Below are 57671 nucleotides of genomic sequence, written 5' to 3'. Positions count from 1 at the left end.
GACCATTTTTTTGACAAAGAAAACGAATTCACAGCGCTGCCGGCTGGCCGAACTGCGGCCGAGAGTGCGAGAGTCGAACAAACCCGCGCTCATACCTTCTTGGAGGATGCCATCGCAGATGACTTTGAGCACCTCTTCCACAATGTAAAAAGCCATCTTAACGCCTCAAACGCGAGGGCGTGATGCGACGGGCTGGTCTTGACCAGCCCATAGCTTCAATTCACCCAAGTCTTATCTCATACACGTTGCTCAGAATTGCAGCTTGCAAATGATTGGGGACCAAGCTCGTAAAACCGGTGCGCGTTTTCGACAGTTTCCGGAAAACGAATGTTTCTGCCGGTGAAGTCTTGAAGGACGATGTACGCAGTATCACTATTAGACTAACTTTGCACGATTTGCCCATAAGTTTGCGTGCCACAGAGAACCCATCGAACAAACCAGCTCCTATGGCTTATCTGCAATTCTCAAATGCAACTTATTCCCAATCGCCAGCAGACGAGCGCCACGTCTTAGCGTCCGCATCCCAAACACTGGCGGTGACGCAAGACGTTGGGTTTATTCCGTCGCAATTGGATCCATGAATATCCGCAACAACAACGCGTTGACGCCCAAAATCAACAACCGTCCAGCCCTGGTTGAGCAAGGATTGAACCTCCTCTTCAATCAAGAAGTGCGACATGCATCCGCCAGTTCCGCAATAAAGAGATGCGGCGCTTGAACACGCGAATCCAGACTCATTCAGAACCCAGTCGTGTTGAAGATCTCCGTCGAGATCGACCCTTTCAACCGCACCCCAGGCTATGTCAAACTGACCGTCGTTGAACTCCCCGCAGGCCTGTTCCGCCAGATCAACCTTTGCCCGCAAACCGGGCGGAAGTTGCGATACATCAGCCGCGACAGCTGGTGAGGTCCAAACAAGGCCCGAAGCGAGCACAATCCCGGCGACCAAACATTTCATCTGACGCGCTATTTGGAACGCTGGTAGGCAGGAGGTATCAATTGCACTGATCATACCTGTAGTCCCCATATTCCAGCCAGTTTTCCGAGCCGTCGCTAAAAATCAGAAACTCGGACCTGTCTTCCCCAAGCAGTGCGACGAAAAATCCGGTCGGCGGCTCAGAGTTTCCGAAGTAGCTGTAGGCGGTCATGGCTCTGATCGGCTCGCCGTTGACTGTTACTCGCGCGTCCCACTCCCCCTCTGGATTGTCAAGAATTACATATTCGATTTGGCGTTTTATCGCTCCGCCACCACAATAGACAATGCCTTCGGGTGCTTCGTAGGAGGCCCCTTGGCTAGCACCTGAATCGCAGGCGGAACGAAGGGACCGAATTGCCGCGCTGGAACCCTTCAAGTCAAAGATTCCGTAGCTGACATCTTGATCAATCATCGACAGATTAACCGATGCATTGGCCGCAAGCTGGTCTAGTACAAAACCATAGTCCTGCTGGCTATTGAAACTAACCTCTACAGGATAATTATCGACGATCTGCACGGCAGCGTTTTCTGCGCCAACCTGAAATGCCCCAACTTCGGTGGTGCCGTTCTTCAAAAAACGAATGGAAAGCCCTTGCTTCTCCACAATGTCCTGGCTGTCCTCGTATCCAGCCGGTGCAAAGCGGATACGGTCACACTGAAGTTCCAGCGTCATGTTTCCTGTCTGAATAAATGCATTGGGATTAGGCCCGGAGTTGAACGACCACTCCGCTGATGCTGTGGTCGCTCCTGCCATCAGTAGCATTCCAATGGAAATGGTTTTTAAGCTCATTTTTTCTCTCCATTGAGTTACGGTTCGCACTGTCATTCGGCAGAGATTCCAGCCAATTGCCCGGACAGCCAGGTCAGTAAACAGGTTCGCCGTATTCGTTTGCGCCTTCTTGAGAAGGTCGTGTCAGCCACCAGATCATCAGGACGGACAGAACCAATTGAAGAATTGAGACAACAACAATACCGGTCACGCCCAGGACTGCCGCGGGTCCTCGTAATGCGTCAGGGTTCTCGGTCCCTTGCTCCAAAACCGAGAAGAACGCCACCCCACCCAGCATAACAAAGAGCGTTGTAATGCTGAGCGCCATCGGCAGCAGCAAATACCAGCCAGGTCGTCCTGTATCATGCAGCCTCCGCCAACCGGCGGCCAGCATGGGTATGAGAACAGCCAGTTGGAAAACAGAGGACAGAACCCGAGATCCCTGCCCTGTTTCGGGGTCCGTCCCGAATATGATCGTATCCAGCACAGCTAAAGCAGCACTCATGAGAACCACAAACAAGAAGAACCACCAGTATTCTGAGCGTATGGCCCGACCGGAGAACTGGAAGTATTTCGAGAAACACGTTTTAACTGCTTCCACAAACCCCATTTTCAACCCTTTCTAAGTTTCTGTGCGGCCTCAGAACGCCTCGCTAGCTAATAGAACAGACTTGCCCTTCTGGGTTTTCCCACCTTCCTTTTGTGTTTGAACGCCAAAAAACTATTCTATGAAAAGGTAGCGAAGTTTGCGCGCGGAAAAAATGTTGATTAATTAAAAATTAGATTCAAACATGCGAATTCGACGCAACTTTCATTTTACCTCCGTTGTTGTCGTTGCTGCTCGCTTCGCCGAGCCCTTCCGGCCGCTGGAGTGAGTGCTGGCAGTCGGAAGGCACTTTACACGGATCAGTCGTTGGGAGGGTGCGATGCTTAGATTTAACGTATTCGCCCTCTTTCCAGAGTTTGTTCTAGCCTTTGCCAGTGACTTCATTCGGAAATCTCACGTTGTTGGAGGTCTTAGCAGTAAACGTAAAATCGCTCTGCACGCCAAGCCCCCCGCGACAAGTTGTTGGAAAGGGAAATCACAGGGTCGAAGTATGTTCCATAGCCTGCTCTGACGCGAGAAACTCAAACAAGCCCATCCAATTTCACTAATTTCAAGGAAACCAGAGGGAGAAGAAAATGTCTAACAAGATGGTGATGATTGCAGGCACGACATGTTTCGCACTGCTTGCGGCCTGCGACGATACGAGTACATCAAGCGCGTCCGCCGAGCTCACGCCGGCTCAGCAGGCGTGTTTGCGAGATGTAGCCAATACGACAAACAATTCGCAAGTCGTGGTGCTCTCATCCGCGTTTAGCGAGGCGGGAACACAGGTCACTGTAGGCGTTGGCGAGGATCGTGCTCCTTGGAATTGCATTGCTTACAGTGATGGCGCGACAGCTGGTATCGAGTTTCTCGGGGACGAAGGCGCATTGTGAGCAGTCTGCTGCGTAGCCGATAACGGCTGCGCAGCACTGGCTTGATCTGCTGAGGCTCTACTTGGTTTGTAGAATAACCACCATCGTATTCGCGGTCCTGTACCTGTTGGCGTTGGTTGCGTTTTTGACGGGTACATTTGGCTGGTTTGGACAGGAACGAGACCCTTTGTCCGGAGTGTTCCTACTGCCGTTGGGACTACCTTGGATATTTGTTGCGGACTTAGTTTCGGAGCCCGCCAAGCCGTGGTTCGCGGCGATTGCACCGGCGCTCAACCTGTTAGCGCTGGTTCTGATTTGCAGATGGGCACGCAGATTGCGCCAGTAGTGGTGGCTGAACTCTTTCTCACCGAATGGGAGGAAAACATGGGAAAAGTAATCTTGGGAATTGTGATCGGGCTCGTCCTCGGCGTGGTTGGGGCGATGACCTTGGGTGGCGGGGCCGCGGTGGGTGTCGGCGTTGCGACAGGCTTGTCCGCCGGTGTCTGCACCACATTGAAAGGAGCACAAGCTGAGAACCTTATCACCGCCGAGCAAGCGGATCAGATCCTCAACCGCGTAAATTCCGAAATGGCGTCACTGCAAGGAATTGAAACGACGGGCGAGATCGTCGGCAGCGCACAGGCATGCGATGAATTTCTGTCAAAGTTACGAGAAGCGAAGTGAGGTTCCGCTTTGTAAGGAACAAATCTCTAAGGACAAGCCAACAGGGAACCATCTGATGAAACTCGTTTTATTCAAACTCCTCACACCCATGTTCGCAATCGCGGGCGCAGCTGCCTTTGCAATGTCAGAAGCCGACGACGCGTGTATCGACCATTTGCGGCAGGTTGGTGGACCAGACGGTCAGTCCGGTACGATTGAAAGCTCAGAGTTCTCAGAAGCGGGCACGCTCGTCATGCTGCGAGATGCAGGTGGAACACTTTGGCGCTGCATCGCGTACAAGGATGGAAGCATCGGCGAGATGTCGGTTGTCGAAGCGATGGATGATGGCGGTGGAGCCATGGCAGGCGCCGCCGGGTCTACTGGTAGCCAACGTGTCAAATTTGATTCTGGTTCCACTGGCGCAGAACTTGTTGGTGAACTCGCGCCCGGAGCGTCGCAGCAATACGTTCTGGGTGCCAAAAACGAACAGTTCCTCTACGTTCGCGTTGCTCCGCGAAATGGCTCCTTGGACTACGTTATTCGCAACCCCGATGGTTCTGAACTGTTGGGATTGATGTCGACGGACAAGGAGTATCGAGGACAGCTTTGGCAATCTGGTGATCATGTTGTGGAGGTCATCAATCGCAGCAACTCTTCCGTCGGCTACAACGTAATTTTCGGAATTGAATAGGTGATCAATCAGAGACCCTGGAACGCAAGTCCAAAAAGCGAAGGAAAAACAGATGAAACCCAAGGTCCTATTGGTGATCGGCACAGCGTGTATTACTGCGCTTGCAGCATGCGACGACAGTGGTGGATCAGTGGATGCAAGTGCACCAACTGTGGGCAGCTCTAGCGATCTTTCGTCATTTGAAGGGGCAAAAGCGGGCCAAGCTGAAATGGGCATCCAGAGTCTCGGATTTGAACTCGTCCGCAGCGAAGGGCTGACCTCGTACTGGTTTAACAAGGATACTGTTGCTTGTGCTCGGATCACGACGTCTGAGGGAAGGTACTCAGATGTAACTATGCTGCCATCAGGTGACTGCTGACACATTTTTCATCAATCAAATATCTGCAATAGGGAGCTTTAGTTTGCATTTCGACTTGGCACATGCGGCGGTTACCATCGTCGCTCTAATTGTAACAAACCTGGCATTGAAATCGGCCGGCGTGATAAACGAAGAAAACAAACACCAATTGAACTGGAAAGTTTTTCTGGCCTACTTCGTGGTCGTCTTTATCATCAATCTGGTGTGGCCGATTTAAAGCTTCACATCGGAAAGTCTATCGCGCACTTGATAAGGCTGCTGAGATTGAGCCGCTCCAATAGATTTCCAAGTGGGAAGAGTGTGAGCATAACAGGCTGAAAAATAGAAAGGAGCTGGCATGCGGTTTTTGACGTCCCTCATATTCATTGGTGTTCTCGCAACCGCTGCGAATTCTGACGTAACCAGTCGAAATGGCGGTCCAAGCAACAGTCAAATGCTCTCAAAAGGTAGCGACGGAGGCGTTGACGGCGTTGCTTTCTTTCGCCCAGTCTTAAGCGGAGTATTGTATCGCTCTGGTTTCAAAGGTGGCGATAAGGATCGAACGGGCCTGAGTGAAGGTCAACGCGAAACTCTGTGCGGTGAAGGGTTTTCAACCGGGTTTTATGCCGACTTTGGCAAAAACACTGAATACGGTCGCACCAGTTGTGGAAACGGATCCTTTGACTATCAGAGCGCCAGATCCTCCCGTCCCAGTGCCGTCATGGCGTCCATACATGAGGTGATTGAAAACCCTGGAAAGGGTCCTGTTCTGGTGCACTGCATGTGGGGCGTTCATTCCTCGGGAGCATTGTCGGCAATGGCGCTCGTTCAGTTTTGCGGTTGGACGGAAGAAAGGGCCAAGGATTATTGGAATGAGGCCCGTAACGGTGCCCCATGTTCAGGCGGGTGTGACCAGTGGATTGACTCAAAGTTCTCCAAATTCAGTGTCGACCCCAATTTGACGATCTCTACCGAACAACAGGCAGCGATTTGCCCCAAATGATATCGGGAGGAGTATCCAAATGAGGTTCAATCTTCTGGGGTCACTGGCTTTCATTGCACCCACTGCCTTGTGGGCGAGCGACGATGTCCTCGGTGAAGCCACGACATTTGAGAGTCCCAACGGCGTTACGGAACGCTGCATTCGGATCGAAAAAGTTCCAACGGGCGCGTATCAAAAAAGCGATCTTGAGGAAGAGACAGCCTATTGCGAGATCGATTTCTATGCCTCCGAAATTGCTATTTGCCCGAAAACCTGGAGCACCAGCCCAGGAATGGCCGTCTACGATATTTCGGAAGGACCCTACACGGGGAACCGTTCTGAGTTCGAGAGAAACGCTTGCAAAGAGGGGAAGGCGGCGAAAGATCTGGCCAAGGACAGGGTGGCCAAATTCAAATCCACCATGAACCAAAAGGGCACCAGTGGAACCTTTTCCACCTCGTCGCTGCTTTACTATCATTTCTCCAGATATTTCGACACGACTGTAAAAATTCCAGTCGCCGTTTGGCGTAGCATGGACACCCAGGCGCATTTTTCCGAGGTCGCCGAGCCTGGCCTTGCGATTTCTGGTGGCTCTCATGGCGGACGCATGAACCATGAAGGCTGGCGGGTCTTCGCAGCTGCGGATGCTGACCCAGCCTCATACCAGCCAACCGACGATTTATTCACTTCGGATCGAACGCAAATATACGGTGTACTGCTCGATAGTCCTGGGCATAGATACGGCTCGGAAATCAACGGCACACGCAAATCTGGATGGGGGAAAGGTCAGAACCGCGATTTTCAGGAAACCCCCGCTTTCTTAGCTTTGCGTTCTTCGAAACCCATGCCAGAGGCCATTGCAGAGGGCGTTAAAGAAGGCCGTAAAGACCGGATGATCAACAAGGATCTCGGTCCCGATGTCAGTGACCAACAGATGACCTTTTGGATGCAAGAGCTTACCGAGATTGTTCTCCTTGATTTTATCTTTAGCCAGCAGGACCGCGTGGGAAACATAGACTTCACACCCTATTGGTATTGGGTCGAAGACGGAAAACTGAAGCATAAGAAAGCCAAGCACCATGAACCAAACGATGGAGACGTTCCCGCCGACGCGTTATTGATCCGTCGCAGCAATCTAAACGACAACGATGCTGGTGGGCGTGTCGAGTATGCCAACTTCGCGAAATCTACTCAAATGCTGGAGAAAATTCGCCACTTCTCTCCAAGCACATATCGACGCCTGGTTGCATTGAATAGTGACCTTCAAACCCAAGGCCCGATCCATGACTGGCTATCGCAAAGCTTTGGTTTGTCAGACAGTCAGATTGCACAAGTTGTCAAAAATACTGCGCTGGCAACGTCCATCCTCCAGAGCAATTGTTCAAATGGCGATTTGATGTTCGACTTGGATCCTGTCGCATTCTTTTTGAGAAACGACACCGAGGTAGGGGCCTTGGACTGTAATGACCCGTAGGTGTTCTGCTCTTATTGCGGTGTTCATTTGGACCGCTCTGCTCGCCTGCAAAGCGGCGGCATTGGATGTTATCGTCATATCGGATCTGAACGGAAGCTATGGTTCGGTAAGATACGATGCCCGCGTCGACAAAGCGATTAAGCGGATAGTCGAGATTGATCCAGATCTGGTTATTTCGACCGGAGATATGGTTGCGGGACAGCGCATTCCCAACTTGTCCGACAAACAGGTCAGGGATATGTGGAAGGCGTTTCACGAGGCCGTATCAGATCCTTTAGAGGCTGCCGGCATTCCATTTGCGGTCACGCCAGGAAACCATGATGCCTCTGCGTACCGTGGGTTCGAGCGTGAAAGAAAAATATACGCAGAGGAATGGATACCACGAAAACCAGACGTCGATTTTCTGGTTTCGGATGACTACCCGTTCTTCTACGCTTTTGAGATGCAGGGCGTAACGTTTGCGTCTTTGGACGCTACGACCTTGGGACCTCTATCCGGCGACCAGCAGGACAGACTTGAGGAACTGGGGGCAAATGGAGACCCGATTGTCACTTTCAGTCACCTCCCACTCTGGCCCTTCGCGATTCAGCGCGAACGCGAAATCATCGGTGACCCAACACTTGAAAAAATCTACCTGGAAAGCGGTGTCGTACTGCATTTGTCAGGGCACCATCATGCCTTCTATCCAGGTTGGAAAGACGGCGTGGCTTACGTCTCTCAAGCTTGTTTGGGAGGTGGCCCGCGACGGCTTATCGGCTCAAAAGCCAGATCACCTCACAGCTTCACTCATGTTACGTTCCAGCCAAACGGAGAATTTGGGATAGCAGTATATCGTGGACCCGATTTCGAAAGGTCGGTAAACTTCAAGTCGCTACCGAAAGAGATCAGATCCCCGAATGCGGTATTAAAGCGCTTAGACCTTGTGAAATGATTAGAGGTTGAGTTTCAGCTCAACTTTTTCAGGGACCAGATCGTTTACCATCTCTTCGATCCGGGCTTCTGAAAGTCCGCCCGAGGTAATGAAAAGTAAAGAAACGCGAGATTTGCCAGGAACGTGGTGTCTTCTGACCAGCTTCCAGCCAGCGTCTGCAGCCATAGCTTCAATGTCTCCGCTGACTTTCAATGAATGCTCTTCGTCTGAAGCCTTGAGCGAAATCTCCACGCCCTTGTTTCGTCCACCGAGCCAAATGAAACACCAACATACAACCGCCACCAGTGTGGCCATTAAGGGCAAGCCCAGCCCTACCGCGAGCCCAAGCACGGTGACTATGATCATTTCCACCGTGTCGACCGGGTCATCCATATTTGATCGGAACCTCAACAGGGCTCCTATTCCAAAGATCACAAACCCGATCATTGATCCGTGCTGTACGACCAAAAACCCAACCGCCATGCCAACAAGCGCGTATAGGAAGAACAGTCGCGGCATGACGATATCGCTGACACTTCTGCGGGCTCTCCGCCTCACAGGGTGATAAACGATCAGTCCAGTCAATATGACTGTTACGATGACGTCGAGAGTAAAGAAATACAGTTCCTGTTTGCCCCGAAACTGTATCCAACGTCGTTCGATAAGTATTTCCGACTCCGAAGTACCGGCCAACAAGGTCGCGGGGTCGACTTGTGACACCGCAGCGCCTGGCAACAGCACCATCAATAGCACGGCCATAAGTGGGAACGTCTTGTTCAACTTAACTTCCTTCCTGCTTACTCTAGCAGATTACGTTCCGCCAAAGACAATTCTTGTCCAATTCAATCGCAACAGTCGGGATCAGGTAAAGAGATTACAATGCACTCTTCGGACATCGCATCCAGACTGTGATACGAACGCTGATACGGAGATGTGGTCCAAGCGCGAGAAGATCCAATGACAGAATACAAGCCACTTCGGTCGAAACTTGGGTTTTCACGGTGCTTCCCCAAGCTTGGAACACTAGCTTCTTTTGCAAGCGCGACTGTTTCATTTCTGGCATGGATCGAGCTCGCCCACGCCGAGAGTCCCGGTTTGATTCTCATCGACTCCTTCAAGGTGGCGGATAAATCGGAAGGCTTCTCGGAGCCTTCCGGATTGTCTCTGTCCAACGCGGAAGGCTTCTTATGGTCAGTAAGCGACTCTGAACCTAAACTGCACCTACTTGGAATCGACGGAGCATTAGGAAACTCATTCAAGCTGCCTTCATTGGCGGGATCAGATCTGGAGGGCGTCGCATCACGAAAAGATGGGTCTGTTTTAGTACTTCAGGAAACTGATCGATCAATTCTAGTCGTTCACCCGACTGACCCCATTCAACTAACTACAATCCCTCTCACATCTCTTAAAGGTTACTCGGCCGCCGCTGCATTACTCGTCGGCAACCCTTTGAACAAGGGACCTGAGGGCATCGCCGTCGACCCGGAATCCGGGCGGGTCTTCGTTGGGATTGAGGGACAACCAAGGTTGTTAATGGTGTTATCGCCAGAGCTAGACGAAATTATTGAGATCATTCCTTTAGCCCGCGATGCAGGTTTTATCTCCGAGCGTGTAGATGATGATGAACTGGATTTGAGCGGCCTAGCATGGTCCCCGTCCTCACGTTCTCTTTGGATTGTGAGTGACAAAGGCCGTCAAATCTTCGTCTACGATCCAGAGTCCAAGTCCATAAAGTCTATCAGTTTGACGTTCACAGAAGATGGCAAACAAAAGGAAGTTAAACATCCCGAAGGGATCGCTCTCGATGAGACCAGAGGGCTTCTCTATATCCTGACAGACGACGCCAAGAAATCGCGGCTTTATGTTTTTAATATCCCCAAATTTTGATCGCTAGAGAATGACGCTCACATTGCCACGATAGCTTCCGCAAGTTGTTGCAGCTAACTTACCACTCCTCTTCGTTGCTCCACCCTAATCAGAACCGAACACTTAAGTTTGCACCGAGGCCATGCTCTTGGCCGTTGGAACGAACTGAGTAACCATACCCTGCCGTTAGTCTTGCCAGATCAGAAATCTGATAGCCCAGTCCAAGCCCAAGAACGAAACCATTGGCGCCTCGGTTTTGTCCGACTTGCGTGAATGTCCCAAATATCGGGCTCGTGACAGTGATTTCGTGTTCACTGTCCTTGTTGGCAAAAAAATCATACTCGTAACGAGCAAAGGCGATTGGGGTTAGCACACCATTCTCTGTCAAGAAATCCCGCTGGTAGTCAATTCCAATAGAAGCGACCAGCGATTCTGCGTTCGCTTTTTCAATCGAGTAATTGAAATCACCACCGCCAGTCTCTGTGCCTGAACCTTGTTGGATACGCCCGTAGTTCAATCCGAAAACCGTAGAAACCCTTGCACCGCTCTCCAGGTTAAACAACTTCCGTGCCTGGATACCGGCGTGGATTCCCTCTTGGTCCAAATCCGATTTAGCCTCGCCCCCCGTAAAGCCATCAACAGAAGGGTTGTTCCGCTTGGCATCAGTTTCACCGAACATGTAACCGATCAGTCCGGAGAACTCCCAAGTTCCTGTTGTTGTACGCCCATACACGCCCACATGATAGCTGTCGGTCGAAAAGTCCTGATCGACTTGATCGTGTTCATCCATGGAGGATGTCCCAAAACCTGCGTATACGCCGACCACACCTCTATCGGTGCTTGCGACATCCGCTCCGACCAAAATCGTGCCAAGCGAATAGTCGAATGTCCCAAGGCCATTGCTTCCATCAACGTCCCCGCTCACATAGGCCGTGTCGATCCACCAGCGCCGATCAGAGCAGTCAATTGCGCCACTCGGGCTCTGGGCCGAGTCGATTTCGCCTTCTGCAACGGGTTGATCCGCATTGCTGAAGCCAACCGCTTGATACTTGCGGCAGTCAGCATGGCTCAGCACAGTGTTGGTTATCAGGTCAAGTTGCTCAAGCCCAACGGTCAAATTGGAGGAATAGGGTTCTGCGTGCACACGATTAAACCCAGCCAAACCTGAATTGGTAAGCGTGTTAACGGTGTTACCCAAGGTCGAGCCATTGGTCAGATTAGTTCCAGGTGACGTGTTTGTGGTGTTAGCCACCGCACCAGCAAGGTTGCTTGCATTGGGAGATCCAACAACTGATGGGTGTTGTGGTAAACTCGAGACGGGGAGGGTCGAAAACGCTATGTCGATTCTACCGTCCGCGGTTGGCGTGTTTGAGATACTCAGACTGGATAGGGCGGGCAGAGATCCTCCGGCAACAAGAGTTGGGGAGTTTCCATCGAAACGCGAGGCTTGAAAAACCGTGTAGTCGTTGCCAGCAGCATAGTCCTGCGCAGTCAGGCCGGGACGAGCGGCTTCGACTTGTATAGTGGCGCGGTTAATCCCTGTAACGGGCCCGCTGGATGACACCAAATCGGCTTTCTGACCGGCCGTCGGATCGACTTCACTTAAGATCCTTGACCCAGTTTCAAATGCAATACCGCCACTATTGTTAAGCGTACCAATTGAAAAGCCCGGCGAAAGCACCCCTCCGTTCTTAACTGTGAAGTTGAATGCGTTCACGGTTCCCGTTCCGGCCAGCGTGCCAAAATTCTCAAAGTTTACGGTGTTCAAATTGCTTGCTGCATCGAGCCGAACGGTCGTGCCCGCCGCTATCGCCATGTCACTGGTTGAAGAAATCGAACTATTCGTCAGTGTGAAATCAGAAGCCTCGGCAACCCGGGTTTGGATATAGTACGCCCCGAAAACCACTTCGGTAGCCCCCATAACGGTAAGGTTGTCGTAGGTTAACGGTCGGTCTGACTGGAAGTAAACTTCAGTGGGGTCGATATTCGCGCCGTTGAACGGAACGAACGTCATTGATCTGCCGGAACCAATCGAAGTTCCAATGAGGTTCACTCTGAGCTTCCCGTTGATGTTTGTTGCCAACGCTTCCCGGGATACAAAGTCTCCGCTGCCTGCGGCGACATCAACATTCAGAAGAGTTAAAACTGAAGCATTGCTTGGAACGGTATTTTGGCCCGGAACATACAACTCAATTTCACCTGAGGACGTGATAGAGGAGTTACCAATTGTAAGTCCTGTTATGGGTCCGTTTGGGATCGGGAGACACGTGCGTTCCGTCGTTGAAATTGTTTGATTAACGCGAGTGCTTTCAGATCCGGATGAATATTCTATCCGAGGAGAGCCCAATTCTACGCAGGCCTGTGAGCTTTGGGCTTGTACTTTGGTTGGCGACATCAAATAAGCCAAAATTACGAATGCGATATTCGCCAGAGTGATGAGCTGAGCAATTCGACTTAGTGGGAACGGCCTATTGTTTGTCACCAACTTTCTCCTCTCGCAGTACAAGCGAAGCTACCTTAACTTAGGACTTGAAAAACAAAGTTTATCTTTTTGGATTTTTTGTTGTGGCATATGAGCAAACTCACAACACGGGAAGGTCTGCCCAATGCAGACCTGCTCGTGCAATTACTGCGAGGCAAGACAAGCCGGGTTTTGCATTCCGACCATACGCACCTTTGCGTAGAAGCCGTCGCAAAAGGTCAAGCCTTGAAACGATTTTCCCGAGCTTGACGGGCGCTGAACAGCGCCATTGAGTATAGGCATGGATCATTGGATTTCGGAGTCGATAGCTAAGATCAATGCAGATGCTCACCGCTCCGCCGATACGCACCTTTTCAAGCTAGTAGGCCAAAACTTCTGGACTGAGATTGATCTTATCGAGGGCGCGTCCCTTATTCAGAAACTCGACGAAACCAATTTGAATTTTGAGTTTCAGAGTTTGCCAATTTTCGACAAGATCTGAAAGCTGGTTGATTGAAACCAAGAGAATGAAACAATAAACTGAGCAATGACACGGAGTACGAAGATACTGTTGGCGCTCACCGTATTGACGGTCGGGTTATGCATGTTCCTAGCGGGACGTGCGGTCGAACGTTACCAATATGAGGAGGCCTGCCTAGACTTGGGCGGAGGTCGCCATCCTGGAGATTACCCGATTTGCGTTTTGGAACAGCGTTCTAACTGACGGACGCGTCTCAGTCACGCGGTGATTGGAACAACGAAACTACGAGCACAACGACGCCAATTGCTACGAGAATGAAAGTCAGCGGCAAAAAGAAGCTTTCTTGCAGAACGCCGTTTGGGTCGACACCGCCATAAAACAGGTGCTCTGAAAGCCCACTTAGTGCTGCAAGGAAAAGGATGACGATACCAAAAAGGCGAAGTTTGGTCATGTCAGGTCTCCAAGGGAATGGGCCAATAGTTAGCATCGTTTTTCATACCTGTGAATTGAGGAGCCTAGTTCTTCAATACCTTGATTGCATCGCAATCCAGCCGTAGGCGCGTATAATGCGAATATGACAAGAGATATTGAAGCTAACGCTAAGACAATCGCTGATGCCCTGACCTCTGCCCAGCAGATACCTAAACTGTCTTCAGAGGCAGGACAGCTATCGCTGGATGACGCATATTCGATTGCTAGTCGTGTCCGCGAGATTTTGGGCAAAAAGAGAGTCGGCCGAAAAGTCGGCTTCACGAACCGCACGATTTGGCCTGTTTACGGTGTGGATCAACCCATTTGGGGAGAGGTCCACGCAGATGGGCTGTTTTCGACTGATCAGCCGGTAAACTTGGCAAGTTATTCAGAACCGAGAATCGAACCAGAAATCGTACTAGGCCTTGGCTATGCCCCGACGGCTGAAATGAACAATGAGCAGTTGGCAGGTTGCGTGGATTGGGTTGCCCCGGGATTTGAAATTGTTCAATCGATTTATCCCAACTGGAAATTCTCGGTCGAAGACTCAATCGCAGCACAAGGACTGCACGGCTGCCTTGTTATTGGCGACAAAATCGCGGCGACGCATGATGTTTTGATCGGCTTGGCCGAAGTGCCACTAGCATTGTTCAAGGGCACCGAGGCTATCGAGTCCGGCAAGGGTGAAAACGCGCTTGGAGGCCCAATTGAAGTCCTGGCTCATCTTGTGTCTCTGCTCTCCGCAGCCGACCAGCTTCAAGGAGGCGAGCTGGTTACAACCGGTACTTTGACAGACGCATGGCCAGTGTCTCCGGGTGAAGAATGGTCAGCTGCTTTTGGTGGCGTGATGGAAACCGAGCTATCAGTACGATTTACATGAGGCTTTGGTAGAGTGGTGACGCCGACTGCACCAAAAAAGTTACTCTCAATAGCTGACCATGATGGTCTTCCACTGGTTTCATCAATTCTGGGAAGCAAATTACACGATGCTATCCAAATCTGATTACATGTTGTTTCTCAGGCACCCCGCCTGGCTATGGATCAAGAAACACGCCAGGCATCTGTTGCCGCCGATTGACCCTTCATTGCAAGCGCGTTTTAACGAGGGGCACGCGTTTGAGCCCTACGCGGAGGCGCTATTTGGTGATCTCGTTCGCCTCGATTTTTCAGATTTTGCAGAATACCAGACACTGCCCGCACGCACGTTAGAAGCTTGGAGGAACGGTGCAGACGCCGTGGCGCAGGGACGCTATGAAGATGGAACCATAACTTGCATCTCCGACATCGTGAGCCGCAGCGGCGATGGGTACGTTCTGACAGAGATCAAGAGCGGGACTTCTGCAAAGCCCGAACACACTTTTGATCTCGCTTTCCAGCGTGTCGTGCTTGAGGCAGCCGGGTTCCCCATTGCGCGATGCGAAGTCGCACATGTGAACCGTGATTACGTCAGAAACGGCGAAATCAATCCGCAAGAGCTTGTCAGCATCACTGACATCACGGATGCGGTGACTGAGCAGCTCGAAAAAACACGCACGCGTATCGATCAGGCATTGAGCGTCGTTGCCAGCGGCACGATGCCTGATCCTTCCCCCGAACGTGCGCGCCTTAAATCCTATGGTGAATGGCTGGAGATCCGCGAAAAACTTGATCCACCTCTCGCGCAGGACAGTATCCACCGCCTTCCGTTCATGAATGCGGAAAAAGCCTCGGAACTCATCGCAAATGGGATCACAAAGATTGACGAGATCAGCAATCCATCTGTGTTGGGCAAGTCGACGCAGCGCTACTTGAGAGCAGTGGCGAACGGTGAACGCACAATCGATCATCAGGAGTTAAGCAGGTTTCTGAGCGAGATTGTCTATCCGGTTCACTATTTTGACTACGAGACATCTCAGAGTTTGCTGCCACCCTGGGACGGAACGCGTCCCTATCAGCAAGTGGCTTTCCAGTATTCCTTGCATATACAGCATGAGCCTGGCGGAGAAATTGAGCACAGGGAGTATCTCCACCGAGACGCCAGTAACCCAGTGCCAGCCTTGCTGAAAAGGCTTCGTGAGGACATGGGTGACGTTGGCTCCGTTGTGGTTTGGTATGCGCCGTTCGAGAAATCGCGCAATACGGAAATGGCGGAAACCTATCCAGAGCACGCTGGGTTTCTGGAAGACTTAAATGCCCGCGTAGTTGATCTGATGAAGCCGTTTGCGGATGAAGTGATCAACGATCCCGCGTTCAAGGGAAGCGCCTCCATCAAGGCCGTTCTTCCAGCGCTTTTGCCAGAACTTTCATACGATGATCTGGACATTAGAGAGGGGGCGAGCGCGTCTCGCCTTTGGAAGGACGTAACACTGACCGAACCGGATGATTCAGCGCGCGAGAAGGTCTATTCTGATCTTGTGGCGTATTGCACGCGCGACACCTGGGCGATGGTCGCAATTCATCGGGAATTGCTGGCGATGTGAGGTGTGCCACGAACCTCAAAACAACTGGCGGTGCTGCTCCCCCACGAGACTAGGCGATTTGCCGGAGTTACGGCGCCCCCAAGACTTAATCTTGCCAATCCAGCCGATACAAAACGTGGTGACCGCGTAGACCTTTCAGGAGTCTGGGTTCTATTTCAGAAAAAGAGAAATCGGTTCGTCCTCCGTTTGGGCGCGCGAAAACACCCGCGAGGAAGTCCACGGAGCAATCAAGCGTAAAGAGGCCTACGCTACGACCGGGCCGCGAATGCGAGTCCGGGTCTTTGGCGGCTGGGATTTTGATGCCGATGATCTGTACGCCTCGGATTTTGTTTCCAACGGGTATAAGAACGGTGTGCCGATGGGCGGAGACCTTAGGAACGCGCCTAATGGGGTTTCTCCCAGCTTCCTGATCCGGGCGCTGCGCGACCCAGATGGCGCGAACCTCGACCGAGTCCAAATTATCAAAGGCTGGATCGACGAGAGTGGCGAAACCCATGAGCGGATCTTCGACGTGGCAGTCTCCGATGGCCGAGAGATTGGAGAGGATGGCCGCGCACGCGAACCAGTAGGCTCGACGGTAGACATTGAAAGCGCGACATACAGCAACTCAATCGGTTCCGTGGAGCTCGCCGGTTATTGGCAAGACCCAGATTTTGACCCGAACAACAACGCTTTTTACTATGTGAGAGTGATCGAAATTCCAAAGCCGCGATGGACGACCATAGACGCAGCTTTCTACGATATACCGCTGCCCGAGGCGGTTCCCGCAGAAGTACAAGACCGTGCTTACACATCGCCGATTTGGTTCAGCGCCGAATAGTAAAACTAGTATTGCGACAAAGCTGGTCTTGATCAATTTCGATTCCCACGGAACACGTTGGCAACCAGCTCCAATGGCTCGAAAGTCTCGAAAGCGTGAGGACGCCTTCTGGCTCAGTTGCAGGACAAATCAAATACCCGTTCCGGTGCCACCGTGTCTTCTCGCTGGTAACGCCGGCAGTGGCCACACGCTGTACTTTGCAAAGTCTGCTTTCTGCGCATCGCTGACCTTTGAATTCGAAGAAGCATTTTGAACTTTGTGTTCACGATTTCAGCTAAAGGAATGTTCACGAATGTCCGATTTTCGGACTTACGGGTGGTTGGCTGCCGAGAGCGCAAACGCTGGATAGTGGCGACTTATGTTAAATCCCAATCAGTCTCTGGATCAGGGGCAAAATCCGCAATTCTTATACCTGAGATTAATTTCGACCTGCAATGATGGCCCGGTATTCTACAAGAGGATTTGACATGAAAAAACTTGCAACCATCGACCTGCCCAGGACAAGCGGCAACGCGTTAGAAGTGCTGGCACGCTGCCAGACCGCAGCCCAAAAAGCCGGAGCAGAGCAAGCCAGAATTCAGGCCTTTCTGGAGGACGCCGTGCAGGGAGACTATGAGCACTTGTTGCGTGTGGTGAAAACCCACTTCGAGATCTCTAGCGCCCGGACTTGATTAGTTAGGGCCTGGTATGCCGCCAGGCCCCTAACTCAAAATACTCTCAGTCACCGGTAAGGTTACCTGGCAGGCTGATAGCTCATGTTGTGTTTGAGAACCTGGTCATCGCCCACGTAAAACCGGTGCGAATTTCCGACAGTTTCAGGAAAACGAATGTTTCTTCCGGTGATGTCTTGAAGGACGGTGCCCGCAGTATCACTATTAGACTAAGCGTCCTAAAACCAAGTCTTGCTCATTGTTTTCACTCCCTGATTGGCTGCGTTCCAAGCCAAAGCAGCTCAACGAAGCAAATCAAAAGCCCGCAAGCGAGCTTGATGCCGAACCGGTTGCGAAGGTCGGCACCAATATCGACCGGCCGGTCATTAATCTTTATCGACCCCATATCACCTCTGGCGATTGCCTGATTGTCACCGGGTATCAGGACTTCTTGTCTTCGCTGTCGATTTTGATGAAGGAATTGCCAGAACTGAGGGATCCCGAAAACGACAGCGATATCCGGATCCGGATATCGTTCGGGATCGACACAGCGAATACCAAAAGGCTGACCAACCCCAAACCAGTCACCGAAGAAATGAAGCTCTACTGGCTGGAGCGTTCCGGGCTTCAGGTGGAAGAGGATCATGATCTTCTCGCGGTGCTGGCAAAGCATGCCATTCAATCCAGGAAAATAGATTTGCGTGTTTTCGATCCGGAGCTAGCAAAACAAAAGTTGGGGATATCTGGGGATCGGCGGCTACACTCAAAAATCGTCTGCTCACCAAAAGGTGCCGTCGCCGGGTCCGCAAACTTTTCCTATTCGGGGCTCTACAGAAATATTGAGTACGCCGATGACCTGGATGCGGGCACTCATGAGCTTCAGGTCGAACGGACAGAAGCCGCTGAGCAGGCCTGGGACGTATCTGTCGATTGGAATGCCGAGGCGCTGGAAATTCTCGAAAAGCTTATCAAACCGGTAACCGCTGAAGACGCGATGGCGCGAACGATTTCTGAACAAAAGGGGTTCGAACCCTGGCTCACAGGCGGTCGAAAAGAGATCACGAGCCATACGTTGTTTGGGTATCAACAGGAGCTGACTTATGAGGCGTGTTCCATCGTCTATGACCATGGGATCGCCTTCGTAGAAGCGCCAACCGGTTCGGGAAAGACAGAGATCGGCTGTCACCTGGCTGAAGCATTGTCAGAAACATTCTCAGAAGTCGTGCCCCGCTCCCCGGTCCATGGCGTTGCGCGAAAAAATGCAGCTGTAATTGCCCCGCCCAAAGTTATTCCCAGTTGGCGCAAGTACTCGACGAACTCGCTCCAACCTGTCGCAAATAGCAAACTTGCCAAACAACACCTCCGCGGCGCTGGCGATGAAGAAAAATCTGGGCTCAGGCTCGATCAGTTTGGCATTCTGATAATCGATGAAAGCCACACAGTTACTCCGGGCTTTGAACAAGCATCTCAAATGGCCTCAGCCATCGAACTTGCCCCGCCAAGCTGGAATGTCTGTCTGTCGGCAACGCTGCTCGGGAACCGGGATGTCGACTGGTTGACCCATATGCAGGAGAAGCGGGCGTCCATTTTCATGACCCCAACCTTCATTCAAGCCATGGGTGAGTTGTTCGAGCGCGAAACCCACGTTCACAAGGATATCTTCAACCAGGATGCACAACTGGCCGTTTTGTCAGAACCTGACACGACGCTTACGCGAGAGGCTCGCACCGAACTCGCTCAACTTGTTTCGCCGTTTTTGACACGCAGACAAAGGCGATGCATTGGCGAGGACGAAGATCCGACCAAGCACAGTTACCCAAGACTAGAAAACCACGGGCGCCCGAAGAAACTTAAGGTGACAAAGCCTCAGCAAACGCGCCTGGACGAGATTGTGGCTCTCTGCAAAGAACTTGCGCCTGGCGGTAGGGTGACCGCAGTCGAGAAAAGCCGCTTCGGACACGTCAGCACGCAACAAAGCACCCAGGACCAACTCTACATCCGCAACCTTTTGAACATTCTGCGCGTGAGCGCCGCCCAGGCCCATTGGGAGATGTCTCATGGAGCTATTGGCAAATCGCTTCGCGACTTCGAGCGTGGCGGAAAATCGAAGAAAAAGGTGCCCCACCGCGACCAGTCCGACATGTTCGAAGCATTGGGAATAGAAGCGCCTGAACCCACAAAGAAATGCGACGCGCTAAACCAAAAACTGGGTCTCAGTGTTCTCAAGGAGCTTGATGAGAAGCGGTATGAGGCATGCCTGAGAATACAAAATGAAAAAGACAGAGTCGTCTTTCTCGCAGAACGGACGGACACACTAGAGATTTTTGCAGAAGCACTGTCGCGCAAAGGCCACCACACCAACTATGTCGTGGGAAACCAAACCAAGGGTGAAGATCGCGCCGTGAAGGCAATCTTTGGAGATGGCCCAGACAGTTTCAAGCGTATCAAACAGGGCAAGTTCGTGGAGTCTTACTTCCGACCTGGAGGAAAGAACGAACCGAAAGGATCTGCCTCGGTTTTTCTGACTTACAAGATGGCTGAAGGTATCAACCTTCAGTCGTCAGACACGCTGGTGTTGCTTGGTCTGACCTCGAACCTGAAAGAGCTCATCCAAGGTCTGGGTAGGATCGACAGGATCGATAGTGAGTTCGGGGTCGTCAATTATCACCTTATTGATGTGCCAGTAGGTCAGTTTGCATCTGACGAAAAAATCGCCCAGCGCATAGAGAACTATAGAACTTTGGCTGGGGAAGAGCTGATCGACGCCGTCTTAGAAGAAAGCACCGAAGACGCAGAACTGATCCTCGATAGTGTTGTTGAATATCTGCGATCCCCACGGCGGCTTCGCGACAATAACTTTCACGACGTGCTGGAACGCACCAAGCAAACAATCCCCGAAGACCGCTACAAACTCATCGACAAGGCCAAGATCAAGGGCACCTGGGGCGCCGAGTTGGCGCTCTTATCCGCTCGTGAGAAGTTCACCGCTCTGCACCTCAAGGGGCTAAACAAGAGCAACAGTTTCTTCCCACCTCGCCTGCTGCTTCTCAAGGATTCTGGGTCAGGCCTGATATTGGAACGCGACCAGCTGGCCTGCGTCCAATCTCTGGAGACCGCGTACGAACGGACCAGAAGCCTGGGCATGGAACACGCCCACATGTCACTGGAAGATCTCTCCGAAGCGCTAGAGACGATTTCAGAGCAGATTGGCAAGCTGACCGAGTGGGACTTACGCCCCGCTCGCGTTGAGAGCCTCATGAAAGCTTGCGCCGAGTTCATGGGACGCAAAGGTGGTGTCGAACTCAGTGATCAAGAACTGTTTGGCCATATGTCACTGCCTGCCGTGGAAATGGTGTGCGAGGCGTGGAGCCGTGAGCTTGATCCCTTCTGGGAAAAAGCGAAACACGAAGTGCGTGACAGCTTCGCCTATGAGGGTCTTCCCAAGGGGTACATCGCGCTTCAGGTTATCCTGGAAAAGCTCGAAAGCGATCATCAGGCGTCCGCAGAGGTCCATGAGAAGATGGTCCGGGTCATCGAAGAAGCTGAGCAGGTTTCGCGCGACCACGAACCCGCAATTGGACAGCGTATTTCAGTGGTGTTCTTTTCGGATGGTGCAGGCGAGCATTAGATGGCTTCATAACCTGCCCCCAAAACCGCAGCTCGACTGGCAAACTATGCAGCTCGACTGGCAAACTATGCTGCGTTGCTGCGCTCCCAAAAGGGGATTTTCGAAGTTGGCCGCAGCATCACCAGGCTTGCCAACCGCTGCGCATTCAAAAAATGTGTGCTATCTGCCATTCAGCTAGTATCGCGAGTGTTCTCGCATAGATTGAAGGCCGCTTAGACTTCTTGTTCTCGGGAGTTGCGCAGTTTCATTCTGGAAGCCGCATTGCTGCGGTTACAAACTCTCTCAGCGCCCCCAGAGAAGGTGTGAATCGTCGCTTACTTCGCGCTCCCATTCAGGCAAATCGCGAAAAGCGGTATCAACTCGAATAGCGTCCTCGCGGCCGCGTACTTCGGCGCCGAGAATAAACCGAGCCGGTATATGGTCTGAGACCTGGACTTCGGCCTGCGGATCGAGTGGAACATTAGCAGGAATCGCTTGACTACCGACAATTGTGATACCAGCACGGTTGCGGCGAAACATTGCTTCAAACGCTTCAGCGGATTCATAGAAATGGTCGTAAGGCAATATTTCACGCCGGGAGGCATTGGTATGCAAGAAGCGGCATCGGCATTCCCAAAGAATCTCAGGCGAGAGATGGAGGATTACCCAGCGCCGGTTTGGAAAGTCTACGATTTTACGATTCAGCATTTCGCAATTGACGTTAGTGATCGTCGTGCAAATGGTATCAGTCCGGTTGTCAATACGAAAACAATCTGTGGTTACAACTTCAAGGCCACGCCGTCGGCACTCTTGAACGGATAGCAAACCATGCTGGACGATTGACGGGATGTTTTCAATTGCTGTGAAGTGCAGAACTCGGCGAACACCGTGTGCCTCGGCTACTTCTTTTATGCGAACCTGTCTTTTAGTTTCCTTCATGATAACTAGCACTGAGAACGGAAATCCGGTTCACCTTACCTCTTCATTGCCATGCAAAATCTGGATCATTCTTTCCTTTAGGCTAACGGCGCCAGAGGTCGAGCACCAATCTTTCCAGCTGATATGAGCTACCCCAGTGCCTTGCATTTTTACCGAATAAAGAGGCAAAACAGCTTCCTTTGAATTCATGACTGCATCATAGAACGAGAAATCTCGATTCCACCGGATTGCAACAAAGTAGTCTGCTTTTTCGATATTGCTCGGCCGCAACGAAACTCTCGGAAAAGGGCCGTCAGTTCCGAGAATACGGGACTTCACTTCTACTCGACCAAATGCCGGCGCATGAATGTCAGAGCCACGCCGGTTCCCGCCCTCGACAACACCTTCCAACGCCGCAGCTACAAGTATTTCTCCAAGAAGGTCATGTGAAATCTTGTCGTATCTACGGATACACTTTGCAGTGCGCAAAATTTTTGCCATTTCTCGGGCATCTTCGGAGGCGTAATCATTCTTACTCAATAGTCGGATCCGGATGATCGGGACGCAGTTAGATCAGGAGGTTATCAAGTTTCTATCTGGCTCAATGGCCGCCGCAAGTCGAAAGTGATAGGTGACGTATCTTTTTATGTAGCCGTTGTTCACTTCCATCCGACCGGGCGCGCCTTGTAGGGCTGAAAGTCTGCTTCGCGGGATGCTGCATGCACCTTTCGGTAGCGCCATTTGTCCGGACTCTGCCCTTTCACAATTCAAGGTGGCGTACGGCCATTGCTGCCCTTGGCTGCCAAAACTGTTCGTGGCGCCATGCCGCGCCAAAGCGGACATGGTTAAGGTGAAAGGCTATACGAAAGCCGAGACCGCCGAAACGGGATCAGTATTGCAGTCACGGGAGTTCAAAGAATGTCCAATCGATTGAAGCGGATAACGCCTTCGAGTCGTCGGATAACTGATGGCCAGCTTGCCCATTGCAGATGGGGTACGAGCCGTGCTGTTCCAGAAAATCTGTCAGAAAGAAGCTTTCAAGATCATAGACATTATCATTACCGTAAGTCTTTAGCACGTCAGCGGAGTAATAGGTGAATTTGGCTTTGTAGTTCTTGGCGTAGTTGCTGATTCCGAGATTTCCAGATTGCCCTGTAAGGTGTCCTCTCAGCCTCATTGACAGGCTGTTCTGCTTTGACTCACTCATTCCGATATAGATTAGCCTAGACGCCTGAAACGGATAAGGAATTTCCATATCCAATAGATAGATGAAATAGAGGCCCGCAACGCCGCGAACAAACTTGATCTCTTGCTCGCGCAGATTGTAGGTTTTGGTAAAAAGAATTCGCATCGGGGCATACTAGTAGGGATAAGCATCTGTGACCAATGAAAAAATCAAGACGGCTACCGAAGTTGTCACCGGGTTCATCGACGAGCAAGCGAAGGACGAAAACCTTGATCCTGATACTGTAAAATCGGTCGGCGCACTGCGTGATGAAGGCAAGCTGACCAAGGTCAATCTGCTTCGGCAGCTCGAAGTTCTGCGCAAGGCAGCGATCAATACTCAGGCAGATGAAGGCGGTGCAGATGACTAAGCTGCGCTCCCTCAAAGCCACCGGTTTTCGTGGCGCCCGGTTTGAGTTGCCGCTGGAATTCACCAAGAAACATCGAAGCCTTGCGATCTATGGAAAAAACGCCGCTGGCAAAAGCACGATCACCGACGCGCTGGAATGGTTCATCCGTGACCGGATCGAGCATCTGTGGAAGGAAGATTGCAAGTTAGACGCGCTACGCCATGTCAAATGCGAAGACGATGACGCGAGTGTTGTCGAAGTCGTCTTTGACGGCGCGGATCAAAACGGCTCCAAAAGCCTGTCGGCGGCCCTGAAGACAAGCACCGCCTATGGCGATCCCGATGTCGCGACTCTCTTGGAAGACCTCAAAGGTGACCGGATCATCTTGCGGCATGCCGATATCGTCGGTTTTCTGGACGAAACCAAGGGACGAAAGCGCGAAGCGATAGCGCGTATTATCGGTTTTGACGAGATCATTCAGTTTCGGTCAGTCATCCAGCAGTCGCGCAACGCCCTGCAAAAAGACGGTTCCTACACTGGTGCGAAGCAGCAGTCGGAAAATCTGCAATCCGCGATGATTGAGTCTGTTGGCCAAGTTGTGCCTGATCGTGCTGCCTTTTTTGAAATCGCAAAAGGCCTTGTAGATCCGTTTGATATTTCCACGGAGATCGTCGACAAGACGAGCTACAAAACGGCTGTCGATGAACTTCGCGGCCTGGGAAACAACGCCGAAAAGATCAAGGCAGCGCAACGTCTGAAACTTCTGGAGCAGCTTTGCAATGACCTTCAAACCGATCTCGAACAAGTAACCGATAAGCTGAAGGTTTTTTCAGAAGACTACAATGCACTGGCAAACGAACGCGAGAACGTCAACAAACTGCGCCTGAGCGAGTTCCTAGTCAAAGGCAAAACGGTCATCGATGACGAGGCATTCACCAAGGATGAATGCCCCTTCTGCCTGAGCGATTACAAGCTCGAGGACCTTCAAGTCGAAGTTGCGCAGCGGATCACAGCACTCGGCGAGCTTCAAGATAAGCTTGATGAATGCGATGAGTGGAAGGACGATCTTCTGTCGGCCATCACTGATGCCGGAACTAAGGCCAATACGGTAGTTTCAGACTACAGTGATCTGGCAGAATTCGAGGCGTTGGTGAATAGGGCCAAGACGACTTATCAGTCACTTCGCGACGGTTATAAAACAGTCAAGGCGGCCTTTGAAACCCTGACGGTGTTTGAGCCGCCCGAAGGTTTTGTAGACGCAATCGCCGACCTGAGTGATAAGTGTGAAGCGTCAGCCACGGTGGCACAAGAAGCCGCCAAAAAGCTCGAACTGACCGAAATCGAGAAACGGATCGCCGAAGTGCTGACGACTTTGCAAACGGTTGGAAGCCAGGTCAAATCCTACGAAACCTGCCAACGCACTATCGCCGTGTTTGAAGCGCAAATCCTGACGCTGTCGACCATTTTCGATGAGTTCGTGAAGGTGCAAAACGAAGCGCTTCAAACCGTTCTCGATATAATCAGCGCCGATGTCGGCAAGTTTTACCAGAAGCTGCACCCAAAAGAGAGCGTTGATAACGTCCATCTTTCCATGGTCGGCGAAGAAGGCGTTGAGTTTGAATATTCTTTTCATGGCCAAGCAACGCAGCCGCCGCGCAAGTATCTGAGCGAAAGCCACCTCAATAGTTTGGGCGTCGTGCTCTTTCTTGCGAATGCACGGATATTCAACAAGCAAGCTCGTTTTCTCGTGCTGGATGATATCGTCACGAGCTTTGACATCAATCACAGAAGAAGGCTACTGCGGCTGCTAAAAGAAGAGTTTGCGGACTGGCAGATTCTTATCCTGACGCACGAAAATGTCTGGTTCGATCTCATCAAGCGCGAAATGGCTCCGTCAGGCTGGCTTTTCCATGAGGTTAGCGCCGACAATGAAAACGGCATACTTCTGGAGAAAAGCCCTGCGACGTTGCGGGCGTTGATCGATCAGAAAAAGGGTAAGGAAGACGTTACCAACGATTTGCGCAAGCTCCTCGAAGCAATCTTGAAGGATGTTTGTTATGCTCTGGAAGTTAAAGTTGCCTTCCGGTTCAATGAAGTTAATGAGAAACGCATGCCGGAAGAACTGCTATCGCAGCTTCGCTCGACGCTCAAAGAGAAGTCGCCCGACCTCGCAAAAGATGCGGTTTTCGCTGAGCTCGCCGGCTCAACTCTCATCGCAAATCTCGATTCTCATGATAACCCAGAAAATATCGTGGGCGGCGACATCGATGTTCTGCTCGAAGACATCGACAAACTTGTGAATTTGTTTGTCTGCCAAGGCTGCAATCACATAGCTAGGGCCTCAGCTCCAGTGGCGGGGGTTTGGGTCAAAACAGAATTTTGGGCGATCCTACAAAAACCCTAAAAATCCAAATTCTCAACGCTCAGCGCATTCTGCTGGATGAATTCGCGGCGCGGTTCTACAACGTCGCCCATCAGCTTGGTGAAGAGGTCGTCAGCCTCGACCATGTCGTCCACGCGCACCTGCAGCAGAGTACGCGCATCCGGGTCCAGTGTCGTTTCCCAAAGCTGGTCCGGGTTCATCTCACCCAGTCCTTTGTAACGTTGCAGCGATAGACCTTTTTCACCCTCTTCCAGAATGGCGCGCAGCAGATCCAGCGGTCCATGAATCATCTGGCTGCGGTCGCGACGGATCAGGGTGGCAGGAGTGTTGTATACTTCTTGCAGGCTTTGGGTGAAGCTGCCAGTCTTGCGCGCCTCGCCCGAGCGCAGCATGGGGCCGTCCAGCGTGCGAACCTCTTCAACGCCCCGCAGGATGCGGGCCAGACGGATACCGTGATCCTGTGTGATCCGGCCTTGCCAGCCGCGCTCATATTCCAGTGCGATCAGGTCCAGACGGGCGGCAACCTTGTCGGCCACGCCTTGCAAGTCAGCATCCACGGCGCCCGGCACAAAGGCCCCGGCCACGGCAGCCTGTTCCAGAATGTGGCGCGGATAATGTGTTGGAAAGGCGTCCAGAACACGTTTCAATTGACGCGCCTCGTCGACCACACGGGTCAGGTCCTGACCGATGATCTCTTCGCCCGAGCCCAGTTTCAGCACAGCCCCTTCGACACCTTGATTGATCAGGTAATCATCCAGCGCCGCCTGGTCTTTGAGATAAACCTCTGATTTGCCGCGTGAAACCTTGTACAGCGGTGGCTGCGCAATATAGAGGTATCCACCTTCAATCAGTTCCGGCATCTGACGATAGAAGAAGGTCAGCAGCAGCGTCCGGATATGCGCACCGTCAACATCCGCATCGGTCATGATGACGATCTTGTGGTAGCGCAGCTTTTCGATGTTGAACTCATCGCGGCCAATACCGGTGCCCAGCGCCATGACAAGGTTGCCAATCTCCTGCGAAGACAGCATCCGATCGAACCGCGCCCGCTCCACGTTCAGGATTTTCCCGCGTAGCGGCAGCACCGCTTGGGTCAACCGGTCCCGACCTGTCTGGGCCGATCCGCCAGCCGAGTCACCCTCGACAAGAAAAACTTCGGTCTTGGATGGGTCCTTCTCGGAACAATCTTTCAGCTTTCCGGCCAGATAGTTCACATCCATCGCCGTCTTGCGGCGGGTCAGTTCGCGGGCCTTGCGCGCGGCCTCACGGGCTAGGGCGGCCTCGATGATCTTGCCAACGATGGTCTTGGCCTCATTCGGGTTCTCTTCGAACCACTCTGCCAGCTTTTCGTTCAACATGCCTTCCACGGCGGGGCGCACCTCAGAACTGACCAACTTGTCTTTGGTCTGAGACGAGAACTTTGGATCAGGTACTTTGACAGACAGAACACAGGTCAGACCCTCGCGCGCATCATCGCCCGTGAAACTGATCTTTTCTCTTTTAGCAATCCCGCTGGATTGCGCGTAATTGTTGATCGTCCGTGTCAATGCGCCCCGGAACCCAGCAATATGGGTGCCGCCATCACGTTGTGGGATGTTGTTGGTAAAGGGCAGCACTGACTCGTGATAGCTGTCATTCCACCACATAGCGATTTCCACGCCGATGTCGTCGCGCTCACCCTTGATATAGATCGGTTCGGGCATCGCCGATGTCTTGGAACGGTCCAGATATTTGACGAATTCCTTGACGCCACCTTCGTAGAACAGCTCGGTTTCAAGGCGTTCAGCAGGTCGTTCATCAATCAAGATGATGCGCACGCCCGAGTTTAGGAAGGCCAGTTCGCGTAGGCGTTTTTCCAGCGTCTCAAACGAGTATTCCAAGTTCGAGAACGTATTGGTCGAGGCCAGAAACCGAACTTCGGTCCCGGTGCGATCGCCGCAGTCGCCCACGACTTTCAGATGCTCAGCCGTTTCACCGCCCTCAAAACGTGCAACATGTTCCTTGCCAGCGCGCCAGATGCGCAGCTCCAGCCAATCCGACAGCGCATTTACCACCGAAACGCCCACACCGTGCAGACCGCCCGACACCTTGTACGAGTTGCTGTCGAACTTACCGCCCGCGTGCAGTTGGGTCATGATGACCTCGGCGGCGGACACGCCTTCCTCGGGGTGGATATCCACCGGAATACCGCGTCCGTTGTCACTGACGGACACACTGGAATCTGCGTGGATTTTCACCGTGACATGGTCGGCATGACCGGCCAGCGCTTCGTCAATTCCGTTATCGACAACCTCATACACCATGTGGTGCAGACCCGAGCCATCGTCGGTGTCGCCGATATACATGCCGGGACGTTTACGGACCGCCTCTAAGCCTTTGAGAACTTTAATGGAATCGGCGCCGTATTCCTGGGGTGCCTGTGCGTCGTCGGACATGCCGTTAGTACCTATATTATTTTGGTAACTTATACGTTTTCTGGTGGGGAATGTCACGCGCTCCCCCAACATTTTGTGGGTCCCTGCGGCGTTATTTGCGGTTCAAAGCCGATCCAGGTCAGCAGCGATATCCGCCGCGATTTCCGATGCGTTCACATCATCCCGTTCGGCCGACATTCTCAGACCCAGAAGGTCGGATTGATACCGGGCTGCAAGGCGATCCGGATCGTGTTCCGTGCCGATCTCGCCGGCCTTTTGTGCGCGGCGGAACAGGTCTGCAAAGCAGGTCTTCATCGCGACCATATGAGTACGGGCTTGACCCGCCAGTTCGTGACCGCGCGCCTGCAATTCTGCATAGGTCTTGGACAGCATGCAGGCCCGGGTCGGCAACTCGGACGCTTCGACCACCAGGCGTGGCTGGGCCTTGAGCGCCCCTAACGGCCCCAGTTCCCGCGCCAGCGTCATCATATTGGCAACCCCGTCCTGCGCGTATCGTTCCATTGCCAGCGCATACAGCGCGTCTTTCGAACCAAAAGCTGCGTAAAAACTGCCCGGCTTCAGCTTCAACTCCCGCTCCAGATCCTTCAACGACGTTCCAGCCCAGCCATGGCGCCAGAAAATATCGCGGGCCTGTGCGATCAGTGCGTCTCGGTCATAGGCAGGTTTACGGGGCATGGTCATTACCAATTCTTGAACGGTTGCTCAAATATATACTTGAGTGATCGCTCAATAAACCCTATTTCTGTCTCATCGCGCCAGAAAGAGGAGTTCCGACATGGCCAATTTCCCGTCACATGACCTGACCACCGCACCCGAAGGCTCAAAACCGCTGCTCGAGAAATCTCAGGCCGCATTTGGCCGCCTGCCCGGCCTGCACAAGGTGATGGCCGAAAGCCCGCAGCATTTGGAAGGCTATCAGGTGCTTCACCATCTGTTCGTGCAGACAGATTTCGATAATGACGAAAAAACCGTCGTCTGGCAGACCATCAACGTGGAAAACGAATGCCACTACTGCGTGCCCGCCCATACCGGCATTGCCAAGATGATGAAGGTCTCGGACGAGATCATCGAAGCCCTGCGCAACGAAACCCCGCTGCCCAACGCCAAGCTTGAGGCGCTGCGCACCTTCACCCTGCAAATGATGGAAACCCGGGGCAACCCGTCCGAGGAACAGCTGCAGGCGTTCTTTGATGCAGGCTACTCACACCGCGCTGTTTTGGACGTAGTGCTGGGTCTGGCGCAGAAAACCATGTCGAACTACGTCAACCACATGGCACAAACGCCGGTCGACGAAGTCATGCGCGGCTTCCTGTGGGAGCGCAAAGTCAGCGAACCAGCCTAAGCGGATACGACCGAGCCCTCAGGGCCATCACTCACGATAAATGTCTGGGCCCGGTCACCCAGTTCCGCAAACAGCTCAGGCCCGGTGCCCGTCATCCAGGCCTGAGCGCCCAGCGCGCAAATCTCCTCATACAGCGCCGCCCGCCGCCCTGCATCAAGATGAGCGGCCACCTCATCCAGCAACACGATCGGAGGCGCGCCGACCATCCCGGCCAGCGCCCGCGCGTTTGACAGGATTAGTGACACCAACAGCGCTTTTTGCTCTCCGGTCGAGCAATCCTTGGCTGGCACACCTTTGACCGCAAACACACCATACAAGTCCGACCGATGCGGCCCGACTAAGGTCCGCCCCGCAGCCAAATCTCGGAATCGACTTTCATTCAGAGCCTCGCGCAAATCCTCAACTGTCTCGGGCATCGCGCCTTCGGTTTGTACTAACTCCAGATCAGCAGACGGAAACGCCGTTTCTGCCTGCTCCTGCGCCCTGCGCAAATATTCCAACGCGGCCAGCCGCGCAGTGTGTATTCTATGACCCGTCTCGGCCATCTGCCCTTCAAGCGCTGCATACCAGTGGGCGTCGCGCACCTGCTCTTTCAGCAGACGGTTGCGTTCGCGCATGGACTTTTCGTAGGTCAGCGACGCTTCGGCGTGGGCAGGATCAAAACTCAGCGCGATGCGATCCAGAAACCGCCGCCTGCCCTCGGCCCCTTCGATCCACAGCCGGTCCATCGAGGGGATCAACCAAACCACTCGCGCCAGTTTACCAAGATCAATCTGACTGGATGCTTTGCCATCGATGCGAACCTGCCGCGCGGCGCCGCTTTCGGACCAGGTCTCGATTTCGTAATTCTGGCCCTGTGCTTGCAACAGGCCGGATAATTTCCAGCCCAGCGCTTCGGGTCGCCGGGTCATCTCGGCCGCACTTGCCCGGCGCATCCCGCGACCGGGGGAAAACAGCGAAACTGCCTCAAGGATATTAGTCTTGCCCGCCCCGTTCGGCCCATGGATGGCCACCGGTCGCCCATCTAATGACAACCGTGCTAATTTGTGAGACCGGAAATGCGAGACCGTTAGTTCGGTCAGGGCCAAAGTCATGACCCTTTCCTTTCGTTAGGAACCACCCCGCGGGTTCGATCAGACACGCATCGGCATGACAACATAGACCGCGCTCAGGTCATTGCCTTCGCGCATCAGGGTCGGATCACCGGCCGAGTTGAACAGGAACACGGCGTTTTCACGATCCACCTGACTGGCGATTTCAAGCAAGTATTTGGCGTTGAAACCGATCTCGAGCCGTTCGTCACCATAAGCCACAGCCAGTTCTTCCTCGGCAGCGCCGCTATCCGGGGCATTGACCGACAAGACCAGCTTGTCCGCGTCCAGTTGCAGCTTCACGGCGCGCGAGCGTTCCGACGAAACGGTTGCCACACGATCCACGGCTTGTGCGAATTCGGCGGCGTCCACTTCCAATTGGCGGGTATTGCCCTGCGGAATCACGCGGGTGTAGTCGGGGAAGGTGCCGTCGATCACTTTGGAAGTCAGCGTAATATCGGGTGTCGCGAAACGCACCTTTGTTTCGCTGACGGACACTGCGATATCCATCTCATCATCGTCCAGCAGTTTGCGCAACTCACCCACGGTCTTGCGCGGCACGATAACGCCTGGCATGTCCGCCGCGCCATCCGGCAGATCGGCGTCGATGCGTGCCAGACGGTGGCCATCGGTGGCCACGCAGCGCAGGACCTTGCCGCCTTCGGAGCCGTCCGACACGTGCATGTATACGCCGTTCAGGTAATACCGGGTCTCTTCAGTCGAGATGGCGAATTTCGATTTGTCGAACAGCCGTCGTAGCAACGCCGCCGACGCGGTAAAGTTCGACTGATATTCCGAGGACGCCATCACCGGGAAATCCTCCTTCGGCAGCGTTGCCAGCGAGAAATTCGACCGGCCTGCTTCAACCGTCAGGCGGCCCGCCGCACTGTCAGCGGTCAGCGTCACCAGTGCCCCATCCGGCAGTTTACGCACGATCTCGTGCAGGGTCGTCGCTGCAACGGTTGTGGCCCCCGCCTTTTCGACCTGCGCCGGGGCTTTGTCCACCACTTCGATATCCAGATCGGTGGCACGGAACATGGCTTGATCGCCTTCGGCCTCGATCAGCACGTTGGCAAGAATGGGAATGGTGTTCCGGCGCTCTACAACAGATTGGGCCTGCGAAACGGCCTTGAGAAGGGTGCCGCGTTCGATGCTGATCTTCATACCCTCAATTCCTCTGACTTGCGTGCCGAAAACAGGCGGGACTGGCACGTTAGCGGTTCCACCCTGAGGCACAAGGATTTTTTATGGTTTTCTGGGTCGGAACGGCCAAAGCGTCAAGAGGCGCGTGGCCGAGCGGGCACAGTTCCTATTCAACCGTGGATTTATGCGCACAAGAAAACGCCCCGGGCGTGAGGGTCCGGGGCGTTTCTTGAATGATGGGATGACCCTTAAGCTTCCAACGAACGGCGCAGCATTTCCACATCTTCGGCGATTTGGCCGTCGGTCACTTTCAGTTCTTCGATGCGTCTGACGCCATGCATGACTGTGGTGTGATCGCGCCCGCCAAAACGACGCCCGATCTCAGGCAGGGACCGGCTGGTCAACTGTTTGCATAGATACATCGCCACCTGACGCGGGCGGGCATAAGACCGCAGGCGCTTGGGGCCGATAATGTCGGACAGGCGGATGTTATAATAGTCAGACACTTTGCGCTGAATCTCTTCAACGGTGATCTTGCGCTCGGACGCGCGCAGCACGTCAGCCAGACAGTCCTGCGTCAACTCCATGTCGATCTCGCGGCCGACCAACGAAGCAAAAGCGAACAGACGGGTCAGGGCACCTTCCAACACACGCACGTTGGTCGAGATACGATGGGCCAGAAACTCCAGCACACCATCGGCGATGGTCAGATCGGGATAAGTGCTGCTGTATTGCTGCACCTTGTTTTGCAGGATGCCCAGGCGCAGTTCGTAATCGGTAGGGTGCAGGTCAACGACCAGGCCACATTGCAGGCGCGATTTCACGCGATCTTCCAGATCCTTGATCTCTCCCGGCGCGCGGTCAGCCGAAATGATGATCTGCTTATTTTGGTCCACCAGCGCGTTGAACGTGTGAAAGAATTCTTCCTGCGTCGAATCCTTGCCGGCAATGAACTGCACGTCATCTACCATCAGCACATCGACTGAACGGAACAGATGTTTGAAATCCATCATCCTACGTTCACGTAGGGCCTGAACGAAACGGTACATGAATTGCTCAGCCGACAGGTACAGCACGTTCAACTCGGGGCGTTTGGTTTTCAGCTCCCACGCGATGGCATGCATCAGGTGCGTCTTACCAAGACCAACGCCGCCATATAGAACCAGCGGATTAAAAGTGACGGGGCCGCCTTCAGAAACACGGCGCGCGGCGGCATGGGCCAGTTCGTTAGGCTTGCCAACCACAAAGCTGTCAAAGGTGAAACGGGCGTCCAGCGGTGCAGCCTGAAGGGATTCGAGCGCATCATTTGCGGGTTCGGCCCGCTGCGACAGGGACTGTGGCTGAGTCACGTCCTGAACAACGGACGGCGCAGGTTCTGCTTCACCCGACGGGCGCACAGGTGAATTGGCAGCGACACGAAACGCCAGTCGCTGAACCGATTCCCCTGCGGTGTTCATCTCATACAAAATTAAGTCCGCAAAGTTCTGACTAACATAATTGCCCATGAAATTCGTCGGAACCGAGAACGTGGCCACGCCATCCTGCAGCTCTTGGAATTCAAGAGGCTCGATCCAGGTGGTGTAGTTGTTCTTGCCGATCGCCTTGAGCAGTTTGTTACGCAGTTGTCCCCATTTCTCTTGTGTCATCAAGCGCCTCACGCATCCCATTCTTTATTGGCCTTATGGCCTTATACCCAGTCCCGGTTGCCCGGTTATTCAGCTTTCACACGCAATAGGATATCATGCGCCAAACCACACAGATTTGACGGGACTGTCCCCGAAAGTCAGCACGACCCAACTATCAGGCACCCATAATCCGGGAGCCCCGTAACCGGGTTGCGCATCGCAATCTAATTTTTAGACAGGGCTCAGATCTTCGGTTACCCCAAGACCTTTAGCAGATCAGCAAATCAGCCGTGACCGATTGCCAACATTCGTTCCGTGACCATCCTGATGCCCGTCAGTAAGATCGCTGAAACAGCCTGTCCCCCCAAGCGAGTGAATCGCTGACTTAGTGGTAGCAAGAGGCTTAGGCGTACGGCAACGAAACTCTGATATTGACTCGGGTCTTTGGCCGAAAGAATCTCTCGGTTTCGTGAAGGCGCGGCTTTCTGGCAACAGCAGCAAAAAGGCGTCACGCATTGTGACGCCTTTGAGAACAATTCAACGTTGTTTTGTTAACCTAAGGTTAACTTGAGCGATTAACCCAGCGCTTTCACGCGTGCCGACAGGCGCGACATTTTCCGCGAAGCGGTATTTTTGTGGAAAACGCCTTTGGTGACGCCGCGCATCAGTTCGGGCTGAGCGGCACGCAGGGCTGCGGTTGCAGCGTCCTTGTCACCGGATGCGATCGCTTCTTCTACTTTGCGCAGGTATGTACGGATACGCGAGCGACGTGCTTTGTTGATTGCAAAGCGTTTGTCGTTCTGACGCGCGCGCTTTTTAGCCTGAGGCGAGTTTGCCATGTGTTTCTGACCTTCATTCGGTACGGTTATCAATGTTTGCGCGTCACGGAGTATCCGCACCGGATCAGAATCACGAGTGTGAGTCGGGCCAAGCGGGCCGCACGCGCATGTATAGCGGCGCTAGTTACCCAAGTTTGCGGGCTTTGCCAAGCCGATTCTTTCCCGGCGCATAGCGGCCATGTAAAAAGGCGGGCTAGGCCCGCCTGCTTCGGTCGCTTGCGCGCATTACTTGTCGCGGAACTGGGCCGCGCGTTTTTCCAGGAAGGCCGCCATGCCTTCTTTCTGGTCTTCTGTCGCAAACATCGAGTGGAACACGCGGCGTTCAAACAGCATCCCTTCGCCAAGCGGCAACTCATAGCTGCGATTCACAGCTTCTTTGGCGGCCATTGCACTCAGCTGCGATTTCTCAGCGATCTTCTGGGCGGCGCCCATCGCCTCTTCCATCAGCTTCTTGGCCGGTACGACTCGACTAACAAGACCCGAACGCTCGGCCTCTTCAGCATCCATAAATCGACCGGTCAGATTCATATCCATAGATTTGGACTTGCCCACAAACCGGGTCAAACGCTGGCTGCCGCCCAGCCCTGCAATGACGCCCAAATTGATCTCGGGTTGGCCGAACTTGGCGGTATCCGCAGCTATGATGAAATCGCACAGCATGGCCAATTCGCACCCACCGCCCAGCGCATAACCAGCAACGGCCGCGATGATCGGCTTGCGAATTGCACAAACACGGTCATTCAGAGCGCCAAAAAGATTTGAGCTGTAGACATCGACAAAGCTCATCTCGGACATTTCCTTGATGTCCGCGCCAGCCGCGAACGCTTTGTCCGAACCGGTAATGACGATGCAGCGTACCTTGTCGTTGGTATCCGCATCTTCCAATGCGATGCACAGTTCCTGCGCCAGCTGCGAATTCAGCGCATTCAGCGCATCGGGTCTGTCGAGCTTGATAAGGGCGACGTGGTCTTCGATTTCGACGATGATCGTCTCAAAAGCCATGAGGTGTAAGCTTCCGGTTGTTCCGTTCAAGTACGATTCCTTATCACGCGAATTATCTGGATCAAGTTATCTTTGGCATTGCGCGCAATAGAAGGATGAGCGACCGGACTGGGTGATTCTTTTCACAACGGCATCACAACCCTCGGTCCGGCAGGGTTCGCCTTCTCGCCCATAGACGTCAAAGCTGTGTTGAAAATATCCAAGTTCTCCATCGGCTTGGCGGAAATCACGCAGGGATGATCCACCCGCGTTGATCGCGTCCTGAAGTACCCTTCGAATGATCGGAACCAGCTCGCCGACACGGGCGGCAGAAATTTGTCCTGCTTTGCGACGTGGCGACACACCCGCGCGATAAAGGGCCTCGCAAACATAGATATTGCCCAATCCGGCAACGATTCCCTGATCCAACAGCGCAGATTTGACCGGAGTATTCTTGCCCTTAAACGCCTCGATCATGTGCTGTTCGTGGAATTCATTCCCCAAGGGCTCTGGGCCTAAAACTGACAGCAGTTTGTGATCCTCAGCCGCAGCCGTGGGCAACAGGTCCATCGCGCCGAAGCGCCGCGGATCGTTGAACGTTACACGCGCGCCATTGGCCATGTGAAACACCACGTGGTCGTGTTTTTCGGGCATGGGATGCTCATGTACGAACTGCCCCAGCGGATCACCCGATACTGTCATTCGCCCGGACATCCCCAGGTGAATCAGAAGCGTTTCACCACTGCTGAGATCGGCCAGAATATATTTTGACCGGCGTCGCAGCTGATCCACCCGTTGCCCGGTCAGCCGCTCGGCCATGCGATCCGGGAAAGGCCAGCGCAAATCAGGGCGATTCACATCTGCCCGTTCGATCACGACCCCCTCCATCGCAGGGCTCAGGCCGCGTCTTACTGTCTCGACCTCGGGCAATTCGGGCATTAGATGGCTCCTAATCCAAAGGGCCGCATTGTGCCCGGTTCTTATCGCCCTATAACAGAGGCGAAATTCGACAAACGGCAAGGCTTATGTCCGACAACAGCGACAAGACCACTCATTTCGGGTTTGAAACCGTGCGCGAGGCCGACAAGGCCGGACGTGTGCAGGGCGTGTTCAACTCGGTTGCCTCAAAATATGACGTGATGAACGATGTCATGTCGATGGGCATCCATCGGGTCTGGAAAGACGCGATGATGGATTGGCTGGCCCCGCGCCCCGGTCAACACCTGCTGGATGTGGCCGGTGGAACGGGCGATATCTCGTTTCGCTTCCTCAAACGCGCAGGCTACGGCCACGCCACCGTTCTGGACCTGACCGAGCCGATGCTGGTCGAAGGCCGCCAGCGCGCCGAGGCCGATCAGATGTCCGACAGCCTGAACTGGGTAGTGGGCGATGCGATGGCCCTGCCGTTCGAGGACAATACCTTTGACGTTTACACCATCTCGTTCGGCATCCGGAACGTGACCCGCCCACAAGAGGCGCTGAACGAAGCCTTCCGGGTGCTGAAACCTGGTGGCCGTCTGATGGTGCTGGAATTCAGCCAGTTGCCCAATGACGGATTGCAGAAGCTTTATGACCTGTACAGCTTCAACGTCATCCCCCGTATGGGTAAGCTGATCGCCAATGATTACGACAGCTATCAATATCTGGTCGAATCGATCCGCAATTTCCCGGATCAAGAGACATTTTTGGGCATGGTCCGCGCCGCCGGATTCGAAAACGCCAAATACCGCAATCTCAGCATGGGTATCGCTGCGCTGCATTCTGGCTGGAAAATTTAATGCGCGGCCCCCACAACATCATTCGCCTGATCCGCACAGGTGCCACGTTCGAGCGCACAGGCGCCATGAACGTCGTGCTGGACGCTTTTGAAGCCCCCCGTGCACTGCGGTTTCTGGCGCATGCGTTAGGCAAACCGTTTCAGTGGCTGGGTTACAAGGGCGATCCCAATATGCCGCCCGCGACCCGGGCGCTAACGGCGCTTGGCCCGGCCTATATCAAATTCGGTCAAATCCTCTCGACCCGCCCTGACGTGGTGGGCGCCGAACTGGCCGCGCAGCTGAGGGTGCTGCAGGACAAGCTGCCGCCTTTTTCGCGCGCCGAGGCTATGGCCGAGGTGGAAAAGGAACTTGGCCAACCCATCGATGGGGTCTTCGAAGAATTCAGCGAACCGATCGCTGCGGCGTCGATCGCGCAAGTTCACAAGGCTCGGCTGATCAGCACCGGCGAATATGTCGCCGTCAAAGTACTGCGCCCGGGGATCGAACGCGCCTTTCAAAAGGATGTCGACGCGTTTTATTTCGCCGCGCGCATTGTCGATCTTTTTGCCCCCGGTGCGCGCCGCCTTCGCCCGATGGAGGTGATCGAACATTTCGACGGTGTCGTGCGCGGAGAGTTGGATCTGCGTTTGGAAAGCGCCGCGGCCTCGGAATACGCCGCCAATACCAAGGACGATGCCGGGTTTTGGTTACCGCCTGTTGTCTGGTCCCTGTCCGCGCGCCGCGTGATGACGCTCAGCTGGGCGGATGGTGTTCCGCTGGGCGACAATGATGCACTGGATGCAGTCGGTCATAACCGCAGCGATCTGGCCGAACGTGTGCTGCGCCTGTTCCTGTCACATGCCCTACGCGACGGCTATTTCCACGCTGATATGCATCAGGGCAACCTGAAGGTCGCCTCGAATGGTGACATCATCGCCTATGATTATGGCATCATGGGCCATATCGACGAATACACCCGCCGGGTTTATGCAGAGATCCTGTTCGGCTTCATCCGCCGCGACTATAAACGCGTAGCCGAGGTGCATTTCGAGGCTGGTTATGTCCCCGCCAACCAGGACGTCGACGAATTCGCCCGCGCCCTGCGCGCGGTGGGTGAGCCGATCTTCGGCATGGACGCCACGCATATTTCCATGGGCCGGTTGCTAAGCTACCTGTTCGAAGTGACCGAACGTTTTGGCATGGAAACCCGGACCGAGCTGATCCTGCTACAGCGCACGATGGTGGTAGTCGAAGGGGTCGCGCGGTCGCTGGATGACCATATCAACATCTGGGAAACCGCCCGCCCCGTGGTCGAGGATTACATAAAACAATCCATCGGCCCCCGCGCCGCGCTGCGGGATTTCAGCAAAACGGCCTGGGTCCTGGCCCGGTTCGGCCCACGTCTGCCGGGTCTGGTGGAAAACGCCCTGATCGCCCAGACGCAAAAGGATGAGCCACAAAAGTCACCCCTGTGGTCCACCGCCCTGCCCGCCGCCATCGGCGCCGCTGCCGGTGCCGCGCTTGTCCTCGTGCTCAACGCGCTCAGCTAATCCAGACCGCCTGCTTCATCTGGCTAAAAATACCTTCGAGGGAGGCGCACCCAAGGCGCGATGGGGGGCAGACACCCCCCTCCCCGATCTTTGATCAGAGACGCTCGATAGCAAGCGCAATCCCTTGGCCGCCACCGATGCACATGGTCACCAAAGCTTTGGACCCGCCGGTACGCTCAAGCTCATACAGCGCCTTCAGGGTGATGATTGCCCCGGTCGCCCCCACCGGATGACCCAAGGCAATCGCTCCGCCATTTGGGTTGACCTTCGACGCATCAAGGCCAAGCTCCTGATTCACGGCCAGAGCCTGCGCCGCGAAGGCCTCGTTGCTTTCGATCACATCGAAATCATCCACCGACAGGCCAGTTTTTTTCATCAAGTTCCGCACTGCCGGAACCGGCCCAATCCCCATAACCTCGGGGCGAACGCCCGCATGGGCATAGCCCAACACGCGCGCCTTGGGTTTCAACCCGGCTTTCTCGGCAGCATCCGCAGTTGCCAATACCATAGCCGCCGCCCCGTCATTGATGCCCGAGGCATTACCCGCAGTCACACGCCCGTCCTTCTGGAATACCGGACGCAGACCGGCCAAAGCCTCGGCGGTGGTGGCCTTTGGATGCTCATCGACCTTGAAATCAACCATGTCCCGCTTGACCTTGACCTGCACGGGCGCGATTTGGCTGTCGAAATGCCCCGCCTCAATCGCCGCGGCCGCGCGGGTCTGGCTGGACATCGCAAAGTCGTCCATCTGGACACGGCTAATCTGGTGCTCGTCAGCGACGTTCTCAGCCGTCACACCCATATGCCCGGTGCCAAACGGACAGTTCAACGCCCCCAACATCATATCCAACGAGGTTACATCCCCCATCTTCGCGCCCCACCGCGCCTGAGGTACGATATAGGGGCTGCGCGACATGCTCTCAGCCCCACCAGCCACAGCAAATTCGGCATCCCCCAACATCAAGGTTTGCATAGCCGAGACGATTGCCTGCGCGCCCGACCCGCACAGCCGGTTCACATTCATCGAAGGTGTACCATTCGGAATTCCGGCCTGCATGGCAGCAACGCGCGACAGGTACATATCCCGCGGCTCGGTATTGATCACATGACCAAACACCACATGCCCGATCTGGCCACCTTCAACCCCCGACCGTTCCAGCGCGGTTTCGGTGACAACCGTGGCCAGGTCGATCGGAGCGGTCGAAGCCAGCGCGCCGCCAAAGGTTCCGATAGCGGTGCGGGCACCGTCCAAAATTACGATATCAGTCATGGATCACTCCTCGTGCATTTGCCCGCAGTATGCATGCGCTGCGTCGCCCTGTCCTATGAGACGTCCCGTCACGGTTGGAATTGACAACCGCACAGACAAGGCGCATGAAATTCCGTCATGACGGAGAATACAGACGATATCCTGACACGCCTGCCCGCCCGCCTGAAAGAGGCGCGCCGGGCCAAGGGCCTGTCGCTTGAAGCCGTGGCCAACCTCAGCGGCGTGTCGCGTTCAATGGTCAGCCAGATCGAACGGGGGGAAAGCAGCCCAACCATCTCAACCCTGTGGAACTTGACCCGGGCCTTGCAGGTGGATTTCGCCGGCCTGCTCGAAGAAACCGGCACCGCAAACCAGATCGAAGTGCTCCGAAGCTCCGAAGTGCCGAGCATCGACAATATGGGTCAGAACTGCCGGATTCGCATCCTGTCCCCCCCCGAAGAGGCGGGCGGGCATGAGGTTTATGATATTCTGTTCGACAAGGGCGGCGCCTTGAACAGCCAACCCCACACGCGCGGCGCACAAGAACAGTTGTCGGTTTTGGAAGGGTCGGTTCGTGTCACATCGGGTTCGGCCGCAATGGACCTGAACCAGGGAGATACAGCGCGGTATGCGGCGGACGTTTTGCATTCGATCTCATCCCCCGATGGTGCTGCCCGGGTATTCCTGATTGTTAAAAACGCCTGACCCCAGTCGGGGCATCGTTTTGGAATAACCTGCCTGTTGTGCTAGTTTGCGGTATTTTCACGAACAGGAGTTACCCAAAATTGGCATTGGATGTTATTGGCGCCGGATTTGGCCGCACCGGGACAAATTCTCTGAAGCTTGCTTTGGAACAGCTGGGTTTCGGGCCCTGCCATCATATGTTCGAAGTGCGCGATAATCCGGATCAGTTACCCGCGTGGGATCGTGCTGCACGCGGTGAGCACGCCGATTGGGATACCATGTTTCACGGCTATCGCGCGCAGGTCGACTGGCCGGGTGCTGCATATTGGCGCCAGCTTTCTGATCATTATCCAGATGCCAAAATCATTTTGAGCGTACGCGACCCCGATGCCTGGTTCGACAGCGTATGGGCCACGATTGGCCCATTCATGACCACAATGCGCGGACAGCATGATTCTGATCATGCAAATGCGATTGCCGAGATGTGCAGCAAATTTATCGTTCAGGAAATCTTTGACGGTCGGTTGGACGACAAGGATCACGCCACCAGCGTGTTTCGAAATCATGTCGACCAGGTGCGCGCCACTGTCCCGAAGAATCGATTGCTGATCTACGAAACCGGAAGCGGATGGGAGCCACTGTGCACCTTTCTGGGTGTCGGAATTCCTGACGAACCCTATCCCCGCACAAATTCGACCAAAGAATTTCAGGATAGCGTGGCAAAACCAGAGTAATCGCCGCCTGGTAGCTAGATGAAATATGCTGCAGGTCCGTTATTGTGGATTTACTTTCTGCAATATTGAATTCCCCTATTTCGGAACCATATCCGTTATGTTAGATATGCGACTCGTATAAACCGGAGACCGCCATGGCCGATGCATTCCTGTCCCACATCACGGACACCCTTGCGCAGATCGAATCCGAGGGTCTGTATAAACGCGAACGAATGATCACCTCGCCTCAGGGCGGTGAGATTACTGTAGGCGACAAACAGGTGATCAACCTGTGCGCCAACAACTATCTGGGTCTGGCCGATCATCCCGCGCTGATCGACGCTGCCAAGGGCGCGATGCGTCCTAAGGGGTTCGGCATGGCCTCGGTCCGGTTTATCTGCGGTACGCAGGATATTCACCGTGAGTTGGAACAGAAACTGGCGCAATTCCTCAACAAGGACGACGCGATCCTGTTTGCCGCCTGTTTCGATGCCAATGGTGGGCTCTTTGAGCCCTTGTTGGGGCCTGAAGACGCCATCATATCGGACAGTCTGAACCACGCCTCGATTATCGACGGGGTGCGGCTGTGTAAGGCCAAGCGCTATCGTTACATGAACAACGACATGAACGATCTCGAAGCCTGGCTGAAACAGGCGCGTGCGGACGGGGCGCGGCACATCATGATTGCGACCGACGGCGTGTTCTCGATGGATGGCTATTTGGCCAACCTGCCGAAAATTCGCGAGCTGGCCGATAAATACGATGCAATCGTCATGGTCGATGACTGCCACGCCACCGGCTTTATGGGGCCGATCGGTGCGGGTACGCCGGATCACTTCGGTGTCGACGTCGATATTTTGACAGGAACTTTGGGCAAGGCACTTGGGGGGGCAATCGGCGGTTATATCGCCGGGCCGCAGCCAGTGATCGATCTGCTACGGCAGCGGGCGCGGCCCTATCTGTTCTCGAACTCGCTGCCACCCTCGATTGTCGCCGCCGGGCTTGAGGCGATCCGTCTCGTCGAAGAAGGCGAAATGCTGCGGGCCCAGCTGTTCGGTAATGCAAAATACTGGCGTGCGGGGCTGGAAAAGCTGGGCTTTGACCTGCTGCCTGGTGAGCACCCGATCATTCCGGTGATGCTGGGCGAGGCCACATTGGCGCAGGACTTTGCGTCGCGGTTGTTTGACGAAGGCGTCTATGTCTCGGGCTTCTTCTTCCCCGTCGTCCCGCGTGGACAGGCGCGGATCAGGACGCAAATGAATGCGGCTCTGACTAAGGACGAACTGGACCGTGCATTGGCCGCCTTTGGCAAGGTCGGCAAAGAATTGGGAGTGATCTGATGCGACCCAACACGATGAAAGCGCTTGAGAAGTCCAAGCCCGAGGAAGGTCTGTGGATGGTGCAGGCCCCGGTGCCTGAAATTGACGCGGACGAAGTTCTAATCCGCGTCAACAAGACCGGCATCTGCGGCACCGATATTCATATCTGGAACTGGGATGATTGGGCCGCCGCCACGGTGCCGATTCCGATGATCACCGGCCACGAGTTTGCAGGTGAGATCGTTGAGCTTGGGCGCAACGTGACCGGGCTCGAAATCGGTCAGCGCTGCTCGGGTGAGGGACATCTGATCACCACCGATAGCCGTCAGAGCCGGGCAGGAAAGTTCCACCTCGACCCCGGCACGCGTGGGATTGGCGTGAATGAACAGGGGGCTTTTGCCCAATATCTGAAACTGCCCGCCTTCAACGTGGTGCCCCTGCCCGAGGACGTGCCGGATGAAATCGGCGCCATCCTCGATCCCTTGGGCAACGCGGTTCACACCGCACTCAGCTTTGATCTGCTGGGCGAGGATGTTCTGATCACCGGTGCAGGCCCCATTGGCATAATGGCCGCCGCTGTCGCCCGCCATGCTGGCGCGCGGCACGTGGTGATCACCGATATCAACCCGGATCGTCTGAAACTGGCAGAACATGTGGTGCCGACCCTGCGCACCGTTGATGTCTCCAGAGAAGACCTGCAGGACGTCATCGCGGAACTGGGTATGAAAGAAGGTTTCGATGTGGGGCTGGAAATGTCCGGCTCACAAATCGCGCTGGATCAGATGGTCGAGGCGCTTGTGATGGGCGGCAAGATCGCTCTGCTAGGGATTCCGCCCGGTAAATCCCCGGTGGATTGGTCGCGCATCGTGTTCAAGGCTATCACCATCAAAGGCGTCTATGGGCGCGAGATGTTCGAGACATGGTACAAGATGATCGCCATGTTGCAGAACGGTCTGGATGTCAGCCGTGTCATCACGCATGAGATGAAGATCGACGATTTCGCCGATGGTTTTGCGGCGATGAAGTCGGGCCGGTCGGGCAAGGTGGTACTGGACTGGACCTGACGCTCAGGTACTGCGTGCATATCAGCCTTTAAACAGGGGAGGCTCACGTATTTTCAGGAGCACCTCGGCGACAAAGATATCGGTTTCCGGAGCGCGGTGACGAGGACTGTCCGGTCACCGAATTCGCGCAATTCCATCACAAGAGTTATGGCATTTCCTGCAACTCAGGACCCTGCTGAACCTGCAACAACCTTTCAGGACCGCTGCGCCCCGGCCGGGAAGCTGATGGACGTGCATTTCCCACTCCAACGCTGGCGTTTAAATCACGTCATATCGTTGGAGCGGGTAAGTCAGGCACAGGTCGCGGCCTTCCTGCGTAAAGCCTTGGGTTTGCGGTTCTTCCATAATCTCTACAATATGCGCACCGAACTGATCTATACCGAGCAGGAGTAAGCGATGCTGTACCGGGGGTTTTCGCAGGACGAGTTGGAGCAGGAATATTCACCCCGGTCGATGATCGGCGGCGACCTGACACCTTATCTAGACAGCTACGCCGCGCTCAGCGCGCAGCACCGGGCGCAGATGGAGGTCATCGGGAATGTCTCTTACGGTGACGGTACAGCTCAGGTTCTGGATTTCTTTCCCGCGAAGGGCGCAGGCGCACCGCTGCATGTCTTTATTCACGGCGGTTACTGGCAGGCGCTGAGCCAAAACGAGTCGGCAATGATGGCCCCTGCACTGGTTGAGGCCGAGCAGTCCTTTGCGACCCTGAACTACACACTTGCCCCTGAGGCGCGGATTGGTGACATGATCGAGGAATGCCGCGACGCCCTGCTGTGGATGGCCGCAAATGCACCTGATCTGGGTTTCGATCCGTCGCGGATCACCCTGTCCGGGCACAGCGCCGGGGCGCAATTGGCGGCTATGGTCATGGCAACCTCAGCCGATGAGTTGGCCCGCGCCGGGCTGCGCGTGCGTGATGTGATCCTGATCAGCGGGGTCTATGATTTGGAACCGATCAGCCTGACGACGGTGAACGATCCGCTACAACTGACGCCGGTCGAGATACATGATCTGTCCCCCATCCTGCACCTGCCCGCCCCCGGCCCGCGCTACCACGTGACCGTGGCCGAACGAGACACGCCAGAGTTCATTCGTCAGAGCCGCGATTACGCCGAATTACTGCGCAAAGCCGGGCATTCGGTCAGTTTCGATCTGAAAAAGGGGATGCAGCATTTCGATATCATCATGCATCCGGGGACGTTTCTGCCCGCATCTCAGTAGTCATACGTATTGGGAACCCGCCTGATTTGGAAATTCCTTCGCAAACCAACACCACCACTACAAACTGAACTTTTGTGACCGAACCTTGAACATCCGGTTTGAGCCCACAGCGGAAGTCTTCCAATCATGCTGCGTGCACTCGCAGCGCGAGAAACGCTGCAAGCGCTAAGCTGTGGACGCTACAAGGCAGCAGAAACAGCGGCCATTCATGAAGAACGCAGCGAACTTTCATCGGGCAATTCACAAGTCGCGGACGAAATTACTATTGGTACTTTGCGTGTGAACGGCCGCATTGTGCGAATTTGCAACTGAGGAGCAAAATACCTCGGGCGAAGATCCGAAATTCGCGGCTGTTGCTGACCAATGTCGGATCTAAAGATACCGCAGACAATCATTGCGCGACAAAGTCATTGAAACCAGACAGTAGATTACCACTGACGGAAGAGAGCAAACTTTTGAGCGCGCTGAAAATCGCGGCGTCAATCCAAACTTCGCGGACGTTAATTGTTATTCAAATATGCAACGCGGCAGAGCTCTGCCCTTGCCGCCTTGCGCTCTTCAATAATCTCAGTCCGCCGCGAGTTCTGTTATTTCGCGACGGAAAGGCAGCGCATCACCAATGTCTTCGCCGTCCAGCTCACGGGCATAGCGGTGGCCTGCATAGGTCGCCCATGCGATTGGGCCCGGAGCGTTGGCGTCACCGATCAGCTTGACAGATTTAATGCCTGCATCCGCCCATTCGGCCTCGCGCGCTTTCAGGTCATTGAAGACGGCGTTGTTTTCCAGACGTGAGGCGACCATGACCACCGCGTCCGCCTCGATCTTCCAGGTGCGGTCGGTGTAGACGCAGTTCGACACAACGTGATCAGGGTGGATTTCGGTGACGCCCTGGTTCAGCACGATCTCGACGCCTGCATCCACCAGCCGCGGATGGATGGCGATCTGTTCCAGCGTGTTGTTCGTCCAGTCGCTGACATAGGCCGACGGCGTGACCAGCGTCACTTGCGCGCCGTTCTTGGCCAGCAGTTCGGCCAGCACGCCCCCCATGTAATAGTGATCGTCGTCATAGACCACCACTCGGCCCGAGGGGATGGTGCCATCCATCAGATCGTCCGGCGTATAGACCTTGACGCCCTCAGCGATCGGCATCGGTACGACATGCTGGCGCGAGACACCATCGTTGCGCCATTTGGCCCCAGTGGCGATGCAGACGTTTTCAAAGCCGAACTCAAGGATGCTCTCGGCATCCAACTCGCTTTCACGATAAATTTCTACATTCGGACGCTGGCTGAGTTGATAGTCACGGTAATCAACTACGCGACCCCAGGCCGACAAGCCAGGCAGCAAGCGTTCGCGGGCCACGCGACCGCCGATCACGTCGCGGGCCTCGGCTACGGCGACGTCATAGCCCCGGCGGCACAGCGCCCATGCGGCCTCAAGCCCTGCGGGGCCTGATCCCACGATCAGCACGTTGTCGCTGTCGCCTTTGTCGTTCATCTTTTCGGGATGCCAGCCCTTGCGCCATTCCTCCATGAAAGTTGGATTTTGAGTGCAGCGGCTGATCGACATGGTCATATCGCCAGTGATGCAGATATTGCAGCCGATGCATTCGCGGATGTCCTCGATCCGACCTTCCTCGATCTTTTTTGGCAGGAAAGGGTCGGCAATCGACGGGCGCGCGCAGCCGATGAAATCCAACGTGCCGGACTTGACCATCTTGGCCATCACATCGGGCGAGGTGAACCGCCCGACGCCAACGATGGGCTTGTCGGTCAGCTCATGAATACCGCGCACCAGCTCTTCCTGCGCTGCCTCTTCCTTGAAGCGTGACGGGCCCGAGCAATCCTCCCACGTCCCTTGCGCCAGATCCCACAGGTCGGGCAGGTTTTTGTTCATCTCGATATAGTCGCGGACCTCGGCGTTGGAGAAGCCCAGCTCTCCGATGGTTTCATCCAGGCTGACCCGCAGGGTGATCGCCATCGTGTCGCCCACCGCGTCGCGCATGTCGGCGATGACCTCCTGACTGAACCGGGCGCGGTTTTCCAGTGACCCACCGTATTCGTCGCTGCGCTGGTTGGTGGCGCGGCTGAGGAAGTGCTGGAAGATGCCGAACCCGTGCGCGCCGTACAGACAGATCAGGTCAAAGCCCGCATCCTTTGACCGTTTCGCAGCATTTACGAACCAGCGCCGCAGGTCCTTGATGTCTTGCTTGTCCAGCGCTCGCGCCTGCACCGGGTCATTGGTGAAGGTGCGGATCGGCAGGGCCGAGGGGGCCAGCGGCACTTCTTTGGTATAAAGGTTCGGCCCGTTGATGCCGGAATAGGCCAGCTGAATGCCAGCCAGCGCGCCGTGGGTTTTCATCCGCTCGGACATCTTACGCAGTTGCGGGATGTCCTTGTCCTCCCACAGGCGCAGCTCGATGAAGGGAGTGATTTCCGAGGTGTGGTGCATCTCGCACTGTTCGGTAAAGATCACGCCCCAGCCGCCTTCGGCCTTGATCCCGCGCATCGCTGCAGCCGCCGAGGGGTCGCGGTATCCGCCGCCATTGCAATGGGGCACCTGGTAGAAGCGGTTCTTGGCGGTAACGGGACCGATCTGCATCGGTTCGAACAGAATGTCGTAACGTGGGTCGCGCATGGCTAACTCCTTCGGGCTGGCTGATATGTAAAGCGGGGGCTCTTGGCCCCTGATCGTGCTGTGTCTAAAGGCCTGCGGCGACCTCGGTGATGGCGTCGCGCAGGATGTCTTCGATGCGGTCGATCATGGGTTCGTCCATGATCAGGGTCGGGGACAGGATCAGCACATTGCCCAACGGCCGCGCGATCAGGCCGCGTTTCTGACAGGCGCGGGCCACTTTCAGCCCAACCTGTGCATCATCGGGATAGCTTTCCTTGGTATCGCGGTCTTTGACAAACTCGATCCCCATCATGAAATGGCCGCCTCGCACTTCGCCGACGATTTCGATGTCGATCAGGCCGCGCAGGTTGTTTTCAAACCGCTTGCCGGTTGTTCGGACACGCTGAGGGATGCCTTCACGCTCCATGATTGCAATGTTGGTCAGACCCGCCGCCGCAGCTGCCGGATGGCCTGAATAGGTCATGCCATGCAGGAACATACCGTCCGGCCGCGAGATCACCTCGTGAATATCGTCCGAGACAATAGTGGCCGATAGCGGTTGGTAGCCCGAGGTCAGACCCTTGGCCGTGGTGATGATATCGGGCACCATGCCGAACACATCCTCGGACGCGAAGAAGTGCCCAAGACGGCCAAAGGCGGTGACGACTTCATCGGCGATGTACTTGATATCGTTGGCTTTGCAGACCTCCCACGCGCGTTTGTGGTATCCTTTTGGCGCGGGGACTACACCGCCTGCGCCCTGAATGGGTTCGGCGATAAAGGCGCAGATATTTTCCGCGCCGATACGGTCGATGCTTGCAATCAGATCGTCGATCAGAGCTTCGAGGAACTCGGCCTCGGTCAATTCATCCCCTTCGCGCCAGAAATGGGGCGAGCGCAGGTGATGCACCAGATCATTGGCCGCGTGCCAGCCGTCGGAGTAGCCCGGCGTCGTCATCGCCATCGCCAGATGGGTCGAGCCGTGATAGGCCCCGTGCCGCGACAGCACCATCTTCTTTTCCGGCTTGCCCTTGCGGATATTATAGTGGTGCAGCATCCGAATGGCGCTGTCATTGGCAACCGAACCGGAATTTCCGAAATAGACCGAATTCAGATGCCCGGGCGCAAGCTGCGCGACCTTCTCGGCCAGCGCCGCAGCGGCGGGGTGGGTAAAGTTGTAGAAGGTCGAGTAATAATCCAGCGTCTTCAGCTGATCGGTGATCGCGTCGATCATCTCGGTATTTCCGTGACCGATATTGACGCACCACAGGCCCCCGATCCCGTCGATCATTTCGGTCCCGTCGCTGTCATAGACATAAGCCCCCTTGGCGCGGGAGATCACGGTGCGCGCGCCTTGCTGTTTCAGCGCGTTCAGGTCGGCGAAGGACTGAATCAGGTGATCGTCCTGCGCAAGAATTTCAAGCGTATCTCTAGCCATGATCGACCCCCTTGGTATCCGATGCTAATGCGTGGTGGTGGTAAGGCCCGTTGCGATCTGATCGTGAAATATACCACCCAATTTTACGAAAAAGATTACTTTGTTCAATTTAAGGGGTATATACCCCCAGAGGGGTACTCGCACATGTCGCCACTTCCAACCGCAGTTGCTTTGTCGGATGCCATTCTGGCCACCGGGTCCGAGCGTTTCAGCGATGCGCTGCGTCAATGGCTGAATGCGACATGTTCGTTCGACAATTTCGCAATCATCGCCTTTTTTCAGACCAGCAGCCCGCAGGTTCTGGCGACCCATGCCCGTGACAGCCGCGTGTTTGAACGTATCGACAGCCACTATGTCAAAGGGGCCTATCTGCTGGACCCGTTCTTTCGCCTGCACCAGAAAGGCGCGGCGGATGGGCTGTATCGTCTGGCCGATGTCGCCCCCGACCAGTTTCAGCGCAATGAATATTTCAAATCCTACTACGCTAACACGACCCTGACGGATGAGCTTGCTTTCTTTGTTGGCCTCGCGCCGGGGTCGTCGATCACGGTCTGTATCGGCAGGGATGCCACCACGGCGTCGCGCTTCTCGAACCGGGATCACAATGCGGCCAAACAGGTTGCCCCGGTGGTCAATGCGCTGGTCAGAAAGAACTGGTCCGGCCTCAGACCCCCGCACGGGGACAAACCGGGCGATATCGTCGATCATCTGCGCCACCGCTTGTCCGCCGAACAGGGCATCAGCCTCAGCCCCAGACAGGCCGAGGTGGCGCTGTTGATCCTACAGGGCCATTCGTCGATTTCCATTGGCCTGACGCTTGGCATCAGCCCGCAGACCGTCAAGGTTCTGCGCAAGCAGCTTTACCGGAAAAGCGGAATCTCATCCCAAGGCGAACTGTATTATCTTATAGCGCCTTTCCTTTCGGAACACGGGCAAGTGGCCCGGAAAACAACGTAGTACCGTGCAGATTAGCCAAAGCCTAATTAAGAGATAGCCAGACAATAATTTCGCGTCTTTCGAACTTGTGAAACCTTATTGGGGAAACGTGCGAAACTCGCTGGAGCGGCACAAAACGCGAGGCTTTGGTCAATCCAATCGTCCCGCTCGGACAGACATGGCGACCTGTCGCCTGCCTGTCCCGACACCAGCAGACAACGCACGATTGCAACGACCTTATGGGGTCAGTTCGAGATGCAGAAATAGGGAACCGACACATGTCCATCGAGAAAACGGATACGCTGGTTGTTGGCGCAGGACAGGCAGGCATCGCACTAAGCGAGCATCTGGGCAACAACAATGTCCCCCACATCATCCTGGAAAAGAATCGCACCGCCGAAGCGTGGCGCACCGGTCGCTGGGATGCGCTGGTTGCCAACGGACCGTGCTGGCATGACCGCTTTCCCAGCCTCCAGTTCAACGGGGATGACCCGGATGCGTTTGTGCCCAAAGACCGTGTCGCCGAATATTTGGTTGAATACGCCGAAATGGTCAAAGCGCCGATCCGCGAAGGTGTTGAGGTTCTAAAGGCGGAGCGTCTGCCGGGTGAAGGCGGGTTCAAGGTCGAAACTTCGGCCGGAGAGATTCACGCCAAGCGTATCGTGGCGGCCACAGGCGCGTTCCAGCATCCGGTGATCCCGCCGATCGTGCCGGAAACGGCTGATGTGAAACAGCTGCATTCCTTCTATTACAAGAACCCCGAACAACTGCCCGAAGGGGCCGTGATGGTTGTAGGCGCGGGCTCATCCGGGGCGCAGATCGCGGATGAACTGAACCGCGCGGGCCGCAAGGTATTTCTGTCGGTCGGCCCCCATGACCGCCCGCCGCGACGCTATCGTACCCGTGACAATGTCTGGTGGCTGGGCGTTCTGGGCCTGTGGGACATAGCCGCGCAAAAACCGGGCACCGAACACGTTACCATCTCGGTCAGCGGGGCCCATGGCGGCCACACGATGGATTTCCGCCGTCTGGGCAATGAGGGCGTGACACTGACTGGCCTGACCAAAGGTTTCGAGAACGGCGTGCTGAGTTTCGCCGACGACCTGCAGGCCAACGTGGCCGCAGGCGACGCCAATTACCTTGAGATGCTGGATATGGCCGACGCCTATATCGAACGCACCGGCATCGATCTGCCGGAAGACGCCGAGGCGCGTGAACCCTTTGCGGACCCCGACAGCCTGACCAACCCGCTGACCTCGGTTGATTTCGCCAAAGAAGGCATCACCACGATCATCTGGGCCACGGGCTTCCGTCAGGATTTCAGCTGGATCAAAGCCGACGCCTTTGACGCCAAAGGCGCACCGATCCATCAGCGTGGCGTGTCTGTCGAACCCGACATCTACTTCCTTGGCCTGCCCTGGCAATCGCGCCGCGGCTCGACCTTTATCTGGGGCGTCTGGCACGATGCAAAATACATCGCCGACCAGATCTCCATCCAGCGCGCCTATGCCGATTACGAAGGCGAGGCGGCCATTATCGCCCCCGCCGCCGCAGAATAAGAGGACAGGAATCCAAAATGGCGCACACACGCATTCGCAAATTCAACACCAAAGAAACTTACCCAGAGCAGAACCTGGACAACGATCTGTGTCAGGCCGTGGTCACGCAGGGCGGCAAGACCGTCTACCTGCGCGGCCAGTGCCCGCAGAATCTGGACGATGCGGTCAATATCGAAAGTCACGATCCGGTTGAGCAGACCCACAAGGTGATGCAGAACATCAAGCAGCTGATTGAAGAGGCCGGCGGCTCGATGGAGCATCTGGTCAAGGTTGTGGTCTACATCACCGATGTCCGCCACCGCGAGGCTGTCTATCGCACCATGGGCGAATATATCAAAGGGGTTCACCCCTGCTCGACCGGGTTGGTGGTTCAGGCTCTGGCGCGCCCGGACTGGCTTGTTGAAATCGACGGCACCGCTGTCATTCCCGACTGATCTTGCCGATCAATTGAGGAAACCGGGCTGCGCTTATATGCTCTCACCCCGCGCAGCCCGGTCTTTATCGTTCAGGAGGTCCAAATGACTTTTTCTCTGGTCGCCCGCTGCGCTGATACCGGTATGTTCGGTCTGGCGATTTCGTCGTCCTCGCCGGCTGTTGCAGCCCGCTGTTCCTTTGCGCGCGCGGGCGTCGGGGCCGTGGCCTCGCAAAACGTGACTGACCCCGGTCTTGGCCCGCTGACGCTGGATCTGATGGAACAGGGCAAAACTGCACCCGAAGCCGTCGAAGCGATGACCGCGCAGGCAAAATTCATCGAATACCGTCAGGTTCTTGCCGTGGACACCGCCGGGCGCACGGCAATCCATTCCGGCCCCAACAGCCTTGGCATCTGGACACAGGCCCAAGCCGAAGACGTCGCCTCCGGCGGCAATCTGCTGGCCAATAACGGCGTCCCGCAGGCCATCGTGGATGGGTTTCTGTCGGCCTCGGGCCATATCGGCGACCGGCTGATCGCCGCCATGCGCGCCGGTCTGGCCGCAGGGGGTGAGGCAGGCCCGGTGCATTCCGCAGGCATGAAGATCGTCGACAAGGTCAGCTGGCCCGTCGCCGATCTGCGCTGCGACTGGACCGAAGGATGCCCGATCGAGGCCATCGCAACTGCATGGGACGTCTACAAGCCGCAGCTTGACGCCTATATCCAGCGCGCGCTGGACCCGCGCGTGGCACCGTCCTACGGCGTGCCCGGCGACGAATAATTAGGGAGATACAGGATGTTGGACTATTCACACGACGACTGGAAAAGCCGCGCCGCCGGTCTGTCCTTTCGCGGACAGGCGTTTATTGACGGAAAATTCGTTGACGCCGCATCGGGCAAGACCTTCGACAGCATCAACCCCGCCACCGGATCGGTGCTGACCCCGGTCGCCGAATGCGACGCCGAGGATGTAAGCCGCGCCGTCACCGCCGCCCGCACCGCGTTCGAGGATGGCCGCTGGTCACGCATGGCACCGGGCGACCGCAAGGCGGTGATGCTGAAACTGGCCGACCTGATCCGCGACAATCTTGAAGAGATGGCGCTGCTGGACAGTCTGGACATGGGCAAGCTGATCACCGACGCCGTCACCGTCGACGCGCCGGGATCGGCACATTTCTTCCAGTGGTACGCCGAGGCCATCGACAAGGTCTATGATGAGGTCGCCCCGACTGGCCCCGGTGATCTGGCGCTGGTCAGCCGCGTGCCTCTGGGCGTTGTTGGCGCTGTGACGCCGTGGAACTTCCCGCTGGATATGGCCACGTGGAAAGCCGCTGCTGCGCTGGCGGCGGGCAACTCGGTGGCGCTGAAACCGGCCGAACAATCGCCCCTGTCGGCGCTGCGTCTGGCGGAACTGGCGGCCGAAGCCGGTATTCCCGATGGCGTGTTCAACGTGGTGCCCGGCTTTGGCGCGACCGCGGGTCAGGCGCTGGGGTTGCATATGGACGTGGATTGTCTGGCCTTCACAGGCTCGACCGCCACGGGCAAGTTGTTCATGCAATATTCGGGCCAGTCGAACCTGAAACAGGTCTGGCCGGAAACCGGCGGCAAAAGCCCCAACCTGGTCTTCGCCGATTGCGAGGATCTGGACGCCGCCGCCGACATGGCCGCGTTCGGCATCTTCTTCAATCAGGGCGAGGTATGCTCGGCCAATTCGCGGCTATATGTGGAACGCTCGATCAAGGATGCGTTTGTTGAAAAGCTGATTGCCCGCGCGCAGGCGATGCAGCCCGGCGATCCGCTGGACCCGGCGTCCAAAATGGGCGCCATCGTAGACGAAAAGCAGACGCAGGGCATCATGCGCTTTGTCGAAGATGGCAAAAAGACCGCCAATCTGGTGACCGGCGGTGACCGCGTCACTGTCGAGGGCAAGGGTTGCTTCATCCAGCCGACCATCTTTGATGACGTTGCCCATGACAATCCGCTGGCACGGGACGAAATCTTTGGCCCCGTTCTGTCAGTCATTCCGTTTGATACCGAGGATCAGGCTGTGACCATGGCCAATGACTCGGTCTATGGGCTGGCGGCGTCGGTCTGGACAGACAACCTGTCCCGCGCCTGCCGGGTGTCGGACAGGCTGATGGCCGGAACCGTTTCGGTGAACACGGTGGACGCCCTGTCGGCGATGACGCCGTTTGGCGGCATGAAACAGTCCGGCTTTGGACGCGATTTGTCATTGCACTCGTTTGAAAAATATACTGCCCTGAAAACCACGTGGATCAAGTACAAGGCTTGATCCGCGAAACTGCGGGGATGCGCCTTTGCCATTCAGATACACGTTGCGACAGCTTGAGTATTTTGTGGCCGTCGGAAAGGCGGGCAGCATCGCCGCCGCCAGCGACAAGCTGAACGTGTCGTCGCCGTCGATCTCAGCCGCGATCGCTCAGCTAGAAGTCGAGTTTGGCGTCACCCTGTTTGTGCGCGAACACGCGCGCGGGCTGTCGCTGACCAAGGCCGGACAAAAAGTCATGGAACGCACCGAATTTGTCCTGCGCGAGGCCGAGTTGCTGGCCACATTGGCCGGAGAGATCACCGGCAAGGTTCAGGGCATATTGTCGGTTGGGTGTCTGGTCACGTTCGCGCAGATCATCCTGCCCGGATTGCGGCGGGAGTTTGAGACCACCTATCCTGACGTCCGGATCGAACAACGCGAACTGAACCAGGCCGATATCTTCAGCCAGTTGCGCCGGGCCGAGCTAGACATCGCCCTGACCTATGATCTGGACATTCCCGCCGATCTGGAATTCCGGCCCCTGCACATACTGCCGCCCTATGTGGCTCTGGGCGAAGGGCACCCCTTGGCCGACCACGCCGAACTGACGATAGCGGACCTGCAGGACAGCCCCATGGTTCTGCTGGATCTGCCGTTCAGTGGTGAGTATTTCTTGTCCTTCTTCCGCGACGCCAACATCAAGCCCAACATCGCGGAACGCACGGCGGACATGTCGGTCATGCGGTCCCTGGTCGCCAACGGGTTCGGATTTTCGATCGCCAATATCCGCCCGTTGAACATGTTGTCGCCTGACGGCAAGAAACTGATCTTTGTCCCCCTCGCCGGAGAGCTACGCCCGATGCGGCTGGGTCTTTTGCGCGCACGTTCCGAGAATGAAACCAACACGTCAAAAGCCTTCGTCGAACACTGCGCCAGGGCCGTTCAGTCCGGGTCATTGCCGGGGCTGTGCGCGCGCGAACAAGACTGACCTGCGTGTCTTAGAGAACGCCTAACCGCTGCTTAGTCATTCCCGGATTTATGTTTTTGACCGGTGGTATAGGGTTGGAATGAACGCCTCCACAGCGAAAGCAAGCTCAATCCGATGACCTCGACACTGGATATTCTCGACCGGCTAGTTGGCTTTGATACGGTCAGCAAGAACTCGAATCTTGATCTGGCCGCTTATGTCGAAGAATTCCTTGAGGCGCGCGGGTTTGCCGTGCATCGCATCACCGATCCGGGCGGCGACAAGACCGGGCTTTATGCGCAGAAAGGCCCCGAAGGCGATGGCGTGTTATTGTCGGCCCATACCGATGTCGTGCCGGTCGAAGGCCAAAGCTGGACCAAAGACCCGTTTCGACTGACCCGCGAGGGCAACCGCGTCTATGGGCGCGGCACCACGGATATGAAGGGGTATGTGGCCTCGGTCATGGCGCTGGCGGATCGCACCGTCGGGGCGGACCTGCGCGAGCCCCTTAAGATCGCGTTGTCTTATGATGAAGAGGTCGGCTGTGTCGGTATTCAGCACATGCTGGACCGTCTGGCCCCGATGCTGGGCCAACCCCGCGCCTGCTTTGTGGGTGAGCCGACCGAAATGCAGGTGGCCATCGGGCACAAAGGCAAAGCCGCGCTGCGCGCCGTTTGCCACGGCCAAAGCGGGCATTCGGCATTGGCCCCGAAATTCGTCAATGCGCTGCATCTGGCCACCGATTTCGTGGCCGAGTTGCGCGCGCTGCAGGAAGCCTATGCCACCAACGGCAACAGTGATCCGGCCTATTCGGTGCCCTATACGACATTCCACGTGGGCATGATCTCGGGCGGCAAAGCGCTGAATATCGTGCCCGACCGTGCCGAGTTGACCTTTGAGTACCGCCATCTTGCCTCGGATCATGGGAAAGACATCCTGTCGCAGATCAAAGACGCGGCGGTCAGGGTCGGTGCCCGGTATCAGGCCCTGTGCCCCGAGGCGCGCATCGAAGTCGAGCAGTATAACGCCTATCCCGGTCTGGATGTTGCCGAGACGGATGGCGTCATCGCCTATGCTCAGAAACTTGCGCACAGTAACGCAACCACCAAGGTTGCCTTTGGCACCGAAGCCGGGTTTTTCAGCGAGTTGGGCATTCCAACCATCGTCTGCGGCCCCGGTTCCATGGAGCGTCAGGGGCACAAGCCGGATGAATATCTGGAGGTCGACCAGCTGAGCGCATGCGACGCGATGATGGATCGCATCCTCGAAGACATCAGCTGCTAAGACAAGGTTTGGTGCTGCTTAATGACGTCACCCTTACAGATGGCATTGGCCTTTGGGGCTGATCGTCATGGTCGGGGTCTACTATCTGGCGACCTGCAATATCCTTCCTGCCGACAAGATCGTGTTTAATGCATCGAACATAGCGGGGGGATCCCTGGTTATGCTGCCCCTGGTCTACAGACATAATCCGGAGGCCATCGTGATGGAAATCACGTTCCTTGGCTTCGCTTTGTAATCCGCGCGGCGCAAAGTAATTCGCACCGCGCCCCTGTTAAGCTGCAATCATATAAAACTTTCGCAGGGTCTGGGTAATTTCCCAAGTGCACGGTGTGCCTTTGGGAATGAAAAACGTATCCCCGGCACCAAACGTTTGTGCCGATCCGTCCGAAGCGGTCAGGGTAACTGACCCCGCGATGACGGTCATCATCTCGTCAACGGGATAGGCCTCGATGATCTCACGACAAGGTGCACATTCCCAGACCCCGGTCGAGATTTTCCCGTCCTGGCTTTCGAAAAAGCTGCTGATAGTCTCGGTCTTGTCTTCAGTGGTGAAATCGCTTTCCGCCACCAGGGATGATGGAACAAAGCCGGTTTCAGGGTTCCCGTCGGGCAGGAGGCGGATGGGCGTGCTCATTTTGCGATCTCCTTATCGGCGTGCGTTTGGTTAACAAGCCCCCGAACCAGCCAGAGCCGGATCGGAGGCCAAAACTCGAAGAGATAAGTTTACTTCTTCAGGTTGGTCCAGATCTGATCATACACCGCCTGAGTTTCCTCGTCACAGACCTCGATGAACACGCCCGGACCTGCCTTGTCATGCGGGTTCTTCTCAGGCTGTTCGGCCAGCGCAGGGTCCAGAAATTCACCCACGCCATTCACGCCAGCATTGTACTGCGCAAAGTTGGACACCGCTGCGATATTTTCAGGCTCCAGCAGGAAGTCCATGAAGATCAGCGCGTTCTCGCGGTTGGGCGCGTCTTTCAGCAGAACGACGTTGTCCATCCAGGCGATGTAACCTTGCGTCGGAAAGGCGTATTCCACATTGGCGCCTTCCTCGCGCGCCTTAGCGGAGAAACCGTCATAGATCTGACCCACAGCCGCATCGCCTGACACCAGAACCTCTTTCGCGGTGTCCGAATTAAACGAGGCCCAGTGCTGTTTAGCCTCTTGCAGCATAGCGTTCAGCGCCTTCAGTTGTTCACGGTCGGTCGAACACTGCGGGAT

The 57671-nt window shown here is 55.3% G+C and carries 56 protein-coding genes (2 of these 56 cut by a window edge); 33 read left to right on the top strand and 23 right to left on the bottom strand.

Features of this window, described 5'->3' with window-relative positions:
- The 4 genes from RUE5091_RS12370 to RUE5091_RS12355 form a co-directional block, all read right to left on the bottom strand.
- Window positions 1-156 carry the 5' portion of a hypothetical protein gene (locus RUE5091_RS12370; protein ID WP_058282229.1) on the bottom strand. 33 nt of this gene lie to the left of the window's left edge, so 156 of the gene's 189 nt are visible here — the first part of the coding sequence; the start codon lies at window positions 154-156; its stop codon lies off the left edge, out of view.
- A 319-nt stretch (window positions 157-475) separates the two neighbouring features.
- Window positions 476-1012 (bottom strand): hypothetical protein, encoded by a 537-nt coding sequence (locus RUE5091_RS12365; protein WP_058282228.1) that lies wholly within the window; start codon window positions 1010-1012, stop codon window positions 476-478.
- Entirely contained in the window at window positions 996-1766 is a 771-nt protein-coding gene (locus tag RUE5091_RS12360; protein ID WP_082643645.1) for a hypothetical protein, read from the bottom strand. The genes RUE5091_RS12365 and RUE5091_RS12360 overlap by 17 nt, the downstream gene beginning before the upstream one ends.
- 73 nt (window positions 1767-1839) lie before the next feature.
- The gene (locus RUE5091_RS12355) at window positions 1840-2355 is read right to left on the bottom strand and encodes a DUF805 domain-containing protein (protein WP_058282226.1); all 516 of its coding nucleotides are present in this window, start codon (window positions 2353-2355) and stop codon (window positions 1840-1842) included.
- Between the two features lie 572 nt (window positions 2356-2927).
- On the opposite strand from RUE5091_RS12355, the gene RUE5091_RS12350 reads away from it, so the two are divergent.
- From RUE5091_RS12350 to RUE5091_RS12325, 7 genes are all read left to right on the top strand, one after another.
- Window positions 2928-3227, top strand: a complete 300-nt coding sequence (locus RUE5091_RS12350; RefSeq protein ID WP_058282225.1) for a hypothetical protein — start codon at window positions 2928-2930, stop codon at window positions 3225-3227.
- Window positions 3228-3527: 300 nt separating this feature from the next.
- The gene (locus RUE5091_RS12345) at window positions 3528-3890 is read left to right on the top strand and encodes a hypothetical protein (protein WP_058282224.1); all 363 of its coding nucleotides are present in this window, start codon (window positions 3528-3530) and stop codon (window positions 3888-3890) included.
- Window positions 3891-3945: 55 nt separating this feature from the next.
- Window positions 3946-4560 carry a hypothetical protein gene (locus RUE5091_RS12340; protein ID WP_131726309.1) on the top strand — a complete coding sequence of 205 codons (615 nt, stop codon included), beginning with the start codon at window positions 3946-3948 and terminating at the stop codon, window positions 4558-4560.
- 52 nt (window positions 4561-4612) lie between these two features.
- Entirely contained in the window at window positions 4613-4918 is a 306-nt protein-coding gene (locus RUE5091_RS22645; protein ID WP_082643644.1) for a hypothetical protein, read from the top strand.
- A 43-nt stretch (window positions 4919-4961) separates the two neighbouring features.
- The gene (locus RUE5091_RS23280) at window positions 4962-5135 is read left to right on the top strand and encodes a hypothetical protein (protein ID WP_165590775.1); all 174 of its coding nucleotides are present in this window, start codon (window positions 4962-4964) and stop codon (window positions 5133-5135) included.
- Window positions 5136-5919: 784 nt separating this feature from the next.
- Complete coding sequence (locus tag RUE5091_RS12330; protein ID WP_058282221.1) at window positions 5920-7353, top strand: hypothetical protein; 1434 nt, start codon at window positions 5920-5922, stop codon at window positions 7351-7353.
- Between the two features lie 61 nt (window positions 7354-7414).
- On the top strand, window positions 7415-8284 hold the full coding sequence (locus tag RUE5091_RS12325) for a metallophosphoesterase family protein (protein ID WP_165590774.1): 870 nt from the start codon (window positions 7415-7417) through the stop codon (window positions 8282-8284).
- On the opposite strand, the gene RUE5091_RS12320 is transcribed toward RUE5091_RS12325, so the two are convergent.
- Window positions 8285-9043 carry a hypothetical protein gene (locus tag RUE5091_RS12320; protein WP_131726308.1) on the bottom strand — a complete coding sequence of 253 codons (759 nt, stop codon included), beginning with the start codon at window positions 9041-9043 and terminating at the stop codon, window positions 8285-8287.
- Window positions 9044-9220: 177 nt separating this feature from the next.
- On the opposite strand from RUE5091_RS12320, the gene RUE5091_RS12315 reads away from it, so the two are divergent.
- On the top strand, window positions 9221-10150 hold the full coding sequence (locus tag RUE5091_RS12315) for an SdiA-regulated domain-containing protein (RefSeq protein ID WP_058282218.1): 930 nt from the start codon (window positions 9221-9223) through the stop codon (window positions 10148-10150).
- Window positions 10151-10238: 88 nt separating this feature from the next.
- Here the strand turns inward: RUE5091_RS12315 and RUE5091_RS12310 are convergent, their stop codons facing one another.
- Window positions 10239-12611 (bottom strand): autotransporter family protein, encoded by a 2373-nt coding sequence (locus RUE5091_RS12310; RefSeq protein ID WP_243470772.1) that lies wholly within the window; start codon window positions 12609-12611, stop codon window positions 10239-10241.
- A gap of 713 nt (window positions 12612-13324) precedes the next feature.
- Window positions 13325-13522: a DUF3955 domain-containing protein gene (locus RUE5091_RS12300; RefSeq protein ID WP_058282215.1), complete on the bottom strand. Its 198-nt coding sequence runs from the start codon at window positions 13520-13522 to the stop codon at window positions 13325-13327.
- A 123-nt stretch (window positions 13523-13645) separates the two neighbouring features.
- On the opposite strand from RUE5091_RS12300, the gene RUE5091_RS12295 reads away from it, so the two are divergent.
- The 5 genes from RUE5091_RS12295 (at window position 13646) to RUE5091_RS12275 (ending at window position 21099) form a co-directional block, all read left to right on the top strand.
- The gene (locus RUE5091_RS12295) at window positions 13646-14422 is read left to right on the top strand and encodes a 2-keto-4-pentenoate hydratase (protein WP_058282214.1); all 777 of its coding nucleotides are present in this window, start codon (window positions 13646-13648) and stop codon (window positions 14420-14422) included.
- A 58-nt stretch (window positions 14423-14480) separates the two neighbouring features.
- The gene (locus RUE5091_RS12290) at window positions 14481-16001 is read left to right on the top strand and encodes a DUF2779 domain-containing protein (RefSeq protein WP_058282213.1); all 1521 of its coding nucleotides are present in this window, start codon (window positions 14481-14483) and stop codon (window positions 15999-16001) included.
- A 169-nt stretch (window positions 16002-16170) separates the two neighbouring features.
- Window positions 16171-16821 (top strand): DUF3604 domain-containing protein, encoded by a 651-nt coding sequence (locus tag RUE5091_RS12285; protein ID WP_082643642.1) that lies wholly within the window; start codon window positions 16171-16173, stop codon window positions 16819-16821.
- 467 nt (window positions 16822-17288) lie between these two features.
- On the top strand, window positions 17289-17492 hold the full coding sequence (locus RUE5091_RS12280; RefSeq protein ID WP_131726307.1) for a hypothetical protein: 204 nt from the start codon (window positions 17289-17291) through the stop codon (window positions 17490-17492).
- Window positions 17493-17730: 238 nt separating this feature from the next.
- A complete protein-coding gene (locus RUE5091_RS12275; RefSeq protein ID WP_058282210.1) occupies window positions 17731-21099 on the top strand; it encodes a DEAD/DEAH box helicase family protein in 3369 nt (1122 codons plus the stop codon).
- Between the two features lie 282 nt (window positions 21100-21381).
- Here RUE5091_RS12275 and RUE5091_RS12270 read toward each other — a convergent pair whose 3' ends face one another.
- The 3 genes from RUE5091_RS12270 to RUE5091_RS12260 form a co-directional block, all read right to left on the bottom strand.
- The gene (locus RUE5091_RS12270) at window positions 21382-22017 is read right to left on the bottom strand and encodes a DarT ssDNA thymidine ADP-ribosyltransferase family protein (protein WP_058282209.1); all 636 of its coding nucleotides are present in this window, start codon (window positions 22015-22017) and stop codon (window positions 21382-21384) included.
- Window positions 22018-22047: 30 nt separating this feature from the next.
- A complete protein-coding gene (locus RUE5091_RS12265) occupies window positions 22048-22536 on the bottom strand; it encodes a hypothetical protein (protein ID WP_131726306.1) in 489 nt (162 codons plus the stop codon).
- A 361-nt stretch (window positions 22537-22897) separates the two neighbouring features.
- A complete protein-coding gene (locus tag RUE5091_RS12260) occupies window positions 22898-23347 on the bottom strand; it encodes a hypothetical protein (protein ID WP_058282207.1) in 450 nt (149 codons plus the stop codon).
- A gap of 28 nt (window positions 23348-23375) precedes the next feature.
- Between RUE5091_RS12260 and RUE5091_RS12255 the strand changes: the two genes are divergently transcribed.
- Together RUE5091_RS12255 and RUE5091_RS12250 are read left to right on the top strand one after the other, a co-directional pair.
- Window positions 23376-23591: a hypothetical protein gene (locus RUE5091_RS12255; RefSeq protein WP_058282206.1), complete on the top strand. Its 216-nt coding sequence runs from the start codon at window positions 23376-23378 to the stop codon at window positions 23589-23591.
- Window positions 23584-25974, top strand: a complete 2391-nt coding sequence (locus RUE5091_RS12250) for an AAA family ATPase (RefSeq protein ID WP_058282323.1) — start codon at window positions 23584-23586, stop codon at window positions 25972-25974. Before RUE5091_RS12255 ends, RUE5091_RS12250 begins: the two co-directional genes overlap by 8 nt.
- On the opposite strand, the gene gyrB is transcribed toward RUE5091_RS12250, so the two are convergent.
- Window positions 25971-28388: a DNA topoisomerase (ATP-hydrolyzing) subunit B gene (gene gyrB / locus RUE5091_RS12245; protein WP_058282205.1), complete on the bottom strand. Its 2418-nt coding sequence runs from the start codon at window positions 28386-28388 to the stop codon at window positions 25971-25973. The two genes, RUE5091_RS12250 and gyrB, sit on opposite strands and share 4 nt — an antisense overlap.
- Window positions 28389-28490: 102 nt before the next feature.
- Complete coding sequence (locus RUE5091_RS12240; protein ID WP_058282322.1) at window positions 28491-29063, bottom strand: TetR/AcrR family transcriptional regulator; 573 nt, start codon at window positions 29061-29063, stop codon at window positions 28491-28493.
- Window positions 29064-29163: 100 nt separating this feature from the next.
- Here RUE5091_RS12240 and RUE5091_RS12235 point away from each other — a divergent pair, with 100 nt between their 5' ends.
- The gene (locus RUE5091_RS12235) at window positions 29164-29730 is read left to right on the top strand and encodes a carboxymuconolactone decarboxylase family protein (RefSeq protein ID WP_058282204.1); all 567 of its coding nucleotides are present in this window, start codon (window positions 29164-29166) and stop codon (window positions 29728-29730) included.
- Here RUE5091_RS12235 and recF read toward each other — a convergent pair.
- The 6 genes from recF to mutM all read right to left on the bottom strand — a co-directional run bounded on the left by recF (window position 29727) and on the right by mutM (window position 36348).
- Entirely contained in the window at window positions 29727-30824 is a 1098-nt protein-coding gene (gene recF, locus RUE5091_RS12230; protein WP_058282203.1) for a DNA replication/repair protein RecF, read from the bottom strand. The genes RUE5091_RS12235 and recF overlap by 4 nt on opposite strands.
- 39 nt (window positions 30825-30863) lie before the next feature.
- Window positions 30864-31985 carry a DNA polymerase III subunit beta gene (dnaN, locus tag RUE5091_RS12225; RefSeq protein ID WP_058282202.1) on the bottom strand — a complete coding sequence of 374 codons (1122 nt, stop codon included), beginning with the start codon at window positions 31983-31985 and terminating at the stop codon, window positions 30864-30866.
- Between the two features lie 227 nt (window positions 31986-32212).
- Window positions 32213-33610, bottom strand: coding sequence for a chromosomal replication initiator protein DnaA (dnaA, locus tag RUE5091_RS12220; RefSeq protein WP_058282201.1), 1398 nt, complete (start codon window positions 33608-33610; stop codon window positions 32213-32215).
- 554 nt (window positions 33611-34164) lie between these two features.
- Window positions 34165-34428, bottom strand: a complete 264-nt coding sequence (gene rpsT, locus RUE5091_RS12215; protein WP_058282200.1) for a 30S ribosomal protein S20 — start codon at window positions 34426-34428, stop codon at window positions 34165-34167.
- A 225-nt stretch (window positions 34429-34653) separates the two neighbouring features.
- On the bottom strand, window positions 34654-35430 hold the full coding sequence (gene acuK / locus RUE5091_RS12210) for an acryloyl-CoA hydratase (RefSeq protein ID WP_058282199.1): 777 nt from the start codon (window positions 35428-35430) through the stop codon (window positions 34654-34656).
- Window positions 35431-35496: 66 nt separating this feature from the next.
- Window positions 35497-36348 (bottom strand): bifunctional DNA-formamidopyrimidine glycosylase/DNA-(apurinic or apyrimidinic site) lyase, encoded by an 852-nt coding sequence (mutM, locus tag RUE5091_RS12205; RefSeq protein ID WP_058282198.1) that lies wholly within the window; start codon window positions 36346-36348, stop codon window positions 35497-35499.
- Window positions 36349-36434: 86 nt separating this feature from the next.
- Between mutM and ubiE the strand changes: the two genes are divergently transcribed.
- Both ubiE and ubiB read left to right on the top strand, forming a co-directional pair.
- Window positions 36435-37187: a bifunctional demethylmenaquinone methyltransferase/2-methoxy-6-polyprenyl-1,4-benzoquinol methylase UbiE gene (gene ubiE, locus RUE5091_RS12200; protein WP_058282197.1), complete on the top strand. Its 753-nt coding sequence runs from the start codon at window positions 36435-36437 to the stop codon at window positions 37185-37187.
- Window positions 37187-38716, top strand: coding sequence for a 2-polyprenylphenol 6-hydroxylase (ubiB, locus tag RUE5091_RS12195; RefSeq protein WP_058282196.1), 1530 nt, complete (start codon window positions 37187-37189; stop codon window positions 38714-38716). Before ubiE ends, ubiB begins: the two co-directional genes overlap by 1 nt.
- A gap of 94 nt (window positions 38717-38810) precedes the next feature.
- Here the strand turns inward: ubiB and RUE5091_RS12190 are convergent, their stop codons facing one another.
- Window positions 38811-39986 (bottom strand): acetyl-CoA C-acyltransferase family protein, encoded by a 1176-nt coding sequence (locus RUE5091_RS12190; RefSeq protein WP_058282195.1) that lies wholly within the window; start codon window positions 39984-39986, stop codon window positions 38811-38813.
- A gap of 117 nt (window positions 39987-40103) precedes the next feature.
- Here RUE5091_RS12190 and RUE5091_RS12185 point away from each other — a divergent pair, with 117 nt between their 5' ends.
- The 7 genes from RUE5091_RS12185 (at window position 40104) to RUE5091_RS12155 (ending at window position 45281) form a co-directional block, all read left to right on the top strand.
- A complete protein-coding gene (locus tag RUE5091_RS12185; protein ID WP_058282194.1) occupies window positions 40104-40670 on the top strand; it encodes a helix-turn-helix domain-containing protein in 567 nt (188 codons plus the stop codon).
- A gap of 80 nt (window positions 40671-40750) precedes the next feature.
- On the top strand, window positions 40751-41383 hold the full coding sequence (locus tag RUE5091_RS12180; RefSeq protein ID WP_058282193.1) for a sulfotransferase family protein: 633 nt from the start codon (window positions 40751-40753) through the stop codon (window positions 41381-41383).
- Between the two features lie 134 nt (window positions 41384-41517).
- Window positions 41518-42702, top strand: a complete 1185-nt coding sequence (locus tag RUE5091_RS12175) for a glycine C-acetyltransferase (protein ID WP_058282192.1) — start codon at window positions 41518-41520, stop codon at window positions 42700-42702.
- A 14-nt stretch (window positions 42703-42716) separates the two neighbouring features.
- Window positions 42717-43745 carry an L-threonine 3-dehydrogenase gene (gene tdh / locus RUE5091_RS12170; protein WP_058282321.1) on the top strand — a complete coding sequence of 343 codons (1029 nt, stop codon included), beginning with the start codon at window positions 42717-42719 and terminating at the stop codon, window positions 43743-43745.
- Between the two features lie 147 nt (window positions 43746-43892).
- Entirely contained in the window at window positions 43893-44138 is a 246-nt protein-coding gene (locus RUE5091_RS12165) for a hypothetical protein (RefSeq protein ID WP_058282191.1), read from the top strand.
- Window positions 44139-44141: 3 nt separating this feature from the next.
- A complete protein-coding gene (locus RUE5091_RS12160; protein ID WP_058282190.1) occupies window positions 44142-44969 on the top strand; it encodes an alpha/beta hydrolase in 828 nt (275 codons plus the stop codon).
- Window positions 44970-45095: 126 nt separating this feature from the next.
- Window positions 45096-45281 carry a hypothetical protein gene (locus RUE5091_RS12155; protein ID WP_058282189.1) on the top strand — a complete coding sequence of 62 codons (186 nt, stop codon included), beginning with the start codon at window positions 45096-45098 and terminating at the stop codon, window positions 45279-45281.
- 255 nt (window positions 45282-45536) lie between these two features.
- On the opposite strand, the gene RUE5091_RS12150 is transcribed toward RUE5091_RS12155, so the two are convergent.
- Both RUE5091_RS12150 and RUE5091_RS12145 read right to left on the bottom strand, forming a co-directional pair.
- Entirely contained in the window at window positions 45537-47606 is a 2070-nt protein-coding gene (locus RUE5091_RS12150; protein WP_058282188.1) for an oxidoreductase, read from the bottom strand.
- A 64-nt stretch (window positions 47607-47670) separates the two neighbouring features.
- Window positions 47671-49023, bottom strand: a complete 1353-nt coding sequence (locus RUE5091_RS12145) for an aminotransferase class III-fold pyridoxal phosphate-dependent enzyme (RefSeq protein WP_058282187.1) — start codon at window positions 49021-49023, stop codon at window positions 47671-47673.
- 144 nt (window positions 49024-49167) lie between these two features.
- On the opposite strand from RUE5091_RS12145, the gene RUE5091_RS12140 reads away from it, so the two are divergent.
- The 8 genes from RUE5091_RS12140 (at window position 49168) to RUE5091_RS23930 (ending at window position 56685) form a co-directional block, all read left to right on the top strand.
- Window positions 49168-49980 carry a helix-turn-helix domain-containing protein gene (locus RUE5091_RS12140; RefSeq protein WP_058282320.1) on the top strand — a complete coding sequence of 271 codons (813 nt, stop codon included), beginning with the start codon at window positions 49168-49170 and terminating at the stop codon, window positions 49978-49980.
- A gap of 257 nt (window positions 49981-50237) precedes the next feature.
- Window positions 50238-51518: a flavin-containing monooxygenase gene (locus tag RUE5091_RS12135; RefSeq protein WP_058282186.1), complete on the top strand. Its 1281-nt coding sequence runs from the start codon at window positions 50238-50240 to the stop codon at window positions 51516-51518.
- 17 nt (window positions 51519-51535) lie between these two features.
- Complete coding sequence (locus tag RUE5091_RS12130) at window positions 51536-51952, top strand: RidA family protein (RefSeq protein ID WP_058282185.1); 417 nt, start codon at window positions 51536-51538, stop codon at window positions 51950-51952.
- An 84-nt stretch (window positions 51953-52036) separates the two neighbouring features.
- A complete protein-coding gene (locus tag RUE5091_RS12125; RefSeq protein WP_058282184.1) occupies window positions 52037-52711 on the top strand; it encodes a DUF1028 domain-containing protein in 675 nt (224 codons plus the stop codon).
- 15 nt (window positions 52712-52726) lie between these two features.
- On the top strand, window positions 52727-54223 hold the full coding sequence (locus RUE5091_RS12120) for an aldehyde dehydrogenase (protein ID WP_058282183.1): 1497 nt from the start codon (window positions 52727-52729) through the stop codon (window positions 54221-54223).
- A 25-nt stretch (window positions 54224-54248) separates the two neighbouring features.
- Entirely contained in the window at window positions 54249-55187 is a 939-nt protein-coding gene (locus RUE5091_RS12115; protein ID WP_058282182.1) for a LysR substrate-binding domain-containing protein, read from the top strand.
- Window positions 55188-55301: 114 nt separating this feature from the next.
- Complete coding sequence (gene argE / locus RUE5091_RS12110) at window positions 55302-56450, top strand: acetylornithine deacetylase (protein WP_058282181.1); 1149 nt, start codon at window positions 55302-55304, stop codon at window positions 56448-56450.
- A 52-nt stretch (window positions 56451-56502) separates the two neighbouring features.
- Complete coding sequence (locus RUE5091_RS23930) at window positions 56503-56685, top strand: CBU_0592 family membrane protein (protein ID WP_058282180.1); 183 nt, start codon at window positions 56503-56505, stop codon at window positions 56683-56685.
- Window positions 56686-56721: 36 nt separating this feature from the next.
- Here the strand turns inward: RUE5091_RS23930 and RUE5091_RS12100 are convergent, their stop codons facing one another.
- Window positions 56722-57084, bottom strand: coding sequence for a cupin domain-containing protein (locus RUE5091_RS12100; protein WP_058282179.1), 363 nt, complete (start codon window positions 57082-57084; stop codon window positions 56722-56724).
- Between the two features lie 89 nt (window positions 57085-57173).
- On the bottom strand, window positions 57174-57671 hold the 3' end of the coding sequence (locus tag RUE5091_RS12095; protein WP_058282178.1) for an extracellular solute-binding protein. Its footprint extends 540 nt past the window's final position; 498 of the gene's 1038 nt are visible here — the last part of the coding sequence; the start codon falls outside the window, past its right edge; it ends in the stop codon at window positions 57174-57176.

The sequence above is a fragment of the Ruegeria denitrificans genome (assembly GCF_001458295.1).
In the GTDB taxonomy this organism is placed as follows: domain Bacteria; phylum Pseudomonadota; class Alphaproteobacteria; order Rhodobacterales; family Rhodobacteraceae; genus Ruegeria; species Ruegeria denitrificans.
The sequence above is the reverse complement of the archived record's forward strand: the minus strand, read 5'-3'. Positions and strand labels throughout refer to the sequence as shown.

Coding starts and splice junctions, on each gene's coding strand:
- recF (WP_058282203.1), bottom strand. CDS start 30,824: ATGACTTTGGCCCTGACCGAACTAACGGTCTCGCATTTCCGGTCTCAC.
- RUE5091_RS22645 (WP_082643644.1), top strand. CDS start 4,613: ATGAAACCCAAGGTCCTATTGGTGATCGGCACAGCGTGTATTACTGCG.
- RUE5091_RS12250 (WP_058282323.1), top strand. CDS start 23,584: ATGACTAAGCTGCGCTCCCTCAAAGCCACCGGTTTTCGTGGCGCCCGG.
- RUE5091_RS12135 (WP_058282186.1), top strand. CDS start 50,238: ATGTCCATCGAGAAAACGGATACGCTGGTTGTTGGCGCAGGACAGGCA.
- RUE5091_RS12150 (WP_058282188.1), bottom strand. CDS start 47,606: ATGCGCGACCCACGTTACGACATTCTGTTCGAACCGATGCAGATCGGT.
- RUE5091_RS12315 (WP_058282218.1), top strand. CDS start 9,221: ATGACAGAATACAAGCCACTTCGGTCGAAACTTGGGTTTTCACGGTGC.
- mutM (WP_058282198.1), bottom strand. CDS start 36,348: ATGCCCGAATTGCCCGAGGTCGAGACAGTAAGACGCGGCCTGAGCCCT.
- ubiE (WP_058282197.1), top strand. CDS start 36,435: ATGTCCGACAACAGCGACAAGACCACTCATTTCGGGTTTGAAACCGTG.
- RUE5091_RS12260 (WP_058282207.1), bottom strand. CDS start 23,347: ATGCGAATTCTTTTTACCAAAACCTACAATCTGCGCGAGCAAGAGATC.
- gyrB (WP_058282205.1), bottom strand. CDS start 28,388: ATGTCCGACGACGCACAGGCACCCCAGGAATACGGCGCCGATTCCATT.
- RUE5091_RS12290 (WP_058282213.1), top strand. CDS start 14,481: ATGATGGTCTTCCACTGGTTTCATCAATTCTGGGAAGCAAATTACACG.
- tdh (WP_058282321.1), top strand. CDS start 42,717: ATGAAAGCGCTTGAGAAGTCCAAGCCCGAGGAAGGTCTGTGGATGGTG.
- RUE5091_RS12145 (WP_058282187.1), bottom strand. CDS start 49,023: ATGGCTAGAGATACGCTTGAAATTCTTGCGCAGGACGATCACCTGATT.
- RUE5091_RS12360 (WP_082643645.1), bottom strand. CDS start 1,766: ATGAGCTTAAAAACCATTTCCATTGGAATGCTACTGATGGCAGGAGCG.
- RUE5091_RS12160 (WP_058282190.1), top strand. CDS start 44,142: ATGCTGTACCGGGGGTTTTCGCAGGACGAGTTGGAGCAGGAATATTCA.
- RUE5091_RS12270 (WP_058282209.1), bottom strand. CDS start 22,017: ATGAAGGAAACTAAAAGACAGGTTCGCATAAAAGAAGTAGCCGAGGCA.
- RUE5091_RS12350 (WP_058282225.1), top strand. CDS start 2,928: ATGTCTAACAAGATGGTGATGATTGCAGGCACGACATGTTTCGCACTG.
- dnaN (WP_058282202.1), bottom strand. CDS start 31,985: ATGAAGATCAGCATCGAACGCGGCACCCTTCTCAAGGCCGTTTCGCAG.
- ubiB (WP_058282196.1), top strand. CDS start 37,187: ATGCGCGGCCCCCACAACATCATTCGCCTGATCCGCACAGGTGCCACG.
- RUE5091_RS12155 (WP_058282189.1), top strand. CDS start 45,096: ATGCTGCGTGCACTCGCAGCGCGAGAAACGCTGCAAGCGCTAAGCTGT.
- RUE5091_RS12120 (WP_058282183.1), top strand. CDS start 52,727: ATGTTGGACTATTCACACGACGACTGGAAAAGCCGCGCCGCCGGTCTG.
- dnaA (WP_058282201.1), bottom strand. CDS start 33,610: ATGACACAAGAGAAATGGGGACAACTGCGTAACAAACTGCTCAAGGCG.
- RUE5091_RS12175 (WP_058282192.1), top strand. CDS start 41,518: ATGGCCGATGCATTCCTGTCCCACATCACGGACACCCTTGCGCAGATC.
- RUE5091_RS12235 (WP_058282204.1), top strand. CDS start 29,164: ATGGCCAATTTCCCGTCACATGACCTGACCACCGCACCCGAAGGCTCA.
- acuK (WP_058282199.1), bottom strand. CDS start 35,430: ATGGCTTTTGAGACGATCATCGTCGAAATCGAAGACCACGTCGCCCTT.
- RUE5091_RS12300 (WP_058282215.1), bottom strand. CDS start 13,522: ATGACCAAACTTCGCCTTTTTGGTATCGTCATCCTTTTCCTTGCAGCA.
- RUE5091_RS12365 (WP_058282228.1), bottom strand. CDS start 1,012: ATGATCAGTGCAATTGATACCTCCTGCCTACCAGCGTTCCAAATAGCG.
- RUE5091_RS12355 (WP_058282226.1), bottom strand. CDS start 2,355: ATGGGGTTTGTGGAAGCAGTTAAAACGTGTTTCTCGAAATACTTCCAG.
- RUE5091_RS12140 (WP_058282320.1), top strand. CDS start 49,168: ATGTCGCCACTTCCAACCGCAGTTGCTTTGTCGGATGCCATTCTGGCC.
- rpsT (WP_058282200.1), bottom strand. CDS start 34,428: ATGGCAAACTCGCCTCAGGCTAAAAAGCGCGCGCGTCAGAACGACAAA.
- RUE5091_RS12185 (WP_058282194.1), top strand. CDS start 40,104: ATGACGGAGAATACAGACGATATCCTGACACGCCTGCCCGCCCGCCTG.
- RUE5091_RS12345 (WP_058282224.1), top strand. CDS start 3,528: ATGGGCACGCAGATTGCGCCAGTAGTGGTGGCTGAACTCTTTCTCACC.
- RUE5091_RS12125 (WP_058282184.1), top strand. CDS start 52,037: ATGACTTTTTCTCTGGTCGCCCGCTGCGCTGATACCGGTATGTTCGGT.
- RUE5091_RS12165 (WP_058282191.1), top strand. CDS start 43,893: ATGGCATTTCCTGCAACTCAGGACCCTGCTGAACCTGCAACAACCTTT.
- argE (WP_058282181.1), top strand. CDS start 55,302: ATGACCTCGACACTGGATATTCTCGACCGGCTAGTTGGCTTTGATACG.
- RUE5091_RS12190 (WP_058282195.1), bottom strand. CDS start 39,986: ATGACTGATATCGTAATTTTGGACGGTGCCCGCACCGCTATCGGAACC.
- RUE5091_RS12130 (WP_058282185.1), top strand. CDS start 51,536: ATGGCGCACACACGCATTCGCAAATTCAACACCAAAGAAACTTACCCA.
- RUE5091_RS12240 (WP_058282322.1), bottom strand. CDS start 29,063: ATGCCCCGTAAACCTGCCTATGACCGAGACGCACTGATCGCACAGGCC.
- RUE5091_RS12340 (WP_131726309.1), top strand. CDS start 3,946: ATGAAACTCGTTTTATTCAAACTCCTCACACCCATGTTCGCAATCGCG.
- RUE5091_RS12330 (WP_058282221.1), top strand. CDS start 5,920: ATGAGGTTCAATCTTCTGGGGTCACTGGCTTTCATTGCACCCACTGCC.
- RUE5091_RS12280 (WP_131726307.1), top strand. CDS start 17,289: ATGAAAAAACTTGCAACCATCGACCTGCCCAGGACAAGCGGCAACGCG.
- RUE5091_RS12295 (WP_058282214.1), top strand. CDS start 13,646: ATGACAAGAGATATTGAAGCTAACGCTAAGACAATCGCTGATGCCCTG.
- RUE5091_RS12100 (WP_058282179.1), bottom strand. CDS start 57,084: ATGAGCACGCCCATCCGCCTCCTGCCCGACGGGAACCCTGAAACCGGC.